At 35.7% G+C, this 57,671-nt stretch carries 55 protein-coding genes (2 of these 55 running past the window's edge); 7 read left to right on the top strand and 48 right to left on the bottom strand.

The annotated features are described in order from the left end of the window. From BUB90_RS09325 to BUB90_RS23500, 3 genes are all read right to left on the bottom strand, one after another. A protein-coding gene (locus tag BUB90_RS09325) for an RtcB family protein (protein ID WP_073286533.1) crosses the window boundary here: on the bottom strand, window positions 1-371 show its 5' portion. 841 nt of this gene lie to the left of the window's left edge; the window shows 371 of its 1,212 coding nt (coding positions 1-371); it begins with the start codon at window positions 369-371; its stop codon lies beyond the left edge, outside the window. Window positions 372-406: 35 nt separating this feature from the next. Then, window positions 407-595, bottom strand: a complete 189-nt coding sequence (locus tag BUB90_RS09320) for a hypothetical protein (protein WP_073286529.1) — start codon at window positions 593-595, stop codon at window positions 407-409. Window positions 596-823: 228 nt separating this feature from the next. Further along, window positions 824-994: a hypothetical protein gene (locus BUB90_RS23500; protein WP_170865471.1), complete on the bottom strand. Its 171-nt coding sequence runs from the start codon at window positions 992-994 to the stop codon at window positions 824-826. Between the two features lie 259 nt (window positions 995-1,253). Between BUB90_RS23500 and BUB90_RS09315 the strand changes: the two genes are divergently transcribed. Beyond that, complete coding sequence (locus BUB90_RS09315; protein WP_073286526.1) at window positions 1,254-1,745, top strand: hypothetical protein; 492 nt, start codon at window positions 1,254-1,256, stop codon at window positions 1,743-1,745. A 153-nt stretch (window positions 1,746-1,898) separates the two neighbouring features. Here BUB90_RS09315 and BUB90_RS09310 read toward each other — a convergent pair whose 3' ends face one another. From BUB90_RS09310 to queG, 3 genes are all read right to left on the bottom strand, one after another. Continuing rightward, on the bottom strand, window positions 1,899-2,342 hold the full coding sequence (locus tag BUB90_RS09310) for a DUF4358 domain-containing protein (RefSeq protein ID WP_073286523.1): 444 nt from the start codon (window positions 2,340-2,342) through the stop codon (window positions 1,899-1,901). A gap of 22 nt (window positions 2,343-2,364) precedes the next feature. Further along, window positions 2,365-3,366, bottom strand: a complete 1,002-nt coding sequence (locus BUB90_RS09305; protein WP_073286519.1) for a GDSL-type esterase/lipase family protein — start codon at window positions 3,364-3,366, stop codon at window positions 2,365-2,367. 219 nt (window positions 3,367-3,585) lie between these two features. After that, entirely contained in the window at window positions 3,586-4,566 is a 981-nt protein-coding gene (gene queG, locus BUB90_RS09300; protein WP_330393770.1) for a tRNA epoxyqueuosine(34) reductase QueG, read from the bottom strand. A 143-nt stretch (window positions 4,567-4,709) separates the two neighbouring features. On the opposite strand from queG, the gene BUB90_RS09295 reads away from it, so the two are divergent. Beyond that, window positions 4,710-5,693 (top strand): alpha/beta hydrolase, encoded by a 984-nt coding sequence (locus tag BUB90_RS09295; protein ID WP_170865470.1) that lies wholly within the window; start codon window positions 4,710-4,712, stop codon window positions 5,691-5,693. A gap of 72 nt (window positions 5,694-5,765) precedes the next feature. Here BUB90_RS09295 and BUB90_RS09290 read toward each other — a convergent pair whose 3' ends face one another. The 18 genes from BUB90_RS09290 to modA all read right to left on the bottom strand — a co-directional run bounded on the left by BUB90_RS09290 (window position 5,766) and on the right by modA (window position 27,604). Further along, window positions 5,766-7,925, bottom strand: coding sequence for an ADP-ribosylglycohydrolase family protein (locus tag BUB90_RS09290; RefSeq protein ID WP_073286509.1), 2,160 nt, complete (start codon window positions 7,923-7,925; stop codon window positions 5,766-5,768). Window positions 7,926-8,192: 267 nt separating this feature from the next. Next, window positions 8,193-9,128: a nucleoside hydrolase gene (locus BUB90_RS09285; protein ID WP_073286506.1), complete on the bottom strand. Its 936-nt coding sequence runs from the start codon at window positions 9,126-9,128 to the stop codon at window positions 8,193-8,195. Between the two features lie 28 nt (window positions 9,129-9,156). Further along, window positions 9,157-10,068, bottom strand: coding sequence for an ABC transporter permease (locus BUB90_RS09280; protein WP_073286503.1), 912 nt, complete (start codon window positions 10,066-10,068; stop codon window positions 9,157-9,159). Further along, window positions 10,061-11,119, bottom strand: a complete 1,059-nt coding sequence (locus tag BUB90_RS09275) for an ABC transporter permease (protein ID WP_073286499.1) — start codon at window positions 11,117-11,119, stop codon at window positions 10,061-10,063. The genes BUB90_RS09280 and BUB90_RS09275 overlap by 8 nt, the downstream gene beginning before the upstream one ends. Then, window positions 11,106-12,674, bottom strand: a complete 1,569-nt coding sequence (locus tag BUB90_RS09270) for an ABC transporter ATP-binding protein (RefSeq protein ID WP_073286495.1) — start codon at window positions 12,672-12,674, stop codon at window positions 11,106-11,108. Before BUB90_RS09270 ends, BUB90_RS09275 begins: the two co-directional genes overlap by 14 nt. A 113-nt stretch (window positions 12,675-12,787) precedes the next feature. Continuing rightward, entirely contained in the window at window positions 12,788-13,873 is a 1,086-nt protein-coding gene (locus BUB90_RS09265; RefSeq protein WP_073286492.1) for a BMP family ABC transporter substrate-binding protein, read from the bottom strand. A gap of 73 nt (window positions 13,874-13,946) precedes the next feature. Next, window positions 13,947-14,816 (bottom strand): ribokinase, encoded by an 870-nt coding sequence (locus BUB90_RS09260; protein ID WP_084139172.1) that lies wholly within the window; start codon window positions 14,814-14,816, stop codon window positions 13,947-13,949. A 146-nt stretch (window positions 14,817-14,962) separates the two neighbouring features. Further along, window positions 14,963-15,928 carry a LacI family DNA-binding transcriptional regulator gene (locus tag BUB90_RS09255; protein WP_073286489.1) on the bottom strand — a complete coding sequence of 322 codons (966 nt, stop codon included), beginning with the start codon at window positions 15,926-15,928 and terminating at the stop codon, window positions 14,963-14,965. A gap of 260 nt (window positions 15,929-16,188) precedes the next feature. Continuing rightward, entirely contained in the window at window positions 16,189-17,562 is a 1,374-nt protein-coding gene (locus BUB90_RS09250) for an MATE family efflux transporter (protein ID WP_073286486.1), read from the bottom strand. Between the two features lie 112 nt (window positions 17,563-17,674). Beyond that, the gene (locus tag BUB90_RS09245) at window positions 17,675-19,132 is read right to left on the bottom strand and encodes a TrkH family potassium uptake protein (RefSeq protein ID WP_073286482.1); all 1,458 of its coding nucleotides are present in this window, start codon (window positions 19,130-19,132) and stop codon (window positions 17,675-17,677) included. A gap of 4 nt (window positions 19,133-19,136) precedes the next feature. Further along, window positions 19,137-20,495 (bottom strand): Trk system potassium transporter TrkA, encoded by a 1,359-nt coding sequence (trkA, locus tag BUB90_RS09240; protein ID WP_073286479.1) that lies wholly within the window; start codon window positions 20,493-20,495, stop codon window positions 19,137-19,139. A 162-nt stretch (window positions 20,496-20,657) separates the two neighbouring features. After that, window positions 20,658-20,945, bottom strand: coding sequence for a DUF4491 family protein (locus BUB90_RS09235; RefSeq protein ID WP_073286476.1), 288 nt, complete (start codon window positions 20,943-20,945; stop codon window positions 20,658-20,660). Window positions 20,946-21,418: 473 nt separating this feature from the next. Next, the gene (locus tag BUB90_RS09230; RefSeq protein WP_073286473.1) at window positions 21,419-22,576 is read right to left on the bottom strand and encodes an iron-containing alcohol dehydrogenase; all 1,158 of its coding nucleotides are present in this window, start codon (window positions 22,574-22,576) and stop codon (window positions 21,419-21,421) included. Between the two features lie 408 nt (window positions 22,577-22,984). Next, window positions 22,985-23,410 carry a GNAT family N-acetyltransferase gene (locus tag BUB90_RS09225; RefSeq protein WP_073286470.1) on the bottom strand — a complete coding sequence of 142 codons (426 nt, stop codon included), beginning with the start codon at window positions 23,408-23,410 and terminating at the stop codon, window positions 22,985-22,987. Window positions 23,411-23,629: 219 nt separating this feature from the next. After that, a complete protein-coding gene (locus tag BUB90_RS09220; RefSeq protein ID WP_073286467.1) occupies window positions 23,630-24,559 on the bottom strand; it encodes a bacteriophage abortive infection AbiH family protein in 930 nt (309 codons plus the stop codon). Window positions 24,560-24,860: 301 nt separating this feature from the next. Next, window positions 24,861-25,913: a sulfate/molybdate ABC transporter ATP-binding protein gene (locus BUB90_RS09215; protein ID WP_073286464.1), complete on the bottom strand. Its 1,053-nt coding sequence runs from the start codon at window positions 25,911-25,913 to the stop codon at window positions 24,861-24,863. A gap of 6 nt (window positions 25,914-25,919) precedes the next feature. Continuing rightward, the gene (gene modB / locus BUB90_RS09210; RefSeq protein ID WP_073286461.1) at window positions 25,920-26,615 is read right to left on the bottom strand and encodes a molybdate ABC transporter permease subunit; all 696 of its coding nucleotides are present in this window, start codon (window positions 26,613-26,615) and stop codon (window positions 25,920-25,922) included. 20 nt (window positions 26,616-26,635) lie between these two features. After that, window positions 26,636-27,604 carry a molybdate ABC transporter substrate-binding protein gene (gene modA, locus BUB90_RS09205; RefSeq protein WP_073286457.1) on the bottom strand — a complete coding sequence of 323 codons (969 nt, stop codon included), beginning with the start codon at window positions 27,602-27,604 and terminating at the stop codon, window positions 26,636-26,638. 356 nt (window positions 27,605-27,960) lie between these two features. On the opposite strand from modA, the gene BUB90_RS09200 reads away from it, so the two are divergent. After that, complete coding sequence (locus BUB90_RS09200; protein ID WP_073286454.1) at window positions 27,961-28,878, top strand: LysR family transcriptional regulator; 918 nt, start codon at window positions 27,961-27,963, stop codon at window positions 28,876-28,878. A 41-nt stretch (window positions 28,879-28,919) separates the two neighbouring features. Here the strand turns inward: BUB90_RS09200 and BUB90_RS09195 are convergent, their stop codons facing one another. The 16 genes from BUB90_RS09195 to nifH all read right to left on the bottom strand — a co-directional run bounded on the left by BUB90_RS09195 (window position 28,920) and on the right by nifH (window position 45,162). Then, window positions 28,920-29,210, bottom strand: coding sequence for a PqqD family protein (locus BUB90_RS09195; protein ID WP_073286451.1), 291 nt, complete (start codon window positions 29,208-29,210; stop codon window positions 28,920-28,922). A gap of 12 nt (window positions 29,211-29,222) precedes the next feature. After that, window positions 29,223-30,842 (bottom strand): chaperonin GroEL, encoded by a 1,620-nt coding sequence (groEL, locus tag BUB90_RS09190; protein ID WP_073286448.1) that lies wholly within the window; start codon window positions 30,840-30,842, stop codon window positions 29,223-29,225. Between the two features lie 327 nt (window positions 30,843-31,169). After that, entirely contained in the window at window positions 31,170-31,586 is a 417-nt protein-coding gene (locus BUB90_RS09185; protein ID WP_139241733.1) for a hypothetical protein, read from the bottom strand. Window positions 31,587-31,600: 14 nt separating this feature from the next. Continuing rightward, a complete protein-coding gene (locus BUB90_RS09180; RefSeq protein WP_073286442.1) occupies window positions 31,601-32,476 on the bottom strand; it encodes a hypothetical protein in 876 nt (291 codons plus the stop codon). Further along, complete coding sequence (locus tag BUB90_RS09175) at window positions 32,469-33,116, bottom strand: Fe-only nitrogenase accessory AnfO family protein (RefSeq protein ID WP_073286439.1); 648 nt, start codon at window positions 33,114-33,116, stop codon at window positions 32,469-32,471. Before BUB90_RS09175 ends, BUB90_RS09180 begins: the two co-directional genes overlap by 8 nt. Window position 33,117: 1 nt before the next feature. Beyond that, entirely contained in the window at window positions 33,118-33,930 is an 813-nt protein-coding gene (locus tag BUB90_RS09170) for a beta/alpha barrel domain-containing protein (RefSeq protein WP_073286436.1), read from the bottom strand. Then, on the bottom strand, window positions 33,927-34,880 hold the full coding sequence (locus tag BUB90_RS09165) for a homocitrate synthase/isopropylmalate synthase family protein (protein WP_073286433.1): 954 nt from the start codon (window positions 34,878-34,880) through the stop codon (window positions 33,927-33,929). Before BUB90_RS09165 ends, BUB90_RS09170 begins: the two co-directional genes overlap by 4 nt. A 266-nt stretch (window positions 34,881-35,146) precedes the next feature. Next, complete coding sequence (locus BUB90_RS09160; protein ID WP_073286431.1) at window positions 35,147-35,455, bottom strand: 2Fe-2S ferredoxin; 309 nt, start codon at window positions 35,453-35,455, stop codon at window positions 35,147-35,149. A 16-nt stretch (window positions 35,456-35,471) separates the two neighbouring features. Further along, complete coding sequence (gene nifB, locus BUB90_RS09155; protein ID WP_073286429.1) at window positions 35,472-38,252, bottom strand: nitrogenase cofactor biosynthesis protein NifB; 2,781 nt, start codon at window positions 38,250-38,252, stop codon at window positions 35,472-35,474. Further along, complete coding sequence (nifE, locus tag BUB90_RS09150; protein WP_073286426.1) at window positions 38,249-39,637, bottom strand: nitrogenase iron-molybdenum cofactor biosynthesis protein NifE; 1,389 nt, start codon at window positions 39,635-39,637, stop codon at window positions 38,249-38,251. The genes nifB and nifE overlap by 4 nt, the downstream gene beginning before the upstream one ends. A gap of 279 nt (window positions 39,638-39,916) precedes the next feature. Further along, window positions 39,917-40,126, bottom strand: coding sequence for a hypothetical protein (locus BUB90_RS09145; RefSeq protein WP_073286424.1), 210 nt, complete (start codon window positions 40,124-40,126; stop codon window positions 39,917-39,919). Between the two features lie 241 nt (window positions 40,127-40,367). Then, on the bottom strand, window positions 40,368-41,759 hold the full coding sequence (locus BUB90_RS09140) for a nitrogenase component 1 (RefSeq protein WP_073286422.1): 1,392 nt from the start codon (window positions 41,757-41,759) through the stop codon (window positions 40,368-40,370). After that, entirely contained in the window at window positions 41,759-43,387 is a 1,629-nt protein-coding gene (locus BUB90_RS09135) for a nitrogenase component I subunit alpha (RefSeq protein WP_073286420.1), read from the bottom strand. The genes BUB90_RS09140 and BUB90_RS09135 overlap by 1 nt, the downstream gene beginning before the upstream one ends. A 111-nt stretch (window positions 43,388-43,498) precedes the next feature. Beyond that, window positions 43,499-43,885 carry a P-II family nitrogen regulator gene (locus BUB90_RS09130; RefSeq protein WP_073286417.1) on the bottom strand — a complete coding sequence of 129 codons (387 nt, stop codon included), beginning with the start codon at window positions 43,883-43,885 and terminating at the stop codon, window positions 43,499-43,501. An 11-nt stretch (window positions 43,886-43,896) separates the two neighbouring features. Beyond that, window positions 43,897-44,223, bottom strand: coding sequence for a P-II family nitrogen regulator (locus BUB90_RS09125; protein ID WP_073286415.1), 327 nt, complete (start codon window positions 44,221-44,223; stop codon window positions 43,897-43,899). Between the two features lie 120 nt (window positions 44,224-44,343). Then, complete coding sequence (gene nifH / locus BUB90_RS09120; protein ID WP_073286413.1) at window positions 44,344-45,162, bottom strand: nitrogenase iron protein; 819 nt, start codon at window positions 45,160-45,162, stop codon at window positions 44,344-44,346. A 617-nt stretch (window positions 45,163-45,779) separates the two neighbouring features. Between nifH and BUB90_RS09115 the strand changes: the two genes are divergently transcribed. Next, window positions 45,780-46,196, top strand: a complete 417-nt coding sequence (locus BUB90_RS09115; protein ID WP_139241732.1) for a hypothetical protein — start codon at window positions 45,780-45,782, stop codon at window positions 46,194-46,196. 162 nt (window positions 46,197-46,358) lie between these two features. Here BUB90_RS09115 and BUB90_RS09110 read toward each other — a convergent pair whose 3' ends face one another. Both BUB90_RS09110 and BUB90_RS09105 read right to left on the bottom strand, forming a co-directional pair. Continuing rightward, window positions 46,359-47,132, bottom strand: coding sequence for a sugar phosphate isomerase/epimerase family protein (locus BUB90_RS09110; RefSeq protein WP_073286406.1), 774 nt, complete (start codon window positions 47,130-47,132; stop codon window positions 46,359-46,361). Window positions 47,133-47,160: 28 nt separating this feature from the next. Continuing rightward, window positions 47,161-47,751, bottom strand: coding sequence for a sugar O-acetyltransferase (locus tag BUB90_RS09105; RefSeq protein WP_073286403.1), 591 nt, complete (start codon window positions 47,749-47,751; stop codon window positions 47,161-47,163). A 155-nt stretch (window positions 47,752-47,906) separates the two neighbouring features. On the opposite strand from BUB90_RS09105, the gene BUB90_RS09100 reads away from it, so the two are divergent. Further along, window positions 47,907-48,158 (top strand): hypothetical protein, encoded by a 252-nt coding sequence (locus BUB90_RS09100; protein WP_073286398.1) that lies wholly within the window; start codon window positions 47,907-47,909, stop codon window positions 48,156-48,158. A gap of 117 nt (window positions 48,159-48,275) precedes the next feature. Here BUB90_RS09100 and BUB90_RS09095 read toward each other — a convergent pair whose 3' ends face one another. The 6 genes from BUB90_RS09095 to BUB90_RS09070 all read right to left on the bottom strand — a co-directional run bounded on the left by BUB90_RS09095 (window position 48,276) and on the right by BUB90_RS09070 (window position 57,062). Next, on the bottom strand, window positions 48,276-49,016 hold the full coding sequence (locus BUB90_RS09095; RefSeq protein ID WP_073286394.1) for a DUF434 domain-containing protein: 741 nt from the start codon (window positions 49,014-49,016) through the stop codon (window positions 48,276-48,278). Window positions 49,017-49,300: 284 nt separating this feature from the next. Further along, a complete protein-coding gene (locus BUB90_RS09090; protein ID WP_073286732.1) occupies window positions 49,301-49,765 on the bottom strand; it encodes a hypothetical protein in 465 nt (154 codons plus the stop codon). A 100-nt stretch (window positions 49,766-49,865) separates the two neighbouring features. After that, entirely contained in the window at window positions 49,866-51,761 is a 1,896-nt protein-coding gene (locus BUB90_RS09085) for an ABC transporter ATP-binding protein (RefSeq protein WP_073286391.1), read from the bottom strand. After that, window positions 51,751-53,496 carry an ABC transporter ATP-binding protein gene (locus tag BUB90_RS09080; RefSeq protein ID WP_073286388.1) on the bottom strand — a complete coding sequence of 582 codons (1,746 nt, stop codon included), beginning with the start codon at window positions 53,494-53,496 and terminating at the stop codon, window positions 51,751-51,753. The genes BUB90_RS09085 and BUB90_RS09080 overlap by 11 nt, the downstream gene beginning before the upstream one ends. A gap of 297 nt (window positions 53,497-53,793) precedes the next feature. Next, complete coding sequence (locus BUB90_RS09075; RefSeq protein WP_073286385.1) at window positions 53,794-54,951, bottom strand: MFS transporter; 1,158 nt, start codon at window positions 54,949-54,951, stop codon at window positions 53,794-53,796. 188 nt (window positions 54,952-55,139) lie between these two features. Beyond that, entirely contained in the window at window positions 55,140-57,062 is a 1,923-nt protein-coding gene (locus BUB90_RS09070) for an OPT family oligopeptide transporter (protein ID WP_073286381.1), read from the bottom strand. Window positions 57,063-57,385: 323 nt separating this feature from the next. Here BUB90_RS09070 and BUB90_RS09065 point away from each other — a divergent pair, with 323 nt between their 5' ends. Together BUB90_RS09065 and BUB90_RS09060 are read left to right on the top strand one after the other, a co-directional pair. Further along, entirely contained in the window at window positions 57,386-57,571 is a 186-nt protein-coding gene (locus BUB90_RS09065; RefSeq protein ID WP_073286378.1) for a ferritin family protein, read from the top strand. Between the two features lie 11 nt (window positions 57,572-57,582). Continuing rightward, a protein-coding gene (locus tag BUB90_RS09060; RefSeq protein WP_073286374.1) for a spore coat protein crosses the window boundary here: on the top strand, window positions 57,583-57,671 show its start. Its footprint extends 187 nt past the window's final position; the window shows 89 of its 276 coding nt (coding positions 1-89); it begins with the start codon at window positions 57,583-57,585; its stop codon lies beyond the right edge, outside the window.

Genomic DNA, 57,671 nt, shown 5'->3' with positions numbered 1-57,671 from the left:
CATCTAAGAGCAGTTAAATCAACTTCATCGTTGTATTTATGTGGCTTCTTTCGAATATTGAAACCAGATGGTATCTCTTCGTAGATTAATTTGTCTAACTTCTGTAATTCTATATGTTTGTTCTTAACCTGAATGGTTTCCATACCACATCCAATATCCACTCCAACCAGATTCGGAACAATCTTATCTCTAATCGTCATGGTTGTCCCGATAGTACAACCTGCTCCCGCATGCACATCAGGCATAATTCGAAGCTTTGAATCCTTCACGAATTCCTGATCACATAATGTTTTAATCTGTGACAATGCAGTTTCTTCCACTACATCTGTGAAAACTTTCGCTATGTTATACTTGCCTTCTATTATAATCATATCTCAATCTATTCTCCTTAATCTCTGTAATTCCACTAATCATATCGTTCATTTTTCTTTAAATCTTGTATACTTTTCTTTTTCTGATTGATATGCCTTTCTTTTGCTCTAGGGTAATATTTATTACATTTTTGACAATAATGCTCATGACACGCATCTCTACCTTTTTTACATTCCCCTAATGCAACATAATACAAGCATACTGTTTCTCTATATTTCGCCATCTTATATGCCTCCTTGCTATGCTATCTCCATAACAATTTAATTTTCTTCTTTAATACATGAAGTAACTTTCATAAATATACATATTCTATAGTTTAATTTTGAAACAAAAAAGCCCACTACTACACGCTTATCGCATCTAGTAATCGGCTTACCTATCCCTATATCCTATTCAGCCGATAGCATGATTCTACTAAATAACTAGAAAACCTTGCTATCGAAACTACAACTTAATATCCGTTAATTTCAATTAAACTTACTTGTTCTATAGATTGGATTCTATTGTTATGTTCACAATAATTTTGATCTCTATAGCATGTTTTCCAGTTAATTATTCTTTTAGTATATGCACTACAATCCTGTAATACACTTGTTTGGTTACGTAAACTATTTTGATACATGACAATATCCTCCTTTCATTTTAATTATAGATTCACATTACGTCATATAATTTATCCTTATATAAGATAATGCTATATATAGTATCGGTAAATACTTCCATTTACATTATACTCATTTTACATTTTTCTTTGTGAACTTTGTATGTAGTTTCTGTGAACTGTATAATAAAACAAATATTTATACCGATATGTAGTATAGAAAATAGGATGTTTTCCCACTATTACATGGATGTACACACGAAAAATAGGAGGTCATACTATGACTATTGAATCGTTAAGACAACGCCTTAACGCGATTGAGGCACAAAGCACACTACAAAGAACGTATAATGAGAATTCCAATCAAACCACGAATGCGAATGCGGATTCTGATAGAGATTCTTACATAAGTACCATCGAAGATTCCTCAGCTATTATTCCTTCTGAAACCTATGGTAATATCATGGAACAAATCAAAGCTACCAAACAAGAAAACGGTGAAGATCCAAACGCTCCAACAGAGGAAGATATAGCATCTACTAGTGGATCTTCAAATTCCTCCAGAAGTGGTGAAAAGATTGAAGGTGATTCGGTTAGAGAATATGTTGTTGGACCAGATGGGTCCATCTATCTGAAGATCACAACTACAGATTCCGAAGGTAACGAGACCGTTACAATGACCAAGATTGCTGACAAACCAAAACATAATTCTATGACACCTCCATCTATAGCAGAAGAAGATGGGTTCTCTGAACAAGAAGTAAAGTTATAGGATTAGTAACTAAGGCAAACTAATCTAAATTCTCTCTACTAATTGTCTATAGCAACCTAGCTCATATTCGAAAGAGCAAGCAATATGTATTCCTAATTATCTAGGTTTCATATTGCTTGCTCTTTCATTACTATGCTATTATTACGTAGTTTTTTATTTTAATATTTCATTTGCTTTATCGCTATCATTAGAGACGCTCAAAACAACTACCTTTCCTACTCTCTTAACAATTGCCTTCTCTAACTTTTCAACTTCCTTTGGTTCATAACCTTCAAAGCTTGCCTTTTGATCCGTCACTCTTTGTTTTACCACTTCTTCTACACGTTTCGCTGCATCTTCTGATGTTGCTTCAAAAACAGCAATCTCATCAGCAGTGGCATCCGTACTACAATATACGATTTGTTTGCTAACATCTTCTGCATTCACATCATATAAGATTGCAATCATATCATCATTCATCTGATCCATGTTCCCACCATAGGTCACTTCCTTCAATAGACGATTTGCTATATCGTCAGGCTTAATATTGGTTACCTCTTTCTTGCCACAACCTGTTAATAGTGCTGCCATCATGATCAATAAAATTATTCGTTTCATAAAATCAACTTCCTCCTTCGTTTTACTTTGTATCTCTTAAGTAGTTTAACCACTTTTGGCTATATTCTTTATTCAAATGTACACCATCTGAGCTTGCATTACTTGGTAATGCCGAATTACTGTCTGTTACGGCACTTGCCACATCTAAGTAAATATATCCATTCTTATCTGCCATATCTTTAATCGCTTTATTGAACTTACTAATATTTTCGTTATTATAGATAGAGTCTTTATCCGATTTCGCTTTTGAAACAGGTAAGATTGATTGGACATAAATCGTTGCATTCGGTTGTACTTTTTTTATTTCTGTAATTAGTTTTTCATAACGGCTAGTAAATACATCAAGATATGGCCAACCTAGTTCATTCATACCAAACATGACATACACTCGATTATAGGTTCTTTCTTTCAATCCATCGATGACAGTTCCTCTCGATCCATTCTTCAACTTGATTACGTTGTTTTTCAATGCAGTATCAACCATTAATCCCTTTGCCGCTAAGAATCTTGCAGTTGTTAGCCCTGTATTAATCTGTAGTCCTTCGGTTCTGGAATCCCCTATAAAAACTGCATCTGAAAAGTTATCTTTTTCTATTTCATTTTTATTATCAATATTTAACTCATCTTTTTTATTTTCTTCCTTGTTATTTTCTTCCTGATTTATTTCTTCTTGACTAACTTGTTCTTGCTTAGCGTCTTCTTTTTCTTCTTGAACATCGTTTTCTGTGGTCTCAGCTGGTTTCACTACTCCATCATCACTTACATTATTTTCTTTTCCACTTTCTTCTCTATCAAGCTCTTCATTCTTCTGTTCATCTTTACTCAATGGTCTTACGTCCCCAAATCCATTGTCTTTAACAGAATCCAATGTAGCAATATTCGTGAAATGATTTTGGTCCGTTGCTTCGTTCACATGAGCAGCAGATTCTATAATAGATACACTAAATATCCCTGTTAATGCTAGGGCAACTAGTAATTGTTTTCTTCTTTTTCTTCTAAGTCTTTTTCTTTGTTCTCTTAACACGATAACCATCTCCTCTATTTTTCATTCTATCATATTAGACAATTTAAAAGAGTGAAAAGTTTTATGTTTTTTTATTTTTTTCGTGGAAATTTGTACAATTTCTGTTATTTTCACTAAAGGTTGCTACATAAGGCGATGGCACTTATTGAACTTCAAAAAAGAAGAGTGCATGACCCATAACAGCCACGTACTCTTCTTACATTTTAAACTTGCACTTAATTATTTTTCCTGTATTCTATCAATATATTCATTAATATACGGTGAATCACCACGAAATTCATCCAAATCATACTTTTTATCCTGATAATTAATACCAATAATTGCATTACGCTTAATAACATTCTTCCCTCGCCAACCACAAGAGGTTTTACTAATCTTTTCTTTAAAATATTGGTTATTCATATTTGCATACGTATAGATATCCTCATTCATATACTCCACCGTCTTGAACTCAGATAATACATTGCAAGTGGCATCTTGATTGTACGGACACTGTAGCTGGCAAAAATCACAACCAAATACATTACCTTTCAACAAGGATATTTCTTTGTTTGATATCTCTTTCTTTTGTGTTATATAAGATAAGCAAATATTCGGATTGATTTGATGCTTATTGATTGATTTGGTCGGACACTCCTTAATGCAATTCATACATTCACCACACTGCGTATATTCTCTAATCTGATCAAAGGTATGCTTGTCCTCACAAGGAATCTTAAGATCTGTTATAATCTCACCTAAGAATACGTAAGAACCATACTTCTTCGTAATAATCATATTGTTTCTTCCAATAAACCCAACTCCTGCAAGATAGGCAATATACCGTTCTGGCAATGTATTACTATCCACAAATCCCTTCGCTTTACCACCTAAAGATATAATAAATTCGCAGATTTTATCTATATATTGCATGACTACACGATGATAATCAGGGCGTTTTGTATATATGGAAAAACCATTATCGATATCTTCTCCCTCGTGATAATAAGGAAACGCGATTGATAGTATTGTCTTCCCATCTTCCATATAATGAGAAGGTCTTATCCTCTTTTCAATATCTTTTTCTTCAAATTCATTTTGTAGCTTTTTCTCTTGTCTTATTTGATATAATTCTCTTAGCTCATCAAAAGTTCTACATGGTACAAAGCCAAAGGTATCCAAACCTAACGATCTACAAAACTCTTCTATTTTCTTCTTCACGACATTCCCAACTTCCAATTTCATTTCTGTTATATGTTCTCTAGTATAGCATACCCTCTTTTTTCTTTCTAGTGAAATAGCGAATACTATAACATAATAGCCACATTCTCATATACTACTATATGATATCAAGGAGGTTTGTATTGATGCGATGTGTACCCTTAGAACTTGCTGCTGAGAAAGTATGTGATCAAAGTTCCATACCACCACTTATATTTGAGCTCCCACCCGACCAAGGACGTCTCGTTTTAGAGAAAGCACAAGATACCCCCGTATATACATATTCAGCAAGAACATCAAAAGTACTTATGAATCTTGGTAACTTAGGTAGAATCAACGTTTACTGTATATATCCAGCAAACATTGTCGGCACACCGAATGTTATCTACTATATTCATGGAGCGGGTTGGGTATTTGGTAGTATCCATACACATAAAAAGCTCGTCCATGAGCTAGCTGCAAGAACGAATTCTGTGGTTATTTTCCCAGAGTATACTAGGTCTCCAGAAGCAAAATATCCTACTGCTATCGAGCAATGTTATCATGTACTTTGTAGCTTACCACGAATCTTTCGTAGATTACGCTTAGAGGTTAACTTCTCTACCTTAACTGTTGCAGGTGACAGTGTTGGTGGTAATATGGCAACGGTGATGACAATTCTTGCTAAGTATCGTAACGGTCCAAAGATTCACAAACAGCTTCTCTATTACCCTGTCACAAATGCTTGTTTTGATACCGAATCCTATTGTTTGTTTGCTGAAGATTACTACCTCTACCGAGACGGTATGATTTGGTTTTGGGATCAATATACCACGAGTGAGGAAGATAGGAATCAAATTACCGCTTCACCACTTCGTGCTACCAAGGGACAATTGAGCGGGTTGCCAGATGCCATGATACTGGATGGTGAAGCTGATGTCTTACGAGATGAGGGAGAAGCCTATGCAAGGAACCTAAGGGAAGCGGGTGTTGGTGTAACACAGATGAGGATTCAAGCAATCATTCATGATTTTGTTATGTTAAATGCACTGGATCAGACGAATGGTTGCCGTGCGGCCATGGACGCTTCAACTTCATGGATAAATCGAATGAATAACTCTACTTTTTGCTTAAATTATCTAATATAATCATTTGTAAATAACAAAGATAGAATAAAAGGGATTCCTCTTACTCTATCTTTGTTTTAATCTCAAGTTTTATTATTTATAACGAATCGATACCTGCTTTAGCTCTACAATTGTCTCATCGTCAACCTGCATACCAATCATACCATAAGCGTAGGTGTCGTCTTCAACCACAAGCGTAATATCTTCAAGCATAACTTGAATCTGGCTCTTCTCTACTCTTGTTTTCAAATGATATACTTTATCAATTTCTCTTATAAAGGGTGCATTACTAAGAATCAATTCTGTATTCTCCAAGTTACGAATAATCTGCAACTCATTACCCGTAATTCGAACTCCATAGGAACGTAAACTTCCTTGCGACCGAAGTAATAGATCAAATTTCTCTCCTTGTATCAGTGAAAATTCCAAATCACATTCGTAATCATGCCAATAATAATCCCCAGTAAAGATTTTCTCCGATGAAGATAATCGCACACCATCATCTGAGATTGCAATCCCCTCTACTGTAGGCTGATAATGAGTAAATCCGCTTAGCTCTTTTTGTACAACACTATGCAAAGAATAGTCATCAAAAGTCAATGTGGAAAAATCCATAGAAACTTGTGGTTTACTTTCAATAACGAACGAATCCATATACACAATAACTTGTTCTCCGAAGTATACATCTTCATTTTCCAACGAAACAAGCTCTAATCCGACTTCTTTTATTCTTGCATTGTGGATAATCGGGATACTATTTTCCAATTTTATCCACAAATCCACAATTTTATCCCCATTTATTTCCATTTCAGCAAAACGGTATTTCTTATTTGCTGTCGAATCCACGCAATATAGATATGCCATTAACTTTTGCCCTGTTACATTCTTAATATAACATGACACCTTATCTCCAGGATATGCAATTGGTGAGAAACATGGTTGATATCTTGCATCATGAAGATCTTCTGGTTCATAGTATGTCTTTTGATACACATATACTTGATTACCAGGATGCATATTATTACTGATAATCTTTAAACAACGGTCTCCTTCATATGCATCTTCCATCGTATTCGTTACACGTAGTTCTGCGTTCTTATAAGAACCTCGGATTCGAAACCCATGAATGGCATCTACAAAAGCAAAATGAGAGATTCTCTTTCCTTCTTTCTCTAGTGCTTCCCACCATTCCTTGTATGGCGCTGGCATATCCACCTCTGCTAGTTCATATCCTATCTTACAAAACAGCAATGTATTTTCTGATAGGGTTGAGATATTCAAACTACCTACCATGCTAGAGGCTATCATAACGTCTTTAATCGGTGTGATTAGATGTTTTGGAATTCCATTATCTTGATTCTCTTCGTAAGTACCACATAAAACACCTAAAATTGCTCCGACATTACCCGCGTTACAATCCGTATCAAATCCAAGTAGATTCACTATTTCCATTGTGTTTAAGAAGTTACCTTTTCCATATAGTAATGCAATTGCTATAATTCCTGCATTCGGTATGATGTGACAGATTCCCTTGTAACAATCTGTCCAATACTTCTCTCTTAAGCATGCAAATGCTTCTTCGCTACTTTTTCCTTCTTCGTAGAACTGAATCATGTCTGTAACTACTTTACAATAGTTTCCTTCCTTTGATATAAACGTTAATGCTGTTTTCATAATAGAAAGAATATCGTTCATCTCATATGCTAAAGCTATACATGCGGCGATGAATCTTGCACCTGCAATACCATCGTGATCATGGGTAACTCTTGCACTGGCTTCCGCTAATTCACATGCTAAACTAGGATTCCCTGGTGCTACGAATCCAAAACAGTCGATGAAGATTTGTCCACCTATTTGTTCAGCCATCTCCATTCCATTTACGTTAGCACTACCTGACTGTGGTGCTTCCATACCTGATAACAGATTCTTATAGGCAGTATGTTCTGTAGAAAGTTCATTCCCCCACCAGAAGAATCCATGTTCTTTTGGTATATAATTAAGACAGGTATATCCCATCTCTCTAGCTGTAAGATTCTTATAATGTTCCAGTCCTCTTACGAAAAAGATTGGACCATTGCTATCATCATCGGCAGCGAAATCTTGATAATCCACTACATAATCTTTCATTTCGTTCCCATAAAACTTAGCAATCTTTTCTTTCGACCAACCTTCGATTGGAGCACCCATTCGTATGCCAATTACTTTACCGAGCCAACCTGCATATGTTTTTTGTATATAATCTTTATGAATCATCTTCACCCTTCTTTCGTTATATAATCGTAACACTCAATCTTATTTCTTAATGGTACTAAGTCGACTTATTATGAAACAAAACAGCCACTCACCTAAGTACTTCAATGTGTGACCACCATATTCACCAACTTAAATGAATCTTCTAAATTATTACCTTCAACATACAAATCTAAAAAGAGGAGTCACATGATAACGATCCAAACTTACAATATGTTCAAATACTTTATCAAACAACTCCCCTTATATATAAATTCTATTATATACCTATTAAACTTCTTGATCTAATTTAACTATTGCTTCTTTCAGATATGAAACAAACTTCCCTCTATCCACATCTAATAAAACAGTAGTATTCGGCTTCTTCATATCAAACCATACTCTCTTATCCGTAACCGACATACCAGCAGTTAATTCACCTTGTAATTCAATGTCCACATAATAATCCTTTGCGACAAAGATTTCTGGATGTAATAGATACATAACAGGACAAGCATCAAAGATTGGACTGCGGTCAATACCTAACTTCTTAGAAAACTGAGAATAGAATTCTAATAGATCCGATACAAAATCAGATACACGACCTTTTCCTTTGAAGTCCTCGATTTCTGTATGAAGAATACTTGCTGCAAGACTTACTTCTGTCCCCGCTTGAATAAGTGGAATTCCAGAATGGAATACAATATGCGCGGCATGAGGGTCCACCCAGAAATTAAATTCTGCTGCCGCTGTGGAATTGCCAGAAGTTGCACTTCCACCCATCATAGCAATACAGTCTATACGTTCTTTTACTTCTGGATACATCTTAAGCAATAAAGCGATATTTGTAAGTGGTCCAAGTGCAACAATCGTTACCTTACCTTCTTCCATAAGAATCTTATCACGTAAGAACTCTACTCCATTTTGTTTAACAAAATCCATCGTTATCTTCTCTATAATTGGCCCATCCATTCCTGTATCACCATGTGCTTCTGGTGCCGGAGCGATTTCTCGTATTAACGGACCAGCTGCACCTTTGGCAACTGGGATTTCTTTATTCAAAACAGTAAGAACTTTAAGTGTGTTCTCACTTACTTTATTTAATGTCTGATTCCCACCAACACAGGTAATACCTAGAACATCGAAATGTTCCGTATTCGCCAGTGCTAACATGATGGCCATTGCATCATCATGCCCTGGATCACAATCAATTAATATCGGTCTCATCTAATTATACACCTATCTTTCCTATCCATTAGTTTTCTTTCTTATACTTACGAATGGAATATCCAACGATACCTATGAATACAGCCACATAAGGTAATGTAGTTATTAACTCTGATGGCATGTTCTGTAACTGCAATACATTTCCAACCGCACTAAAGATACCGAAAAGGAAGGACGTAATTACAGTTGGAATAACCATTGATCTACCCATAGCACTAGCTGCGATTGCAATCCAACCACGTCCAGCAATCATATCTCTTGTGAACATTGATAGGTACCCCATTGACATGAAAGCTCCACCAAATCCAGCTAAAAGTCCACTTAGACATAGAGAGATAAATTGTACTCTACGAACATTGATACCAACACTTGCTGCCGCGCTTGGATTCTCACCTACCGCTTTGATGTGAGCACCAAGTTTTGTTTTGTTAAGCATTACATAGATAACTACAATCGAAAGCAAAGCTACATATACTAATACATTATGCCCTGATAGAATTTCTCCTAGTACAGGAATATTCTTTATAATTGGTAAATCAATAGTAGGAAGTTGTTTACTTGCTAGAGAAGCGGAATTACCTTTTTGTCCTGTAAACATATAGAGAACATACACGGTAAAGCTACTAGCGAATAGGTTTAAGGCAATACCTGCCATAATAATCTTCGTACCTAAGTATAAACTTATATAGGCCATAAATGCACTGAATAAAACGCCGACTAAAAGAGCCGCTAATAATCCGATAAAAGCATTTCCGCTATAAGCAGATACCAAAACTCCTGCTAAGGAAGCCGTAAGCATCGTACCTTCCATTGCGATGTTACTTACTCCTGCTTTATCAGATATAACATTTCCTAATGACGCAAATAAAATTGGAGTTGTTACACGAAGAATTGCATACCCAAATGCTGGTGTTAAAAACAAAGCTATGAAACTATTCATTCGTACTTCCTCCTTCTATCGCTTTCTTACGTTTTAGATATTTCACTACGAAATCTGCTGTAATTAATAATACAAGTGTCATCTCTACTATGGCAATCATCTCTACTGGAACATCTGTATTTCTAGCCATAATATCGGAACCAGTTCTTAAGTAACTTAATCCAAAGGCTGCAACAAATGCGCCAATTGGATGATTCTTTCCAAGCATAGCAACTAAACAACCATCAAAACCGTATCCAGGTAGGGCTGACCAAGTAAAACGGTCGTACATACTCATAAGATGCACACTTGATCCCATTCCTGCTATGAATCCTGACATAAAATGCACGATCATCGTTAATGCGAAGAAACTCATTCCTGAGTATTTTGCAAACTCCTTATTAATACCAGTCATCTTAATGGTATAACCGAGTTTCGTTTTCTTATAGATTAACCAAATGATTATAGTAACAACAATTAATAAGATGAATCCAGTCGTTACATTGGTCTTAGGTATTAAAACTTGTAATTTAGCAGTTTCAAGATATTGTTCGGAAGCAACACCTGTAACTGACATATCTTTTAACTTTGACTTAAGAATATAAAAGCCAACACCAAACAAGATATTGTTTAACATCAATGAAGTAACTAATTCATTGGCATTGTATTTTGCCTTGAAGAAACCTGAGATACAGGCTATTAATCCACCGAAGATTGATGCTCCAAGGATAACTATAGTAGAGTGTACCATTGAATTACCAAGATGTTTTGTTGCTAACACAGTCGCTACAATACCAGAGATGTAGAAGATACCTTCACCGCCCATATTAAACAAACCACTTCTAAACAGTAAGGAAGCAGAGATTCCAGCGAATGCTAATGGTACCATAAGTTCTAACACGTTGCCGAAGTATCTCATATTGGTAAGTGGTGCTGTTAGTAATTTATTGAATGCATATATTGGCTCATCGCTAGTCAAGAATAACACTACCAAAGTAATTAGAAGAGCAATTACAATAGCAGTCGCAATTTGTATTATTTCATTTTTTGCTTTATTACTAAGCTTCTTCATACATAGCCCTCTCAATTTCTTTCTTCTCTTGTTGCTTAATACCTAACATATATAAACCTAATTCGGATTCCGTAACACCCGATAGTTCCTTAAAGAATCCAACGATTTGTCCCTCATACATAACAATAATCTTATCACTTACTGCTAACGCTTCACCAAGATCCGCACTTAGTAGTACTAACGCTTTATTATTGTTTCTTAATTCAATTAAACGTTCATGTATGAAACTAGCTGAACCTACGTCTACACCCCTTGTTGGTTGTTCCGCGATTAATAATTCTGGATTCGCATAGCATTCTCTTGCAACTACTACCTTTTGGATATTACCACCCGATAAAGAACCAATTTCCGTATCTTTTGACTGACAAACTACACTATAACTGTCGATAAGTGACTCACTTAATTTATTAATAGCTTTATGATTCATGAACATCTTATGATTGAATTCCTTCGCATCATAGAAACTAGAAATCATATTCTCAGCAATACTAGCCGTATCTGCAATTCCTTGTCTCATACGATCTTCCGGTATATATGCCACTTTCGCTTGATCACGGATATCCTTTATCTTCTTGTTCAATAATGATGTTCCGTTTACATCGATTGTCCCAGTTGTCGGTTTCTTATATCCGAACAAAACTTCTACAAGTTCCGATTGTCCGTTTCCCTCAACACCTACAACACCAAGGATTTCTCCGGATTTGGCTATTAAGTTAATGTCATCTAATAATCGGATTTTTCCACTCTCTAGTGTAACATTCTCCATCTTCAAGGTAATTTTCTTATCCTTGATTTCTTTCTTAATATGAGAATATTCATACTCAATTCGACGTCCTATCATAAGCTCTGAGATGCTTTCAAGGCTTACTTCATTCGTATTATGGGTAGAGATTAGTTCGCCTTTACGAATAACAGAGATTCGATCACTGATTTCTTTTACTTCGTTTAACTTGTGAGAGATAAAGATAATGGTATGTCCACTTTCTTTAAACTTCTTAAGTTCAACAAAGAGTTGTTCTGTCTCCTGTGGTGTTAGTACAGCCGTTGGTTCATCTAGAATCAATACCTTGGCACCTTTGTATAGGAGTTTAAGAATCTCAACCTTTTGTTTCATACCAACACTTAAGTTCTCCACTTTTTCATCCATTGATAGTTGGAAATTATACTGTTTTGCTAGTTCTTCTGCCTTCTTCTTGCTCTTTCTTGAATCAATGAAACTAAATCTTGTAGGCTCATCCCCTAACACGATGTTCTGAAGAACTGTGAATGATGGTACTAACATAAAATGTTGATGTACCATACCAATCCCAATTGCTATAGAATCTAATGGAGATGCAAATGTAACCTCTTTTCCATCATATAATATCTGTCCGCTTGTAGGTTTTTCAAGTCCAAATATAATCTTCATTAAGGTAGATTTACCTGCACCATTCTCTCCAACAATTGCATGAATTTCTCCTTTACGAAAACCAACAGAGATTTTCTTATTTGCAACAACTCCATTGTCGTAAACTTTTGCAATGTCTTTTAATTCTAATATATACTCTTGATTCATACGTAACCTCCATATGGTTTTGTAATATGAGCAACTTTATTTGCAATTCCAATAGTAAAAGAGGTCTGCCTACTATTCATAAGCAGACCTCTTAAGTCTTATCTAATCTCGTTTTATGGTTGAACGCTTTCTCTTAATTTAACAATATCTTTATCTTTCATATTAAATGCTGTAGAAACTGTAACTTCACCAGCTTTTAATGTAGCTTCTGCTTTTTCAACGATTTCGTTTACTTCATAAGTAACTGCTGCTAAATAGAATTCGTTCTTAGCAATACCTACACCATCTTCTTTGATACCGAATTGTTCGTGTGTTCCCCAAGCAAGTGTACCTTCTTTTGCTGCTTTTACAGATTTAAGGATTGTTTGGTCAATTGTCTTGTAACCTGAAGTTATGATTTTTTCTGCTTTTGCACGATCTGTTTCAGCATAAAGCATAGCTTGGTCACTATCTACTCCAATTGCATACTTGCTTAATTCGTTCGCTGCATCGATAACACCATTTCCTGCATTACCTGCACATGCAAAGATTACGTCAACGCCTGATTTATATTGATTTAAAGCGATTTCTTTTGCAGTTGCTACATCAGCAAAATCTCCAACATATGACACAACTACCTTGATATCAGGATTAACTGACTTAGCACCTTCAATATATCCAACCATGAAGTCATTGATACCTGGAATATCCATACCACCAATGAAACCAATCTTGTTATTCTCATCTGCTAATGCCATATCAGAAGTTGTAGCTGCAGCGGCAACTACACCAGTTAGATAACCAATTTCATTAGTAGAATAGAACATGGAATATACATTCTCTAATCCTGAACCTTCTTCAATATCGAAATTGATGAATTTTTGTTCTGGATATTCCTCTGCTACTTTATTCATATAAGGAGTGATTTGCCAGTTACAGCTAAGGATAACATCATATCCAGCTTCCGCTGCATCGATAAAGTATGATTCCCATTTTGATTCATCATTACCGATTTCAATAACCTTAGTTTTCACACCATCTACTTGTTCTTCAACTAACTTCATTCCTTCTACTGCTAAATCATAGAAAGATTGATCCCCTTGGAACGGAATTAATAATGCTGCCGTGTAAGAATCATCCCCCGTCTTCTTGCTAGAGCAAGCCGTTAACATTCCAAGTGCCATAACACATACTAATAATAATGAAACTAATTTTTTCATCTTTAAACCCTACCCTTTCTTTAATTCTGGCATCTTTGTGCTTTGCACAAATTGCTGTGTAAAATAGTTATCCTTACACATTTTCCTTGTATCTATCTGCATCAGCGCCTTGTGCACCTTTTACAGTCGTAGTGATTGCCGCTATGCCGTTAGCATAATCGACCGCGTCCTTTAATTCTTTTCCTTGTAGAATCGCTACAGCAAATGCTCCGTTAAAGGCATCTCCTGCCCCTGTCGTGTCCACAACTTGGATTTTTCTAGCTTCAAGGTTAACAATATTATTCCCGTCATGATAATAAGCGCCATGTTCACCAGCACTCATGATAATCTTGTTGGGATACTTAGCTAAAGTTGTCTTATAGTCTTCCTTGAAGATAGAAACTAATTCTGTTTCATTCGGTATCAGATACGATACCTTTTCTATATAGTCAGGATTAATATTCTGTGCGGGTGCTGGATTTAGGAGTACGGATACACCTTCCTCTTTACACACATCAATCGCATAATATACAGTATCTAATGGAATCTCCAACTGTAGAATTACCATATCCGATTGTTTAATAACATGACGTATCGAATCAATGTAGGTACTATCTACCAAAGCATTTGCTCCAGGTACTACTACAATATTATTATCCTTAGGGCTTGTTGTTACGATTGCAATTCCAGTTGGCGCTTCGGATACAATACGAATATGTTCACTATTCACTTGGCTTTGTTGTAATGCCTCCAAAAGAATTCTTGCATATTCATCTGTTCCAACGAGGCCTGCCATAGTAACATTGGCTCCTAATTTCGCAGCACATATGGCTTGATTCATTCCTTTACCACCTGGTAGTACCTCGAAACTATTACTTGACACCGTCTCTCCTGGTACAGGAAGTTCATCTACTTGAACCATCAAATCTGCATTCAAACTCCCAATAACGAGTATGTTATTCAATCTAACATCCTCCTTCTACTTATTTATCTTTTTTTACTTTATCAACCTAGATGTTACACAAGTACTGGTTAATTGTTGAACGAATAAATATTCCCTAGTATTCATCACAACTTTACTTATGACTTTTTGACCCTCAAATCTATTTATTAAATTGTCTTCGTACTTTGTCTAACAACTAACGTGTTATCTAACTGTATGTTAATAGGTGGAGCTATGTTTTTGTCAATCAATCGAACGATATATTCGCTCGCTTTGGTTGCCAATTCGGCTAATGGCTGAGCAATTGTCGTCAATTTGGGATGAACATATTCTGCTATATCAATATTGTCATACCCCATAACTTGTACCTGATCTGGAATTACTATCCCTAACTCAGATAGCCAACCGATACATTGAATTGCGGAGATATCATTCCAAGCAAAAATTCCGTCAACACCATCTTCAATCATTTTCTTAAGCTCTACAATATCAACCTCTGAGTTATTTCTAACCGTGTAGGATATTTTATGTTTCACAACGGTTTCAACGAACATATCCTCACGTATCTTAGCTGGGATAATCTGTTCATTACTGCTAAGATATAAGATTTTCTTGCAACCACAAGCGATTAAATGCTCTGTTGCTAACGCTGCACCTTGCCTGTTATTGCTAGTTAGCGTGATATAGTTAAGATCATCTTCATTAATTCGATCTAATAGAATAATCGGAATATCTGCCTTTAGCTCCATAAATTCATAGGAACCTGTAATTAGGATAATCCCGTCAAAACGATTGGATATTGCCATGTTCAAGTAATTTCTCTCTAATTCAATATCACCATTCGTATTACAAAGTACTGTTTTATATCCTTGCTTCAATAAGTTTTGTTCTATAATATGAACCAATTCTGTGAAGAAAGGGTTACAAATTGTTGGAATCATGACACCAATTGTTTTGCTATGATTTGACTTCATTGCTCTAGCTAGTTCATTAGGCATATAGTTCAATTGCTCACAAGCATTTTTGATTTTTTCTTTCGCCTCTTCGCTTATATACCCTCTTGCATTCAAGTACCGAGACACAGTCGATGTACCAACTCCAGCTAATTCTGCCACTTGCTTAATCGTTGCCATAGTATCCTCCTATGTGGTATCGTTGCCACACTCACCATGATAGTTTATATTTCGACTTATGTCAACAATAAATCACACGATTTTTCATAGTATTTTTCCATTAATTAAGCCAGCTAAATAATACTATAAGCAGTGTTAATATAACAAATCTTTCTTACTATTTTTAAGTATTATTCCCTTTAATTGGTCAACCAGAATATAGTAAAAGAGAAGGAATTTTCTACTTACAATTCCTTCTCTCTTATTGTATTTATAATGTATTAAACAACTTCCGCACTTCCTTGATACATTAGTTTCTTTTTCAAACTCTTTATTACTAAATAATATGCAGGTACTAAGAATAAATCTGCCATAATCCAAGCTACTGGACTTGCGAAACATGCTGCAGTAAATCCAAACACTGGTACGAATGCAAAACCAACAATTGCACGGGCTGCCATTTCACATACCCCTGCTATAATGGCAAGTTTGCTAAATCCCAATCCTTGTATTGTAAAACGGAAGATGTTGACAAGCGCAAGTGGAAAATAGAAGACACTTACACATTTTAATAAATAAGCAGAATTATGAATTATCTCAACTTCTTTACCATCAATGAATAATAACGTAAATTGTTTTCCGAATACAAATAAGATTAAACAAGCGATTACAGAATACACCAATCCAATGAAACTACATGCTTTCAATCCCTTAGTAACACGATCAAGCTTACCAGCGCCTACATTCTGACCTGCATAGGTTGCCATTGTAGATCCCATAGCATCAAAGGGACAACAAAAGAACATACTGATTTTACTACCCGCAGTCATTGATGCTACCGCTAAGGACCCCAAAGAATTTACAGCTGTTTGCAAAATCACGCTACCGATTGCTGTTATGGAATATTGGAGCCCCATTGGTATTCCCATCATACAAAGTTTGCTCATATATCTTGCATCAGGACGCCACTCCTCTTTCGAGATCTTAAGAATTGGGAATTTCTTCGTTATATAGACCAAACACAAAATCCCTGATATTGCTTGTGATATAACGGTTGCCCATGCGGCTCCAGCAACTCCCATATTAAGTATAAGTATTGCGGCAAGATCAAGTATTATATTCAATAATGATGACATAACTAAAAAGTACAATGGTGTTTTGCTATCTCCTAGAGATCTTAAGATACCTGCTAGTAAATTGTACAAGTATATTACTGGAATCCCCAAGAATATAACAAATATATAACTATACGAACCATCAATGATATCACTAGGCGTATCCATCCATACTAGAATTTGACGACACAATATACATACTACTACAGTAGTGATTACAGAAAAAACGATTGATAACCACACACTATTGGCAACAAATTTCCGCAAGGAAGAATGATCTTTCGCTCCAAAGGATTGCGCAACTGGTATTGCGAAGCCATTGCATACCCCCATACAAAACCCTATAATCATAAAATTAATGGAACCTGTTCCACCAACTGCTGCTAACGCTTTTGGTCCCAAGAAACGGCCAACGATCATAGTATCCATCATATTATAGAATTGTTGGAATAGCATTCCAAATAATAATGGTACGAAAAATCGTACTATCAGTTTAAATGGAGACCCTACCGTCATATTCTGTGTTGTACTATTCGACATCTTCGACATCCTCCTAATTGTATATTCCTAGATATTCTAATACAAACCACAAAATAAACAATACAATTTATTATATATTTATTGTCTTATCTTCTACTATATTAGTTTTTCTTTAACTAAATAACCTTTTTCCTCTGATTTTCCATACACTTGGATTGAATATAATAACCATTGGAATTAATTCTAATCTACCAGCTAGCATATCAAACATTAATATATATTTTGAAAATGAATTATATTTTGCAAAGTTCTCCATTGGTCCAACACCGTCAAAACCTGGGCCAACATTATTAAGCGTTGCAGCAACTGCTGTGAAATTCGTTTCAAAGCTATAGTTCTCAAAAGATATTAGTAATACTGAACTTATGAAAATCACAAGATACAAGGAAATGTATGTTTTAACGGAATTCACAATTTCATTATTTACTTTTTTACCCTCTATACGAACGGTACGTACACTTCTTGGATGCATATATGCAGCAAGTTCATTCTTAATATCTTTCCACAAAATCACAATCCTTGATACCTTAATACCACCACCAGTGCTACCCGCACATGCGCCAACGAACATCAATAAGATTAAGACACTCTTTGAAAGAGAAGGCCACAAGTTAAAATCAACGGTAGCAAATCCAGTCGTCGTAATTACTGACGACACTTGAAAGAATGCTTGCTGTAATGCTGACCATATACTTGGGAAAGATCCTCTAATATTGATACCTATTACAATAGTAGATATCGCTATAATTCCTACATATACACGAAGTTCTTCACTCTTTAGAATCTGTTTTGGCTTACGAACTAAAAGCAAGAAGTAGATTGAAAAATTCACGCCGAATAACATCATGAATACTCCAACAATATTTTGTATTGCAACACTGTAGTCTGCCATACTGTTATTCTTAATACCAAAGCCACCTGTTCCAGCAGTACCAAAAGAGGTTGTCAATGCATCAAAAGCAGTCATTCCACTAATTAACAGAAGTACTACTTCTATTATAGTTAAAAAGATATAGATTCCATATAGAATCAATGCAGTATCTCGAACACGTGGAACTAATTTATTGACACTTGGACCTGGACTTTCCGCTTTCAATAGATGCATGTTATCCCCGCCAGCAAGTGGAAGGATACATAGAACAAAGACAAGAACGCCCATACCACCGATCCAATGTGTAAAGCTTCTCCAAAACAAATTACATTTTGATAATGCTTCTACATCACTAAGAATCGTTGCTCCTGTCGTAGTGAAACCTGAGATTGTCTCAAACATAGCATCCACAATAGACGGTATTTCTCCATTAAACACAAATGGCAAGGCGCCCGTTATACTAAGTACAATCCAACAAGCAGCAACGCTAATAAAACCATCTTTGGCATAAAAAGCTTTATTTGAAGGTTTTTTTAAGGTTAATGCAACACCAATCGCTAGACAAATAATCGATGTTACAACATAAGCAAAACCGCTATCCTCTCCATAATAAAGTGCAACAAAACTCGGGATTATTAGAAATATCCCTTGGAAATTCAATATCCAACCTACAATGTAACTAATAAATCTATAATTCATAGTCTTATCCCCTTAATATATCCGCTAAATCTTGATAGCCTAAATTAGTTGTAACAACAATTACACGGTCTCCTTTGACAATGCAATCTTGGCCCCTTGGAGTAATAATCTTTCCACTTCGATTAATACAACAAATCAATAGATTATCTTTTAGATTCAACTTCTCTATAGGAATTCCTATTAACTTCGAATCTTCATTCACATAAAATTCAAGTGCTTCGGCTTTATCCTTCTTTATCTTATATAGTGTCTCCACATTACTTCCGATCGAATTATTCATCGCTCTTACATATTGAACTATATACTCTGCTGTTATATATTTGGGGTAGATAACACTACCTAACTCCAAATTATTAATAACATCATCAAAAGCAATACGATTAACCTTCGTTATAATCTTTCCTTTTGTTTTACTATGAGCATATAATGATAGTAATACATTCTCTTCATCTAAACCAGTTAATGAAGCAAAGGATTCTGTCTCTTCAATACCTTCTTCCTTCAATAAACTCTGATTCGTTCCATCTCCATTAATAATCATGGCACGTGGTAATAATTCAGTTAGTACTTCACAACGATTTAAATCCTGTTCAATAATCTTAACATCAATCCCATAACCAATTAGTTGATTTGCCAAATAATAAGATAATGCACCACCACCTATTAACATAGCATTCTTAACAGGATTTGATATAACTCCAATCTTAACAAAAAATTCTACTGCCTTTTTATGAGAAGCTATAATTGAAACCACATCTTTTTCTTTGATAATGAATTCTCCATTTGGAATGATAACCTCTTCCGCACGCTCCACAGTACAAACTAAAACATCACAGTGTAACTTACTTGCAATTTCTTTAACACTAATATTATGTAGAATAGAGCCATCTTGTACTTTAAAGTTTAATAATTCTACTCGTCCTTTATTAAAACGATCAATACTTATTGCGGAAGGGAATCGCAGTACTCTTGTTATCTCACTTGCTGCCGCATTCTCTGGATTGATAACCATAGACAAACCAAGTTCTTCTTTAATAAAATTAATCTCCTTACTATAAATAGGATTTCGTACTCTTGCAATTGTCTTACAATCTCCAACTTTTCTTGCAATTAAACAACAAAGAAGATTCAACTCATCCGATCCAGTTACTGCAATAAGAAGATGTGCCTTTTCAATTCCTGCTTCAACTTGTGTTAAGTGACTTGCACCATTCCCCACTACTCCAAGGGAATCGTATTTATATGAAACTTCCTCAACTATTTTTTCATTTATATCAATTACTGAAATATCATGTCCCTCTTGACTTAGTTGCTCCGCTAATGTACTTCCTACTTTTCCACAACCAACTATAATGATCTGCATATTAACCTCCAAAATTTTATCCATGCGTATGTATTCAATGTACAACTCTATACATTGTATCATATAATATTTTTAATTCAATATAATAAATTACTACTTATTGAATATAATAAAACCCATAATAATTTACTAATTACCATGGGTTTTAAACACGCTATTTTACTATTGTTTTTTGTTTGGATTCTTAGGAAACCAACCTTTTTTGACTCTCTCTTCTTGTTCGAATAATTCCTGAATACTCCATAATAATGAAAATCCCAAGATTGCTAATATCGTACTAACTACATTCTGTTTACAAAATAGCGAAGCAACAATGCAACCAATACCTGCTACACCAAACACTGGCCAAGCCTTTTTACCTATGTAATATTCTGTTTTAATTACTACTGGATGCAAACCACCTATTATTAAGAATGCTACTATACCGGTTATCAGACCATTAAAATACATAAATCTACTCCTTTTTTATCATTATAGGATTCGAGTGTCATAAGGCAGTTTATTTTTTAATCTCGTCAATTTGCACTAATTTATGTGTGAATAAGTTATGCCAAACGTAGTTCACTCGCAACACGCTCTCGCTTGGATAAAGTTCGTAGTGGTACATAAGGCTCTAAAATACAGAGCCAAAGTACCAACGACTTCATACAGTTGCTCTTCGAACTACGTTCGACATAACATTAGTTAAGTGATATATGTGCAAATTGACGAAGGCAAGTTTTGCGAGAGGCTTTTGACGCCCGAATCATTATAGTTATAATATATTGAACTTATCGATGTATATGACTTAAATTGGATAGGATACTTGTAATTCAATTTCAACACAAGGAAGGCATTCTCCACGACTAAGCCGCGGGAATTCCTTCCTTGATCATTTTCTTAATGGCAAATTTCTTTATAGAAAAGTTTCTTAAAACAATTCTTTATAAACAATTCTTTAATATAGTTTCAATATCTTCTGTGGAAAGTCCAACATAACAGCTTTCCATATCATTGTGATTTGTCGTAGCAACAGCCATATCATGAATGGATTTATCTTCAATCGCAACTTCCTTAAGCGTCATAGGAATACCACATTCTTTAAAGAAGTTTTCTGTTGCGTCAATTCCCTTAGTAGCTAATTCCATGCTATCTTCACCTTCGAAATCCCATACATTTCTTGCGTAATTACAGAATTTATGAAGTGTCTTCTCTCTTAAGATATATCGCATCCAACTTGGGGTAACAATCGCCAAACCTACTCCATGAGTAATATCGTAGAATGCACTAAGTTCATGCTCAATTGGATGGCAAGTCCAGGCTCCACCTTTACCTGCACAAACCAATCCATTAAGGGCTAATGTTGAAGCCCACATAAGATTAGAACGTGCTTCATAATCCTTTGGATTCTCTAATGCCACTGGGCAGTACTTGATACAAGTCTTTAAGATACTTTCGCATAAACAATCTGATAGATATGCTTCGTCATCCTTTTGAAAATACTGTTCATATACATGCGACATAATATCTGCTGTTCCAGCTGCAGTTTGTGTCTTAGGTAATGTAAATAGATACGTAGGGTCAAGTATAGATGCCATTGGTATGAAATTAGGACTTCCTGTACCAAACTTTTCTTTTGTTTCCATGTTACTAATTACTGCATTCCCATTCATCTCAGAACCTGTTGCTGCTAATGTAAGTACAGTAACAATTGGTAAAACCTCATCAATCTTAGAAGGGTCTACAACTAAGTCCCAAGGATCTCCATCATAGAATGCACCACCAGCTATAACCTTAGCCGCATCAATACAACTTCCTCCACCCACTGCTAGTACAACATCTATCTTATGTTGTTTGCATAATCTAACACCTTCTCTAACAGAAGTGATTCTAGGGTTTGGTTCAACTCCAGGTAATTCTACTATGCTAAATCCTTTTAACAAATCTATAATCTGACCATATAAACCTAGCTTCTTAATACTTCCTCCACCATATACTAATAAAACATTCTTACCATATGCTGTTAATAGTCCTGGTAAATTAATAATCTGATCCCTACCAAAACGGATATCTGTACGAGCATGAAATTTAAAATTATTCATATGTTACCTCCTATTTAATCTAGCTATTGCGTTTGCCACTCTAGTATATTCATTATAGAATTTTTAATACTACCTATTCATTATATCTCATCAATACATATATAACAAACCCATTGTTGAAAATATTATTTGTTCATTTTTACTGAATATAATTCCAAAATCCAGATTACCATGATATACAGCATACAATCAATTTTTCTTAGCTTTTAGTTTACTATACCCAATCGGTTAGTGTGATTCAACTTAGCTAATTCTTGGCACAAAAAAAGAACGTCCTAACGTTCTTTCAGACTATAGATAAATTAACTTATGGATAAGATTATTCAAAATCAAAGTATTAATAAAGACTAAAGATACGAGAATTTCCGGTCTTTAGTAATCTACGTTACTAAATTGTAATTTTAATAATTATTTTTCAATTTTTATTCTCATACCGTTCCCATTATATCCGAAGGGTACGGCTTCAAATCCGCAACTTTCATAAAATTTTTCCATACCTTTTATTGATATCAAGTTAATGGTACTATACTCTCCAACAATTGTATTTCCTTTTATCTCATCAATTATAGAATTTACAAGCTTTTTCCCTATTCCTTTTTTTTGATATTTTGAATTTACCACTACATCAACTAAAAGATATGACATGCCATCTCCAATTGCTCTAGCCATTCCAACTGCACAATTAACATATATAGCTTTTTTCACAATAGTGCTATTTTTTATAGCTTTTTCAACAACGATTGGATTTTTAGATTCCCATCCAACTTGTTTTCTTAAATTATTATATTCATCAACATTTAAACTATCTCTTATCTCAATTCCTATTTCATTCATAAAAATCTCCTTGATAAACTCAAATTTATTAAAGAATACCATAAGTTGGGATAAAAATATAGCATTAATTATTTATACACATATTTATATTCTTCTTATAATAATTGGCTTTATCTACAGTCTGAAAGAACGTCCTGACTTTCTTTTTTCATTACATTTAAACTCCATATTATATACATGTTTATCTTTAGTTTTAGTAATTTGATTACCTTTATATTATTAACATTTTATACTATAAGTACTAAACTTACCCTTAAAACCACATTGACATAATTTATCCTCATATTCATCTCTTTTTTCCTTACTGTCATAATCATTTAAAAACCAAGTCACTTTACAAGTATCAATTTTGTTGCATATCTCTTTAATATATATTTCGTCAACTTTAGCAAAAGAAAAGCCATATGAATAAATCTCATTAACAGAATCATCTAACACATTAAAAAAATCTTGGTTACTGTTTATAGCTCCAGCTGTATTTTTTTTCAATGCGTCATGCATATGTTGAAAGCTTTCTTCAGTTCCAGCCATCAAACCATAATTATCATCACTAAAATAATTATAATCGTATCCATGACCAAACAATAGCTGTCCTCCTTGAACTCCATGAATATGACATACATCATCTATTCCATATATCTTCTCTATAGTCTTCGTATAATTAAACGACAATACTAAAATATCCCCAGAGTTAACTAAATCAAAAAAATCTTTTTTTCGTTTTGCTTTAACAATCTCTATTGTTGAAATCCATCTACTAAAATATTTTGGAATTGCTAAGATTGGATTTATTAATTCTAAAGCACATCCCTCATTAAAATAACTTTCGTCCCATTCATAATCATCATCTTCTTCGTCTTCATCAAAATCCATAATATAATTTTCAAATTCTATGTTTCCTACTGCTTCCTCAAGATTACACCAGTTACTTCCCTCTACATTTGTTAATATATGTTCGATAAACCCTACTTCCTCATTAACATTGCTTACTACATCATTCCCTTTACCATCCATTATATAAGTGGGTGCATAATCAATATCCTCTGCATTAGGATAGGTCTTCACTAAATATTTATGAAAATCTTCATATGAGGTATCTAACCCATGCGATAAATCAAAACCATTTCCAATGACAAATAATTTTTTCATAATCACCCTCCAAAAATTTATACTCTCCGTTATTGCACAAAATATGTATGTTTTTACTGGTATCCCTTACCTCAATTCTCTTCTCTATTGTTTAAATAAATAGATTATTATATGTAACAAAGTATCCTACCTTCTTTAAAATACCATATTTTTCATATTTATTCAATATTTTTCGACCAAATATATAAAGTAAATTAATTTATATCACTTACAAAATAAAATCAAGCGTGTAGGAAAATCAAAAAATTTTACACGACCATTTACTAATTTCTTAGTTATTGTATATAATAATTCTCATATTTTATTTCGATGATAGCAACATCACATCCTCTGGTTGAATATGAAGGTAACCCCCTTGCTGCCGAGTGACGATATTTTCCTTATTCTTTGGTACTTGCCACCACATATGACAATGGTTACTTCCTGATTTTTTTACGATGTATTTGTATTCAAAGGGTGTTTCCGATTGTTCTAGAATCTCAAAGAGAAAACTATTTATCTGTTCTTTCTCTGAGCGATTTATATGATGAGAACGAATCCCTACATGTGTTATATCATTATGTACTTTATCTACTGTTTCCAAAGTAATCCCCCATTCCTTAGCATACACATGATTCTCATCTAGTTTCGTTATCGCCGATATATTCTTACAACCAGTTAATCTTGCCGTCTCCATTCGATATGGTTTTGCAAATAAGTCTCTTGTTTTTCCTAATTCAACCATACAACCTTGATCCATAAGAAGTAATTGATTCGTAAACTCATAGATCTCATCCCTACTATGGGAAACCATAATCATACCGCCCTCATATTCATCTAAGAGATGCTTCATCTCCATCTTGAGATTATCTTTTAGAAAGCTATCTAATGCTGAAAAAGGTTCGTCAAGCATTAGTACCTCCGGTTCATATGCCATGATTCTTGCCAGTGCAACTCTTTGCTGCTGACCACCGGACAATTCTTTGGGATATCTTTTCTCAAGTCCTTTCAAGGCAAACTTCTTAATCATGATAGCAACTCGTTCTTTGATTTCTTCTGGTTTTCTTCCTCCAAGCCCTGCTGCGATATTCTTCTCCACTGTCATGGTAGGAAATAATGCATAATTTTGAAATAGGTATCCTATGTTTCTTTTCTGTGTAGGAACATTAATATTCTTCTCAGAATCAAAATAAACTTGATCATTAACAAGTATCCTTCCTTTATCCGGTGTGATAATACCTGCTATCGCCTTTAACGTCATACTCTTACCACACCCCGACGCCCCTAATATTCCTATCCTGTCATCGTCTCCCACAAACTTAGACATTAATTTGAAACTTTGAAAGTCCTTTTCTATATCAACATGAATCATCATATGGATCTACCACCTTGTAACATTCTTCATTCTTCTACCTGTAACCAAGTTAATTGAAACTACTATACCAAATGATATTACGATTATAATAGCTACCCAAATTCCTGCTAACTGGTAATTACCATCTTGTATTACCATCGCAATTTTTTGTGATATTGTTCCAGTTTTCCCTGCGATATTACCAGCCAACATAGAGGTTGCACCATATTCTCCAATCGCTCTTGCGAATGTAAGAATCGTTCCTGATGCTACACCAGGTGCTGCGGTAGGAAGAATCACCTTCCAGAATATCTTTCTCTCAGACATCCCAAGTGTCCGTGCTGCAAAAATCAGATTGGAGTCAACTTGTTCAAACGTTGCTCTTGCATTGCGGTACATTAATGGCAACGCGATTACGGTTGCTGCAATTACACAGCCTAGCCAAGTTTGAACAATCTTAAGGTCAAAGGTATCAAATAGAAAGATACCTATCGTCCTTCTTCTACTGAATAATAAGAGAAGAAAAAATCCTGCTACTGTTGGAGGTAATACCATTGGTAGCGTAAGAATTCCATCTGCCACTGCTTTCTTGCGTTCACTCATTCTAACAACTCTACCAGCTAACCATATTCCTACAAAGAAGGAAACAATCGTTGCTGCTATTCCTGTTTTTAATGATATTAACAATGGACTATAGTCGAGTTCTTTTAAGATTTCTAACATGGTACCACCCCCTATTCAATTTATTCCGTATAGATCATAAACATATATTTCTCAAACACAGCTTTTGCTTCATCTGTATCTAAGAAAGCTAGAAAATCAGCTGCAGCTTGTTTCTTCAAGTCATCTGCTTCGGAATTGTTAAGCATTGCAACTGGATAAATAATATCCCCTGTTAAGGCTTTATCTGCATATGCAATAATATCCACATCATCTTTTACGGAATACGCATCGGAATAATATACGGTACCGATTTCATTAGAACCTTCTTTCACAGCTTCTGTTACTTTACTCACATTACCACATTCATTAATCTCAATTCCTCCAAGAGCTACTGAAACTTCTTCTGTAGTATAGACAGCTGTATCATCTACTGCTTCTAGTAACCCTAAGTTCACAAGTATGGTTCTTGTATATTTTCCAACAGGTACGCTTCCACCTGCAAGTGCCATACTCTCGGCTAGATTCATAGTATCAAATCCAGTAACCTTCGTTCCACTTCCTTTTGGTGTAATCAATACCACTTGATTGTTTAATAAGTTTTTTCTAGTTCCCTCAACAAGATATCCTTCGCTCTCTAATGTATCCATCTGTTTTGTTGCCGCTGAGAAGAAGATATCGCATTCGTATCCTTCCTGAACTTGCGTAAGAAGCGTGCCAGAACTATCTGCATTATATGTAATCGTTACATTCGGATGCGTCTCATTATACATGTTCTTAATCTCTTCCATTGCACCACTTAAACTCGCAGCTATGAAAACTTGAATCTCTGTCTGTGTTGCTTCTGATTTCACCACAGAACTCGTTGTCTGTGTTTTGGTCTCTGTGTTCGCCGTCTCTGAATCTACATCTGCACTCGTAGTCTCCGATTCTAGCTCTACGCTCGTCGACTTCGCTTCCGCACCTTTATTATCCTTCTTACTTGCGCATCCCATCAACAGAGAAGCCAAAAGCATTACTACCATTACTAAACTGACTATTCTTCTCTTCATAAAATGTACCTCTTCTTTCTCCTAAGATTTTATAATTGCTACCGTTCACCCACCCTTTGGTTATTCTATAGTGATATAATATTATTGAACTGTAGATTATAATTAGCAATCCTACCATCAAAAAACTGCTTAGTCTAATAGTTAAAATCAATAGGATAGGGAAACCTCTACGCCATTTATCTATGGTGTATGTACAATACCTAATTATCTATTTAATTTATTTGTATTAACATTATTTTCTAAATCAATCTTGCCAAAAGAACTAATGTTGAGTAATTGACTTTAATTGTAAATCTTTCTATAATAAGATAACCAAAAAATATTAACAAGACACGACTAGAATAAGGAGGGGTAGAATGACATTACGACACTTGACTATATTTACTACAGTCTACAAAACCTTAAATATGACTTCTGCTGCTAAGAAGCTATATATGACACAGCCTTCCGTTAGTCAGGCAATCAAAGAATTAGAGAATTTTTATGAGAAGAAACTCTTCGAACGATTATCACAGAAACTATACATAACGGAAGCTGGCCACTGTTTGTACGAATATGCAAACAAAATTCTAGCACTCTATGAAGAATCCATAACGAAACTGCAGTCAGAAAATATCGTAGAAAAGATACGGGTAGGTGGCAACTATACCATGGGTATTACTATGTTAGGTGATATCACCGATGCCTTTTATATTGACCATCCGAAGATAGAAATCAGCGTAATTATCAACAAAACCTCCTTCATTAAAGAGCTTCTTCGAAACAATGAGCTTGATCTTGCATTAGTGGAAGAATCTTGCGCTGTATACGATACAGATATGATACAACGACCATTTTATCAAGACCATGTTGTCGCTGTAGTATCTCCCTATCACAAACTTGCAGGTGCCGATACTGTATTCTTATCTGATCTTGCAAACGAAAGGTTCCTTACTAGAGAAAAAGGAGTAGGTGCTAGGGAGATGTTTGAAAGCATTATGGTCTCAAACGGTTATCCTTTCGCTCCTACCTGGGAAAGTATTAGCGCAACTTCATTAATCAATGAATGTAAGAAGAATGTTGGTATCGCAATACTGCCATACGAGGCAGTAAAAGAACAACTTGCACATGACGAATTAGTAGAATTACACATTAAAGATGTGAATTTATCAAGAAATCTAGTTATCATGTTCCACAAGAGTAAATGCATTACTGCAAACATTCAAAGTTTCATTGATACGTGTCTATATTACACTACTAAAAACACGGCATCTAAAGCACTTCTACGTGCTTGATGCCGTGCCTTTTTACATTCTATAGTATACTTGAATCGTTGTTATTTATCACAATCAACAATACCTGCATGAATTAGCTTTGCTAAAAATTCTCCTACATCTAATTCCGCTTCCTCTTCATCTATTCCATTTCGCTCCATCGTATACCTAATCAATCCTTCGCAATCGACTCCTTTTTCCATCAGAGCCCACAGTGCAATCCCTAACTCATTAATCGATGGCATACAAACTAGTGATCCATTCATCTTATCTGCCTCACTAAATATATTAAACTCTCCTCCCATCTCAAGGAGAACATAACCTGGTTTCAATCTAATCCTCTTTACTAGCATTGGATCACTCCTTTATCTCATGATTGGTACACCTTGCTTCATCAATTCAATATCTTCTCGGTCTGGTGCAGTGCTTACCATTAAAACGGAACTATCTAACCATTCATAGACAACACTGACTGCTTGACCCAGCGCCATCTTTACTACAATTGAAGAATCCATAATACCTAACTCCTTCATATCTGTAACTCTATCCTGCTCAACATCATATCCAGGCATCATGCCATCCGTATTACCATTATTAAATATACTGATATTCCTTCCATTTAATTTACACAAGGTCTTAATAGGTGTTTTACAAGCAGCTTTTAATAACTTAACTCCATAACGTTCTTCTTCGTTATCAACGTCTGTTTCTTCTAATTCACTCGCTACTTGTAGCAAGAAACTTCCCCCGCCTGGTATCATGCCTCCATCAAGAATGTTCCTAGCTGTTATAACTGCAGCTTCCATGCTTGTTTTGTTCTCTCGAATCTCCTGGCTTGTTCTACCTCCAGCATACATCACAGCAACTCCATGCTTAAGCCTACCGATTCGTTCTCGATACTTTTCCTTATCGTATGCATTGGTTTTCTCATCCTCGATTATCTCTTGAATCTCTTTCATTCGGTTTGCTATCTGCCAGTCCTGTCCCATACCACCTATTATAGTAGTATGCTCCTTCGCGATAGTTACTTCTTTCGCTCTACCTAACATAGCAAGAGTAACCTTTTCAAGTTCGTCGCCTCTTTCTTCCTTAACAACAACTCCACCTGTTAATATAGCAAGGTCCTCAAGCAGGTCATCTTTTCTAGACTTATAACCTTCTGCCTTAATTACGGCCGTTTTGAACATTCCTTGGGTGTGATTGTGTATTAGCATAGTGAGGGCTTCCCCTGTTACCGCTTCAGCTACTAGGATTATCGGATTACCAGTAGTCATAACCTGTTCAAGGATCGGTAAGATTTGCTTAAATGTCGAGATCTTATAATCCGTAATCAGAATGTACGGATTGCTATACTTGGTTCTATCCTTTCCCTTAGTACAAAAGAGCGGTGATAGATATCCTTGTTTTAACTGCATACCTTCTTCATACACAATATGATTATCTACGCTGTTTGATGGTTTAACCAAAACAATACCTTGCTTTGATACCGCATCATATGCCTGCACTGCCATCTTCGCAATCTTATCGTCATTACAAGATGCTTTCACAGCTTTAATTAAGGTATCTGAATCATTGATATATACGGTTGATTTATCTATCATATATATAGCTTTCGTCAATGCCTTCTTTAAACCTCTTCTTATGTAAACTGGACTAATTCCAGCCGCAAGATACTTAAGTCCTTCTTCCACCATTCCTTTCACTAACAATGCAGTTAAAGTTGAGCCATCTCCTACACGCTCCCCCATGTTCAACACCGCATCACGTACGAGTTGAACCCCTTCATCAAGGAATAAGTCTTGTGACTTAAAATCTTGTAGAATCTGCGAACTGCTACCTGTAATAATCACAGATTTACTGGAACTCTCAACTACAACATTGAGTCCGCAGGGCCCATAAGTAGGCTCTAGTACTCTACAAACCATAAGAATTCCCTCTGCCATTGTCTGTATTGCCTCCCTATTATATCTCATGTCCTTTAACATAAAATCACCTCTCAGCTAATTATAGTAAATGAGTACGCAAGCGCATTTATTCGTCTGTAGAATTTCAAACTAAGAAGTAGTAAAGGTGTTTCGCTATCGTTTCTTAGTTATAGTACGTCAGCCAAGAAACAAAACTACTGTGTCATGAGTTTTGCTTTTCTACTTTATAGATCACAAGTACGGTATAGTTATCGAACGAATAAATACTCTTGGGTATTCATCATTAACTTTACTTATAGACTTTTGCCTTAGCTATAACAGCCAAGTAACCAACCAAACATTATGAAACTTTCAGAATTATGATAATCTTCACCCTTGAATTGAAATCTAATAATTCTCCATATTAAACATCGTCTGATCCCCCATTAATTCAAAGGTAAAGCAATCATCGGTAAGTTCAATTTGACTGAATATAAGTAGTTCATGGAATTCCTTATCCGATTCTGGGTACGTAATTGTAACAAGTAAATTGAACACTTCATCCGTTTTCCCTAACTTATATAATTCACAGGCAACCTTCGTATCTTCTGTAATCTCATACTTTGGATTAAACTCAAGGTAAACTGATTCCACGAACGCAGGGATACAATCAGCAAGTGTGATTCCATCTATTAGTTCTACTGGAAATGTAACTTCCATACCCATTGAACATTCTTCATATAGCTGTTTTCCTTCCTCGGTAAGCTGTATATAATATTTCCCTGGCAACACCAATTTACATTCAAACATCTTCTCGTTCACCAATCTCAACACCTCCATCAATGACACCCACCATTACATCCACTACAATCGCCGCTACACATATACGGTATATTATCTCTTTCTTGATAGGCACACAAGGAATATCGACTATACGAATAGAATCTAGTCACCTTACAACTATCTGCGAATGAGATTCCTTCTTTTTCAAATGTAACCACCACCGGAACTAGCATATCCTCCATAATGTCATATGGACTTAGCATCAATTTTGCCTTCAATTCAAACTCTGTCTCACCATTTGATGGAATACACCGAATTCCTGTCAATACCGTTGTAAGTTTTACTACCTTTCCCTCCTCATCAAAGCATAGGGAATTGTCATCACCAGTTACTCCTATTGCAAGAGGATTATGAGCAATATATGTTCCTGTCTGATGTACAATTACGGTGGATTTTTCTGGTTCTAACGACTGCATCTTACCATCTTTATAGAAGCTAATTCCATACCGAACTACAACTTTTCCATAGGCAGTATCAACGTCTAAATGTTCTCCTGGCCATATTGTTAGACTCTTTACTTCTCCCGTCTCATAAAAACAGATACAAGAGAACATTCCAGAATACAACGTATCTCCTATCTTCACAGTACTTTTCGTTAATAGTTCTTTTTCCTCCACTTCTGTCCAGAATCCACTAATCTGTCCATATACAGGAAATACTCTGTGAATCTTCTCATTCCTATAAAATGTTATATATTCGGCAGGTAAGATTCCAATGGGTGTATGTATTTCGCTTATGGATTCTAAATATATTGACTTCAACTCACCGTCTTCGTATCTTACTACAGATTCTTTGCTACGTGATCTAGCATCTGGCTGTGAATATCTTGGTATCAAAGTATTTTTACCAACTACAACACTAACCTTATCCATTGCAATCACCTACTTTTTCACATAAACCATGCATGATATTCACAATATACATTCCATCCTCTCGTTTAGAATCCACTGACAATCCACGTTGCTCCGTATAATACGCAAGCCAAGGCATAACATGAGAACATTTAATGGTTAGACATGTATATAACTCTTGTTCTAGAAAGGGAATTAACATCTTCTTTGAACTTAGATCCCGATGTATCTTCATCGCTTTATCAAAATCAAAATAAAAGAATCCGTCTTCAGCAATACAAACAGGATAGGGTGGAATATCGTCTACTTGTTCCTCCTCATCGAAAGCAAGATTATTATAAAAATCATCATAGATTTCATCAAATAATTGCTGGGAGATTTCATCTGACTCACACATAATGATCCCATTCTTATTCAAAATCTGATATGGCAGTCCAACAATTGCCGTTCCGATTAACAATTCACTATCCTGTGTCTTAATAATTGCAGCTATCTTTTCCGATAGATTCACAATCTCTGGTCTTGTCATATTCTGCGTGTTCTTAATCTCTATTACACCAACTGGTTCCCATACTTGTATCTTTTCATAGATGATTAGCTTATGTACATGAAAGAAATCTGTTATTTGATTATCACTATCTGCAAGAACAAAAAATCTCATATTAATCAACCCCACTTTTCAGAATATTAATAAGCTCCTGTTCAACTTCTTTAATCTTTTTCTTGTCAATCCCCAAGTCAAATATCGTTTCAGTGGCACGGACAAAATCATATAGGTTGCAGTTACCCACACGTTCACCAATTCCAAGAAGGGTGCAATCAATCATGGAGCCCCCCGCCTTTGCCATTATAATGGAATTCGCTACTGCCATCCCAAGATCATTATGCTCATGAATTTCAATATTAAGTTCTTTCACTGCACTATGAATCTGCTTTACAATATCAAATCCACGATCCGGTGTTAGAGTCCCTACGGTATCCGCAACCCGAACAGTTTTAACTCCCATTGAATAGAGTTGACGAACTAATGTTAAGATAAAGCCAATATCGGCTCTGGTTGCATCTTCTAATCCTACAGTTACTGGTATTCCATAATTATTTGCAATCTCAAGACAGCTTTTTATCTCTCTTTGAACCCATACCTTATTCTTATTAAGCTTTGAATAAATCTGTACATAGGAAACAGGTACTCCAACATGAATCAAATCTGGTTGAAGCAGACAAGCTTCTTCCATATCCTCCTGACGCATTCTACACCAAAGGGAAATCAATGCATTTTTCCTTTGACCCATTAGCTTGTCGAGATATTGTAAATCATCGGAATGGATATCAACACAACCAGCCTCTATTTCATAGACGCCTAGTTCATCAAGGAGTAATCCCAATCGAATCTTATCTTCTGGACGAAATACTACACCTGGGCATTGTTCCCCATCACGTAATGTTGAGTCTACAATTTTCTTCTTTATCTTCATAGGCATCCCTCAATGATGGATTGGAGTTCATCATCGCTTATATTCCTACCCAATTTGCTACTTTCAAGTTTAACATTCCGTAAAATCAATAGGCATTTCTCTTTCTCGAATTCGCTATACCCAAATTCCTCTAACTTTATTTTGATAGAACAAAGTCCCGAATGTTTTCCTATTACTATCTTTCTTACTTGCCCCACAAGCTCAGGTGGAAAGGTTTCGTAATTAGAGGATTTTTTCAGAATTCCATCTACATGAATTCCAGATTCTACCCAGAATATACTTTCACCAATGATAGGCATCTTACCAGGTATCTTATCTCTTGTAATCAACTCATATAGTTGTTTCAAATTGGGTAATTTACTTAAATCTTGATTCACTTTATAATGTTGATTCAATCTAAGTGCTAAGATTACTTGTTCCGTTGCTGCCTTATTGCCGACACCAGCGAATGTAGTGACTACTTTCTTTCCTCCGGCTTGCATAAACATCACCGCTTCGGCAGTAGCACAATCATTGCTATTCTCAGGTATAAAAAATATCTTCTTTTTATCGATTATTGAAAATATCTCTTTTAACGCTATATCAAACTCAAAACACATGAAGTCATCCATTCCTCTTAAGGCAATTGCCTTTGAGGAAACGTAATTCCTAAGATGCAAGATCTCTCTTGTATCATTCATCTGAATTATTGTTACGATATCTTCTTCGATGGTTTTTGACTGTAAGAAATGTTTAATCAAAGGGAATTTTCTTCGATCCGATAATGCATCAATCTCCATATAATAGGAAGCTCCTGGTATTAATACAGGTTCAATTACAGGATATAGTTTTTCTGATACCATGAAGTCAAGTATTCCACATTCCATAAACAACCGAATAAATTCACCTGCTTGCTCCTTAGTCGGAGGAGTTAAGTCAAGCATACTTAATGTAGCATCAATAATCTGCATGATATCACCTTCCCATCTAATTATTTACTAGTTAGGTGTCAAAATACCCTTTTACATTTTGAATCATCAATTTGCACATTTTACAAAGCCTAAGTACCAACGACTTCATACAGTTGCTCATCAAACTATGTTCTGCATCACATTAGTCAGGTTTACGAATGTGCAAATTGACGAAGTCGAGTTTTTTAGAGGACTTTTGACACCTTAACCATTTACTCAAACTTCGCACATAAAACTACATTTAGTTTAGGTAATCGCCCGAAGTTTCACAGCATAAGATCTGCAACTGGCGTTCCACCTTCAAAGTGTTCGTCGAATATTCTCTCAACATCATCTACTGTGAGGTGCCCATACCAAACCCCTTCTGGATATACAACAGCAATTGGTCCCTTGTCGCAGATACCAAAACAACCGGTATTGTTCAAGACGATTTCGCTGGATAAATCCCGATCACTGATTTCCTCCATAAACTTTTGCAAGATATCAACTGCTTGATTATTAGCGCAATATCCTCTTTGTTGCCCTGTTATTGTGCAGCTTGTGCATATAAATACGTGAAATTTTGGTTGTACCATAGCTTTCATCTCCTTTTTATTCATTAACATTTAAGTTACTATGACTAATTTCTTTTGATTCATCAACTATCAAACTATGTACAGCCTTTAATACCGCCTCCTCAATTCGATCATACGTTACAACAACGGCTATATCCTTCTTTTCTAACTGCTTTCTTGGTGATTCTCCTATACGCATAGCAATTACAGCATTACAGTCTGCTATAGTCTCAATAATCGCAGTAATCTTATCCTCTTTATCATCACAGACATCACTACCTTCACAATACTGATCGACCTTACGCTTCTCTATATAAGAAACGGAATCGTTCTTATATTCATAGATATACCACTCCTTGACATGACCGAAATGTTGGTCGATATGCATACCGTTTCTGCTAGCAACTGCAAAACGATACATCGCATCTGTGGTTTCTGTTGCTTGTGGTTGGTAACCTCTGAATTCTAAACTTAAGTCATTGTCTAAAGTTCCAATTGCATCTGCTCTACACTGCCTACAGTGCGTCATCTGCTTCATAATCAATCCACAATCTTTACGAAGTTTCTCAATCTCTTTATTCGTTAGGGACGGCATATTCTCGAATACACTACCTTCTACTGGAATCATAGGCATGATGTTGGTAATATAGCAGCCAATTTCCTTCATTGTCTCTACAATCTTAGGAATATGTGTATCGTTTATTCCCTTTAACGAAACAATGTTGACCTTACAGACAACACCATGCGCAACTAATATACGTAATCCACTTAACTGATTTGATAGTAGGATTGCACCTGCACTTTCACCTTCGTATTTGGTACCCATGAAGTTTATGTGCTTATAGATCTTACCTGCAATCTTAGGGTCCACTGCATTGATTGTAACTGTAATATGCGATACTCCTAAACTTATTATTTCACTCGCATATGTAGGTAATAACAAGCCGTTGGTAGATAAGCAAAACGTTACATCTGGATCGTACTCCTTAATTAATTCCATCGTTTTCTTTGTCTCATCAAAATTAGCAAGTGCATCCCCTGGTCCTGCAATACCTACCACTGTTAGATTTGGTACTTTTTCCTTCACTACTTTGTATTTTTCGAATGCCTCTTCTGGAGTAAGCACCTTAGTCGTAACGCCGGGTCTACTTTCGTTTGGACAATCAAATTTACGTACACAGTAATTACATTGCACATTACATCTTGGAGCTACTGGTAGATGCATTGTTGCATATTTGTGACCAGCACAGTTATAGCAAGGATGGGTAGCTGTCTTTGCCAGAATTTCTTGACGTCTTATATCCTCTATCGTCATAGGTATTTCTATCTCTTGATTCGGCTCAGTTATCTCAGTGATGTTCGTATTATCAATATTGCAACTTGCATTATCCGCTTTGTAACTCGAGTTATCCATCTGCATTGTTTCAAGTTTTTCTTCCTGATGATAATAGGCTTTATAAATCACTTCTCTAAATGTGGTTTCCTTTCTTGATAAAATCACATTAGAAATCTCATCTAATAAAGTAAGTGAGCCTTCATATCCAATTGTCTTAAGCCTTTGACCACCAACACGGTCATGAACAGGAAAACTTCTTCTTACTAATGCAATTTGTAATTGTTCCTCTATTCTCCTACCATCTGAATTACCAATCATCAGATTGCAACCATAATGCTTTGCAGCGGTTTCAATATCTTTGAAATCTACGTCATCCGCAATCATATAATCTTCTATAAAATAGCGCTCTGCAATATCATCAATGGAGTTTTTCACATAATCAGCAAGATGTGGGAATACCGAACCTGTTGCGGTAATCATTGGCATAACACCATTTTCTTCACAGATTCGAATCATTGAGATTATGAAATCCGGTTCTCCAAATACCACCGCTCTACCTTCTGCGTTATATTTATGGCTATCAATCATGGCATCTAGATATCTTCCTCTTTGTTGTTTCAATACCTGGGGAATCTCCTTACCACCAATCTTACATAGTAATTGAAGCAAAGCATCATTATCGCGTAATCCTACTGGAACGTTTACTCTAGTATACGGTACGCCATACTTCTCTTTTAAGACTTTACCTGGGGAAGCCTCAAAATCCATGTTGCTAATCTCAATGGTAGCTCTTGCTCCAGCCATTTGTTTAATATCTCCAATATCCGTTCCACTTTCAGGTAATCTACTGTATTTCTCCTTAAATACACCATCAAGATTCTCTGAGAGATCTGGTAACAAGATAATCTCTAGCTCAAATGCCTCACAAATATCCTTCAATGTTCGCATATCAGCAGGACTCATATAAGAGGAAATTATATTAATCTTATTATGCGATTTGGTATCCATCTCAACTTCTGATACAATAGAGGTTAAAGCAGCAAAATAACCTTCAAATTGTGTTCCACCGTAACCTGCTGAATGTACTGGAATAATTGTTACTTCTTTCTTGTCTGGATTCTCTTCGTAGTAGGTTTGAATAATTCGATTAATATCTTCTCCAATGGTTTCTGCCAAACAAGTTGTTGCTACTCCAACCACCTGTGGATGATATAGATCAATCAGATTCGTCAGTCCCTTTTTCAGATTCTCTTCTCCGCCGTATACCGTTCCATGTTCTGTGAGTGAAGAAGAGGCAATATCAATCGGCTCATTATAATGTGTTGCCATATGACGTCTTATGTAAGTACTACATCCTTGTGAACCATGGAGGATAGAGACACAATTCTTAATTCCATAGAAGGCTGTCATCGCTCCCATTGGCATACACATCTTGCATGGGTTAACAGTAAGATTAACTAACGGTTGCACTCTTGTCTTCATAAGCTACACTCCTTCCCACACTCTAAAGTCTTGTTTTCTTTTATGTATTGCCACATTGGATTGTTGATACTTTGATTGATCTCTCTGGTGAAATTATCCACTCCTTCAAAGCCAGCGAGTGCATGTTTTCTTTCATGATTATGATCGCAGAATGCAATTCCAAGTTTATATGCAAGTGGTCGTTCCTTCACACCGCCAACCAAGATATCTGCTCCCTTTTCCTTTATGAAGGTTTCTAGTTCTGCTGGATTTGCATCATCTAGAATAACGGCATCTTCTGAGGCTAACTGTTCAATAATTTCGTAATCGTCCTTCTTTCCTGTTTGTGTTCCTACAACAACTGTCTTCATACCCATGAAATTAAATTGTTTAATAAGTGAAATTGCCTTAAATCCTCCGCCAACATAAATGGCCACTTTCTTACCTCGTAAATTCTTACGATACCGATCAAGGAAGCCTTCTAACTTCAGTGATTCTTCATTGGAAAATGCAATTGCTTTCTTCTTTGCCTCTTCATTCTTAAGTGCCTCCGCAATTCGAACTAATGAACTTGATGTGTCCTCTACACCAAAGAAGCTAACTTTAATGAATGGTATTGAAAACTCCTCTTCCATTCGGTTTGCCAGATATACGGATGAGCCTGCACATTGCACAATGTTCAATGTTGCTTTAGGAGCTTCTAACATATTCTTATAATTGGCATCCCCAGTGAATGTTGATACCACGTTAACACCAATCTTATCTAGATAGTTCTTAATAATCCACATCTCACCAGCTAGGTTAAAATCTCCTAATATATTCACACCTTCTATCTTTTGCTCGATTCGATATGGTAAAAGCAATTGCATAATGGCATTACAAGCCATCTTGTATCCTGTTGATTTATTACCAGAGAATCCTGGGGATTTAACTGGAATTACCCTAATCCCATGTTTCTTCGACATATTCTTACATACAGCCTCAACATCATCACCGATAACCCCCACGATACAAGTTGCATATACGAATATTAATTTTGCCTCTTGCTTCGTAGCAAGTTCATCGATTGCGGCAATAAGCTTTTTTTCTCCTCCGAATATAACATCTGTCTCACGAAGATCTGTACAAAAGCTATTTCTGTATAAATCGCTGTCACTAGAAAGACTTCCTCTGATATCCCATGTATAACTTGAACACCCAATTGGACCATGAACAATGTGGTATGCATCTGTAATAGGATTTAATACTACCCTCGCTCCGCAATACACACAAGCACGTTGGCTAACAGCACCTGATACCGAATCCGAATCACATTTGATCCCATTCCCGCTACAACCTCCATCGTTTTTGAACAAGATAAACTGCTTTCTTTCATCTAAAACGTTAACTTCCCCGCTCTTTCCCATAATTACACACGCTCCTTTCCAATTCGGCAATTTTATGTGAAATGTTTTTAATTTCTCTCCATTGCCTTATGTCGCAATAGTATGCAGAAAGCGAGGGTAGAAAGACGGCGTCGTCTCTACCCTCGCTATGAATTTCTGTAATAATATTCCTTTTCAGTGGTTTCGTCAATAGTTTTTTCATAAATAGTCCATTGGTAATTTCTATGGCACGTATACCATATTTCAATATTACTATTATGTATGATTATTTCCTCATAGCCTACTACTTCTTGACTATTATTACACTTCCAAATGATAGTTCTTATCATAGAAAGAATAGTTAAGTTCCAGTTCCTCTTTATCGCCTCGCTTCATAATTACATAAAGAATATTTCTTTCACCATATGCATCATACGCTCCTAGCGTTTTCTTAACGAACTCTTCCATGTCTTCAAGCAGAAGAAATTTCTGACCTTTAAATTCAGATAAATACTTTTCTTCAATTTGCATTCGCATTACTCCTTTCTAGTTTTGGTCTCGTCAATTTGCACAGATTTATGTATGAGCATGTTATACAAACGTAGTTACTCGCAACACGCTCTCGCTTGGACTCTTTGACACCCGAATCATGATCCGAATTAACACTCTTACACTGAATTAGCTTTATTATAATAAGACAACAAGAGTATATTATGTATACTCCTGCATCTTTATGATTGTATGATTTAGACTCCCGTACTTTACTACTTTCTTACATAACCATCTCCACATCTTTTTCTTCACAATGGCTGTCTTGATAATCCATAAGTGCATTAGTGATTTTCTCAACCATACGCATGGCTCCTTCATATCCAACTACCGGGAAGTAGGAATGACAATAACGGTCAATTACATCAAATCCAGCTCTTACTAGTGGAATATCTTCTGCTCTTGCAATGTGTTTACCATGGGTACCACCGATTAATAGGTCAACTGCATCATTCTTAATCCATTGATGAAGCAAGAAAAGATCCGTCGTGGTATTTAATTGCGTCGCAGCTTGCACTTTGCATTCTTCCTTAACACCGTATTTTTCTAACAGACTCTTACCTTCTTGCTCGAATGTTAAACTTGGTGTACCAGTAATACAATACTTTGGAATCATGCCTAGTTCTAAACATAATGCCATCATACCGATAACGAAATCTGGATCACCATAGATTGCAACTTTCTTTTCATAGGTATATTGATGGGTGTCCACCATCATATCTACCAAATGACCTCTTTGGTTCTCAACACTTGCTGGTACTTCTTCTGCCGAAAATTCTTGTAGTTTTAAGATAAATGCATCTGTAGCATCAATACCAATTGGATATGGTATCGTATCTCCTTTTACCTTACATTTCTTATCAAGAAAGCCTACACTAGGTGCTGATATTGTCAAACCTATTCCAAGAGAACTTTTACAATCTCCTAGAGACTTAATCTCTTCTATTGTAGTGCCACCTTTTTCATACATTGTATACTCGCCAGTCGTAGGCGTATCGACTGTTCCGTCCGTATCCGGTAACATAATAAATGGTACGTTCATCTGCGTCATAAGTCTCTTAAGCTCTCGATAATCTCCCGGATTTAGCCAACCTGGAAATAGTGCAAGCTTTCCATTGGAAGTACCAGTTGAGACGCTAAGATACTTCATGAATCCATTTACCATATTGAAAAATCCGTGAATATGTGAACCAAAATAACTAGGAGTATTCGCATGAACGATATACTTTCCTTCCGAGAGCGTTGGGGTTATATCAATTAAGAGGGCATTCAAATCATCACCGATTGTTTCAGAAAGGCAAGTTGTATGTACTGCCACAATATCTGGATCATACAGATCGAATATGTTCTTAACCGCTGTCTTTAGATTCGATCCACCGCCGAATACAGAGGCACCTTCTGTGAATGAACTGGAGGACGCTTGAATTGGATCTTTAAAATGTCTTGTCAGATACATTCTATGGAATGCCACACACCCTTGTGAACCATGACTGTGGGGAAGGCAGCCATGCACGCCCAGTGCTGCATACAAAGCACCCACTGGCTGACAAGTTTTACAAGGATTGATAACGAGAGCTTCTCTTTCTACCATTTCTTTTGGAGTATAATTAAGCATTACACCTCACCTCCTAATTTACCTACTAGTGTGGCTTGATTCTTCCATGGTGCTTTAATAAAGCTCCAGGCTGGTACATATAGTCCCATTACAAGGTCATGACCAAATCTAGCCGCTCCTTGAAAACAAGTATATGGTCCTTGATAATCGTAGGAGTGTATCTGTCTTGATAACATTCCCGCTTTTTGCACTACAAACTTATCCTTAATACCCGAGAAGAATACATCAGGTTTTAATGCCTTTAAAAATTCTTCCGTTTCAAAATGATTCAAGTCATCAGCTATAATAGAACCTTCTTCCATATCTGGATACATACCTTGATAATCATTTAAATCAATATCTTCATTGGCTTCAAGTTCTGCTCTATGTTCTGGCGTAATTCTATCTGGATTGTATAAGTTTTCATCTGCTTCAATCTTTAAGTTTTCTATATTCTTAGAATCTGCATCGACTTTAATATCAGGTATTACTCTTCGTCCTTCGTAATCATCCCGATGTGCAAATTCATACCCAGCTAGCACCGTTGACATACCTAGATCTTGCAATAATAATTGATAATGGTGAGAGCGAGAACCACCAACATATATAGCTGCGGTCTTACCCTTCAATTTACTTTTGTAGTATTCCATTTCATCTGCGATTGTATTCTCTTCATCTGCAATTACTTCTTCAATCCTTGCACTAAGTTCGGGATCATTAAAATATGCACCAATTGCACGAATTGATTTTTTCGTGGCATTAACACCGATGAAATTAACCTTGATCCAGTCCATTCCGTACTTATCTTTCATCATATCTGCTACATAGTTAATGGAACGGTGACACTGAACTAAATTAAGATCTGCTAGGTGCGCATTCTTCATATCTCTATAACAACTCGTTCCCGTCATAGCACTAACAACTTCGATACCGCATCGATTCAATATTCTTTCTATCTCCCAACCATCACCACCGATATTATATTCACCAAGAATATTGACAGAGAATTTCTTCTGTGGTTTATGATCTCCAGTACCAACAATAAAGCGAATGATTTGATTGGAGGCAATATGATGACCTGCGGATTGTGTAACGCCTTTGTAACCTTCACAAGAGAATGCTATACACATTAAACCCGGATATTCTTCTCTCGCCCATTTTGCAATCGCATGAATGTCATCACCGATAAGACCAACTGGACATGTGGAGCAGATACTAAGCATCTTAGGTTTATAGATCGCCATACATTCCTCTATCGCCTTTTTTAGTTTCTTCTCACCACCGAATACGATATTCGGCTCTTGCATATCCGTTGAAAAACAATATTCCACATAACAATCTGCATGTTCACCATGTCTGTCTGTTTCCACTTGCTTATGTCTTCTGGTTCCCCAAGTGTAGAAAGAGCAACCAATTGGCCCATGTACAATAATTGCATTGTCACTCATTGGACCTAGAACTACACCTTTACACCCCGCATAGCAACAACCTCTTTGTGTAATAATACCAGGTATGGTACGCACGTTTGCAGTAATCTCATTGCTTGCTTCTGGATCAATGGATAGAACATGTTGCTTTCTGTTTCTATATACTTTTGCACTATATTTTTCTAGAACTTTATCTCTTAATTCGTTTCCATGTAAAACCATATTAATCACCATGCCCTTTCAAAAGTCTGGCGAATTTGTGCAAGTCAACTTGTTGACTTTGGGTACCAAATCGCCGTGTGAAAGACTTATCTTTCACTCTATACCTCCTTCCTAATAGGAATCAGAGTCTTCCTGTTGCTTTCCATCTCTAATACGATATGATGTAATAACCGGCATTACAAAGATTTTACCGTCACCAGGATTTCCTGTACTGTTTACTTCCATAGTTGCTTCAATAATTTTATCTACATCTTCATCTTGAGCCATAATTACGAATAGACGTTTTGGTATCAAACGACTTCCTTCCGTAAAACACTCACCAATTGAATTCGTAGGTACATCACCATTATCTAGTACAGAACACAATTCTGAAGAAAATAATTTCTTACCTCTTCCCATGACCTTTCTGCATGTAAAACCTAGAATTCCTGCTTCTGTTAATGCTACTTTTGTCTTACTCACTTTATCTTGCCTAACTATTATTAAGACTTCTTTCATGGCAGCACCCCCTATAATTCTTTAGTTTTCGTACTGATTGTATAAGCCTCTTCAACCGGACTAACAAATATCTTACCATCACCGTAATTACCATTCGCACCTGTTCTAGCGTATTTCATAATAATCTTTATGGCATCATCTTTATCTTCATCCTTAACTACCATCAAAAGCATCTCTTTAGGAATCTCATCATATGTAACATCTCCAATTCGGATTCCCTTTTGTTTACCTCTACCATATACATCCATCTTTGTAACAGCAGGAAATCCCGCTGATAATAATTCAGATAAAACCTCATTCACTTTTTCAGGTCTAATGATTGATCTTATAAGGTACATAATTTCTCCTTTCTTTTATAGAAGCTCTCTATCACTTTGTGATCTTATCCTCTATAAACAACAACATCTTTATACTATGTATCTTCATGTATCTTTATATCTTCACAAATTCCCTATTGATTACTCCATCATTCCATGTTCCATTAAGATTGCTTCAAGCTCATCAATCTTCATTGGCTTTGGAACAACCAGCATCTGGTTCTCATCCACTTTTTTAGCAAGTTGTCTATACTCATCGGCTTGTGGTTCTTGTGGGCTATAGTCAATTACAGTTTTCTTGTTAATCTCTGCTCGCTGAACAGCATTGTCACGAGGTACAAAATGTATCATCTGCGTTCCAATCTTTGCTGCAACTGCTTCAACAAGACCTTGTTCTCCGTCTACCTTTCTTGAATTACAGATAAGACCACCAAGACGAACACCACCTGTTGACGCATATTTTAAAATACCTTTTGAAATATTGTTAGCTGCATATAATGCCATCATCTCTCCAGAACATACGATGTAGATTTCTTGCGCTTTACCTTCACGAATAGGCATTGCGAATCCACCACATACTACGTCACCAAGAACGTCATAGAATACATAGTCAAGATCATCGGTGTAAGCTCCAAGTTGTTCTAGTAAGTTAATTGATGTGATGATACCTCGTCCTGCGCAACCAACACCTGGTTCTGGTCCGCCAGATTCTACACCACGAATATTTCCATAACCAGTTTTCATAATTTGGTCAAGATCAATGTCGTCACCTTCTTCACGAAGTGTATCAAGTACGGTTCTTTGTGCAAGCCCACCCAGTACTAGTCTGGTTGAATCTGCTTTCGGGTCACAGCCAACAATCATAATTTGTTTCCCCATCTCTGCTAGCCCTGCTGTTAAGTTTTGTGTTGTTGTTGATTTACCAATTCCACCTTTTCCGTAGATAGCCAACTGTCTCATAGCACTTACCTCCATTTTCAACTATTTTATGTTTGATTTCTTGATAGAACATACCTGTTATCTACTCAGCTAGTAACATTGCTTGTGTTCTATTGGTATCATTATAGGTACTGTAATTTTATTCCACAATACACGTGATTGTATAAAATGCCCACAAATCTTGCGAGTGTTTTATGCATATTACAGTATGAAAAACGAGGTTATTTTCACTTTCTTATGATTATTATGTTTTTCGAAAGATAGGCTTAATTTTTATAATTAAAGTACTATGACTCAAACACACTACGGCTCAGTAATGATAAATTGGTTTTATACATTTTCTGAGAGTTTGAATTTACATATAAGAACATTGTAATAATTTATTAAGTTTGTTATGATATTATAAAATATATGAGCATGTTAAACTGTTGTTAGGCATAAGCAAGGGGGAGATTAGTATTAAAAAGAAGATTATAATTATATGTACATTAATTGTAGCTGTACTCGTAATCGTAATAGGTATAGTAATTCATTCCAGTGGTAGAAAAAATAGTGTCAAACAAGCATTAGGTATTGAATCCAATAGCAATTTAAAAATAATACATGAGGAGCCGACTGCTCAAGGAAGTATTGTTTTTATGAGTAATACAGATAACTCTAACAAATATCTTTCTACTGCGTTTGTTAGCGAAAATATATTTGGCTATAAGGATTTATATAGTGGAGTTTCTTCTTTTGAGGGATTGGACAGAATAGATCTAACGGCTCAATACTTTCCTGCAATTAAGAAAACTTCTTTACCAATATACTTTGGGGTAATATTAAACGATAAGATAGAAAAAGTTAGTGTGAAACGAAATAATAACTCTGAAATAAAAGACGCTAAGATAATTGAAACTGACGATTATAGAATTTGGTTGGTCTATATGAATGGCTTCCAAGGAACCAAATTTGATATTTTAGGATATAGTAACGATGGATCAGAACTCTATAAATTTGAAGATACCATTCCTGAGAACGCTGTTCAAAAGCCCCTTAAAAGTCCATATGAATAATATCAAGCTACAAATGTATAATGTAACTCTTAAACTAATGTAATCAGGTACAGTCTAATAACCAAAAGACAGGTAGGATATATTCGTAATAGAATATATCCTACCTGACTTTAAGAGATTGATTATTTCAAACTAATTATTACTACACCATATTCTAATTATCTATAATTCAAACCTCATTTTTTCTAATCGTTTCACTTTTTCAAATGCTTTTAATAAAAATTCCTCTATAGATATATTTTCATAATCCCAGTTCATAGGTTCTAAGGCTGTCGATCCTTTATAGCCAGTTTCAGATATTTTTCTCATTACATCAATCCAATCTATATTTCCATCCATAGGTAACTGATGCTGTTTCTTTTCTCCACCATTATCATGTAAATGTAATGCCATTAATCGATTACCGTATTTGCCTAATAAATCACCTGCTGTTTCATTATTTGCATGATGGCAACAATCATAGCAAAAGCCTATTTGTTCTGATGGGATTGAATCCAAAACACCTGCTACATTGCTAACATTAAACAAATTTTCCATGGCCACTTTAATTCTATAATCTTCTGCTATCTCTGTTATTTTCTTTATTCGATTCATTCCTAACTCATTAAGTGGATATTGATCACTTGGCAGATGCACCACCATAGTGGGTATATCAAAATCAGAACAATCTTTGATACATTGCAAATAGCAGTCCAAAAGACTCTCTCCAGCTAGATTATCAAGTGATAAATCATTTTGCTGTTGTACAGGTGTATGTATGTTCTCTATAAGCAAACCAGCACTTCTTGCTAACTTCACACCTTCACGATAACCTGCTCCACGTCCAAATCCATCACTCCACCACAACAGAACTGCTTCAAACCCGGCTTCTTTTATCAATTTATATCGTTCTTTTATTGGCACCCCATATCCAAACCAATCATAAATGCTAACCATTGTTTTCCCCTCCACACGCTCCAACCAACTATTTTAACATCTTATATTTCTCTTTATCCGCTTCTGTAATCTCACGAATTGGCTTACATGGATTACCCACTGCAATAACACCAGAAGGAATATCTTTATTTACCACACTACCCGCTCCAATAACGGTATTATCTCCAATTGTAACTCCTGGAAGAACTACTACGCCCGCTCCAAACCATACATCATTACCAACAGTAATTGGATATGCATATTCCAGTCCTTGATTTCTCTGCTTCGCATCAATTGGGTGTCCTGCTGTTGAGAAACAACAATTCGGTGCAATGAATACATTATCACCAAAAACAACCTTGGCGCAATCTAGAATTACACAATTATGATTGGAGTAAAAATTCTCTCCGATTTCTATGTTATAGCCACAGTCACACCAAAAGGGTGCTGTAATCACAAAATTATCCTTTGTCTTTCCCATAATTTCTTTTATTAACGCTTTTTGTTCTTCATATTGCGACGGCATTAATTGATTAAATTTATAGCATTTGTCTTTACATGCTGTTCTTTCTTTTACTAACTCTTTGTCATAGTTGTTATCGTATAGGTATCCTGCCGCTGCTTTTTCTTTCTCTGTCATGTCAATCCTCCATTGCGATTTTATCTTTAGCATCATATCCTATATCTTAAAGAATTATTACATACTTGTCTATATAAAAATATAATAAATCACAAATTAATTATACCATTTGCAGGATAATAATGTTATAATTTACCTGCAAGGAGGTCTTATCAATGAAGAAAAAAATGAAGATAGGGTTATGCTTATTATTATTACTTATTGTATTGGCACCAATACCATTTTCCAATGCTAGTGTTATCAATGTTAAAGTAAATAAAGTCGGTGCAGATGGAGTAGACATATATGACTTTACTGGTAACATATATGATGAAACTGATGTTAATGAAGATGGAATGATTAAAATCGGAGAAGGATATACGTCAGATGGAATACACTATGAAGCATTCAAACCTGCTGCAGAATAACTCTTTACGTTATCCCCAATCAGCAACACCTGTAAAAAAGGTGGTTTACTCTGCGGCTATAAGCCATTGTTACTAAGCCAGCATCTCAAGGTGCTGGCTTTCACTATGTTCAAGCCATTATGCTTTAAATATGCCTTCTTGTTTTACAACCTTGCTACAAAGGGAAACTTCCCAAACCTCATTAATTTGTTCAATTATCTCCGAATTCATATTCAACCAACTGACACATTTATTAAGAATGATTGCGTCACTGGTAACTACATTGGCTTGCTTTTCTAATGTTCTATCGACATCTGGAATCACGTAAGTTTGCACTTGCAATTCATACGTCTCAGCGATTTCTTTTACCACATTTGCTAATCTACCTGAATTTGACACAGGAGAATCCAAGTAAAAGATGGCTTCCTTAATCTCCTTCGATCTGAGCCACTGATAGATTAGATGGATTGCTTTATCCGTTTTATCTATAATCCGATAATTTCCCCGAAGCCCAGCCAGATCCCGTATGGTGCCATCTAACGATTTGAATATGGGAGAACCAGATAATGCGACTTCCAGTGTGATAATCGTGTTAAAGCCATCAATATGCACGGTTTTAACATCATGAAACGTAGTAATTTGTTTGGTGAATCTACTTATACAATCTTCATAGGAAGATATGGTTCGGACTAATGCCAAACGCTGCCTCTCCGAGAACATATAGTGGTTCCCGATAAAGGTTGTGGCTTGTTTAATAGGATACCCTTGATTTAATAGAAAATATAATTCATAGGCAGCTTTCTCTAACTTAGTCTTCTCTTCATCTTGAAATTCATAGGTATCTTCCTTTTGATACCCTCTTCTTACAACTTTTGGCATTGTTATCCTCCATTAAAAACATAAGTGTATTAATCCTCTTAACTGACTTGAGTGTCAAAGGCCTCTCGTAAAACTTACCTGCGTCTATTCGCACATATAAACTTGACTAATGTTAATGTCAAACATAGTTCGATGAGCTACTGTATGAAGTCGTTGGTGCTTTGGCTCTGTATTTTAGAGCCGTAATATAAAACTTTCTTTAGAATTTCTACTCTATATTGTATAATAACAAAATAAGGAAGGCAATATGCAAGAAATTACTTACATATTGCCTTCCTTATGATTTATCTCCGACCTCTTCTACGACCAGTATAGCCATAGTCAACCAATACAGGGACTTGGTCAATCATTCCCCAACTAGACTTCCTTACCAAGTCTCCAGCAGCTAACCCATAGGTTTTTCTTATCCTGATGAAATAAGAATTGTCTACTAATTCTCTTATATTATTAACGTTATAGTACTGCGATACTTGATTAATATTCCATAATCGTTCGCCTTTTTTCATTATTAAAAACATAGAATTATCAGATATAGTAAGTATCGGAGCAAAAAACGCTGTTTTTTCTTGGTTATACACGTTATATTCCATCTGGTTTTGAGTAAGACCCCCATGGTTTATTGCCGCCTTCACCACATAACCATTAGCCAGATCAAATACACTTCTTGATGACCCCGAACCTATATATTGATACATTCTATGTTTTAAATCTCTTTGTATAACCTCAAAATCGATTTCATTACTATTCATATCTATAACCAATAAATACATGTTTACAATAGTATATTCGACTTTTTGAGAAAAGGTTCGACTTTCTTCGCTATTTCCTCATTTGTACAAGTTGTTTTTCTTATTCTAACTCAAAGGCACCTGTATACAATTGGTAATATTTTCCTTTCTCTGCTATCAACTGATCGTGATTACCTCTTTCCACAACATGTCCTTGTTCTAGCACCATGATAACATCTGAATTCTTAACCGTAGATAGTCTATGGGCGATTACGAATACAGTACGTCCTTTCATTAATGCGTCCATACCACGTTGTACAATTACTTCTGTACGAGTGTCTATGGAGGACGTAGCCTCGTCAAGAATCATAACAGGCGGATTGGCGACCGCTGCACGTGCAATGGCTAGGAGCTGACGCTGTCCTTGTGAAAGATTAGATCCATTACTACTTAGTGGTGTTTCATATCCTTTTGGTAAGCGTGTTATAAAGTCATCAGCACCAGCTAACTTCGCTGCATCGATACATTCTTCATCCGTGGCGTCTAACTTACCATAACGGATATTATCCATAACAGTTCCCGTGAATAGATTAGTTTCCTGTAATACTACGCCAAGGGACCTGCGAAGATCCTCTTTCTTGATCTTATTGATATTAATTCCATCGTAACGGATCTTACCATCCGCTATGTCATAGAAACGGTTGATTAGATTCGTAATAGTCGTTTTTCCCGCACCAGTGGCACCTACGAAAGCAATCTTTTGACCTGGTTCTGCATATAACGTGATGTTGTGTAAGATTGTTTTGTCTTCTTCGTATGCAAAGTCCACATCATACATACGAACATCACCTGTTAATCTTTCATACGTTACTGTTCCATCTTTGTGAGGATGTTTCCATGCCCACATACCTGTGCGCTCATTACATTCCACAATCTGTCCAGCTTCTTCTCTTGCATTAACTAAAGTAACATAACCATGATCTTCTTCTGGTTGTTCGTCTATCAATTCAAATATACGTTTTGCTCCTGCAAGACCCATAACAACTGCATTAATTTGTTGCGATACCTGATTTATATTACCGGCAAACTGCTTCGTCATATTGAGGAATGGAACTACAATGCTAATACCCATAGCAAGTCCAGATATACTTAGATTTGGTGCTTTAGATATCATTAACAAACCGCCAGTTAACGCTACAACTACATAAAGTACATTACCGATGTTATTCAATATTGGGCCTAGGGTATTCGCATACTTATTGGCACTTTCGGAATCTTCGAACAATCGATTGTTGATTTTATCAAAATCCGCTTTACTTTCTTCTTCATGGCAGAATACTTTAATTACTTTCTGCCCATTCATCATCTCTTCAACAAATCCTTCTACTTCTCCAAGAGCCATTTGTTGACGAATGAAATATTTGGAGGAATTACCTCCTACTTTTTTCGTAACGATAAACATAAAGATTACTCCAACTAATACAACTAGAGTCAACCATATGCTATAATACATCATAATACAAAATACCGACAAAACGATAATACCAGCTGACATAAGTTGTGGTATACTCTGCGATATCATCTGACGTAATGCATCAATATCGTTTGTATAATAACTCATGATATCTCCATGATTATGGGTATCAAAGTACTTAATTGGTAAATCTTGCATTCCATTAAACATCTTAATACGGAATTTCTTCAAAGAACCCTGTGTTATGATAGCCATCAAGCGATTAAAGGTAAAGGAAGCAATTAGCGAAAGTACATAGCATACAACCAATAAGAGTACAAGCTGTGTAATTTCACCTGAGACTGCCTTCCAATCTCCACTTTGCCAAGTGTTTTCAACCGATGCTATAATATTTTGCATGAAGACGGCAGGGATTGCTGAAACAATAGCATTGAATATTATACAACCAACTACGATTGGTAATAAAACTGGATAAAATTCAAATATTGTCTTAATCAAACGTCCCATAACACCTTTTCGATTATTACTTGTATTATTCTTCATCCTGTTCACCTGCCTTATTCTGAGATAGATATACCTCTTTGTATATTGGATTATTCTTTAGGAGTTCGGCATGTGTTCCAATACCGCTAATGGAACCACCATCCATAACGATAATTTGGTCTGCATCTTCAACAGATGCTGTTCTTTGAGCAATAATAATTTTCGTTGTTTCCGGAATGAATTCTCTTAAAGCCTTTCGAATCATGGCATCAGTCTTAGTATCTACCGCGCTTGTTGAATCATCTAGAATTAAGACCTTTGGTTTCTTGAGTAAAGCTCTAGCAATGCATAGACGCTGCTTCTGTCCTCCAGAAACGTTGCTACCGCCTTGCTCAATGTACGTATCGTATCCATTAGGGAAATTCTGAATAAACTCATCCGCTTGTGCTAATTTACAAGCCTCTATAATTTCTTCATCGGTAGCTTCTTTATTACCCCATCGTAAATTCTCCTTGATTGAACCAGAGAAAAGTACATTTTTTTGCAATACTACTGCTACCTGATTACGTAATGCTTCCAAATCATAGTCTTTAACATCAATTCCCCCAACCTTAACAACACCCTCTGTCGTGTCGTAAAGACGTGGTATTAATTGAATTAAAGAGGTTTTAGAAGCTCCTGTACCTCCAATAATGCCAATGGTCTCACCAGAGTTTATATGCAGATTAATATCAGCAAGAGACATTTTCTTTGCGGTTTCTGAATATTTAAAACTTACACGTTCAAAATCTATAGAACCATCTTTCACAATTTTCTGACCATCTAATGGGTTAGCAAGACTACTGTCCTCGTCTAGGACTTCTATAATACGGCTTGCTGATTCACTTGCCATTGTAATCATAACAAACACCATAGATAGCATCATTAAACTACTAAGAATCTGAAAACTGTAAGTTAATAACGCTGAAAACTGTCCTACATCTAAATCCATTCCTTGTGAAGTTATAATTGTATATGATCCAAAGAACAAAACAAAAACCATAACGGTATATAGACAAAACTGCATTAATGGGTTGTTGATGGCTAAGATTTTCTCTGCTCTAGTAAAGTCGGCACATATATCACTAGCTGCCCCATCAAATTTCTTCTTTTCATACTCTTCTCGAACATAGGATTTAACTACTCGCATCCCTTTTACATTTTCTTGTATTGAGGTATTTAATGCATCATACTTACGGAATACTTTTTTGAAGATCGGCATTACTTTGCGGATTACAAGAAAAAGGCCAAAACCTAAAATAGGAACAACGACTAAGAATATGAATGCCATTTTTCCACCCATAACAAAAGCCATAATGAATGCAAATACTAGCATTAATGGAAATCGAATAGCTGCTCGAATAATCATCATATAAGCATTCTGAACATTGGACACATCTGTGGTTAGTCTAGTAACCAAAGATGATGTAGAGAAACGGTCCATATTCTCAAAAGAATACGTCTGTATCTTATAATATATATCCTTTCTTAGATTTCGTGCAAAACCACTTGATGCAGTGGCACTTGCAATTCCTCCAATTATTCCAAATGTTAATGATAATCCCGCCATTGCCACCAGAATTATTCCATACATGGCAATCACTCGGAATTCACAGCCTGCTTTAATTTGGTTCACAAGCTGAGCAATAACAAAAGGTATGGTGCACTCTAAAAGCACCTCTAGTGTGATAAATACGGGAGCCTTAATGGAATCTTTCTTAAATTCCCGTATTGATTTAGCAAGTTGTTTATACATTGACTCTGCTCATCTCCTTTGTAAAATTTAGTTCAAATATCATTTATTTTAGTCAAAAAAAAAGCGCATCCAGAAGATAATATCTGGACTTACGCAATCGCTACTCGATTTACCTATTATAAAATATAATTTTTTGAATGTCAATTCTTCTTGCGTTAAAATAAAGCAAATAAAACTATAGTTACTTATATACAACGTTAAATTAGGTCGACTTCTTCATATACCTCATTGCAAAGTCGACCTACTTCTTCACGGTCGCATCTTATTAATCGTAAAGGACCGAGAACATATCATTTATTAGTTATGAACTTTATTCATTCTTTCAACCATTACTACCATTAGCACAACAAATATCATCATATAAAATGGATATAATTGGATACTGATTATGTCTGCTAGAAAGCCAAAAATCGGAGGCATGATTGTGCTACCAACATATGCACATGCCATCTGCATTCCCATAATGGATTGCGACTTATCTGCACCAAAATTGTCTGGTGTTGCATGTAATAAACTTGGATAAATTGGTGCACAACCTAAACCTAATAAAATTAACCCGACAAGTGTTGCTGTATTACTTAATGGTAATAACATAACCATAATACCAATTGCAGCAAGTACTTGCCCTAGCCTTACCATATTCTTATCACCTAATTTGTCCGTGATAAAACCGCTAATAAATCTTCCTATCGTAATGCCTAGATAAAATAGGGATGCCCATTTGGCCGCAGTTTGAGGATTAATCCCTTTATATAAAACCATGTAGCTACTAGCCCACAATCCTGCTGTCGATTCTATGGAACAGTAACATAAGAAAGCAACCAAAATAGCCTTTGCACCAGGAAGCTTAATCGTCTGTTTTAGGCTTAGACTTTTTGATTCAACCGCCCCATCTTTATTTTCTTTATGTTTTGCTTTCCATAGTGGTAAGGAAAGGACTAAGCCAGCTACAAGAATTATCTGAATAATACCGATGGTTTGATAGCCAGAATTCCATCTTAATCCATTCGTTAAACACAGTCCCATAATAAATGGACCAGCGGTTGCACCTATTCCCCAAAAGCAATGTAACCAACTCATATGACGTGATTTGTAATGTAAGGCAACAAAGTTATTCAGTGCTGCATCAACACTTCCTGCTCCTAATCCATAAGGAATACCCCATAAACACAATTGCCAGAATGATCCAGAATAGGCAAATCCCATCAGTGCAACCGCAGTCATTGCAACACTTATTGTTGTTACTAAACCGGTTCCTAATCTACGTATTACTTTATCACTAAAGAGACTGGATACAATAGTACCTCCAGCTATAATCATACTAATAATACCAGCATAGGAAACTGCTACATTAAACTCACCATACATGGTAGGCCATGCAGAACCTAAAATCGAGTCAGGCAATCCTAAGCTTATGAAAGCTATGTATATTACCGCTAATAATATTGAAGTCATTCAACTTTCTCCTTTGCATTTTTTCGTTATAATACTAGTCATAACACTATGCTAATAAACGATATCCGTTAAATTATATACCAATCGTATATTAAAGTCACTAATGATTTTCAGAAAAGTTCTTTTACTAAACTTTAATTAAAGAAAAAGCTGCCGTATCATTAACGACAGCTTTATTTTATATTTAATTATTCTCTAGCATTGTTTGCTTTATTCTTAATCAAAGGAAGTATTGTTAATATAATTAAGACCACTAATAATATATAACCCATTCCATTCGACGCTGCAAAACCTTTTGGACCAGTTCCTTTTATAACTCCTAAGACTTGAAGAATAATACCAACAAGACCAATAATGGATCCTCCGGCTACAAGACCAGAAGATAAACTAATTCCATTTCCTACTCTAGTTTCTTTCTCCTGCTCTGATTTAGACATCTTTTCTACAAATAAACGAACAATAGCACCCACCAATATAATGGAAGTCGTAGCGATTGGAAGATAAAAACCAATTGCAATTGTCATGATTGGAAGTTTCAACAAAAACAAAACGATTCCGATGATTGCTCCAACAATAACCATATGCCAAGGTAATTCACCAGACATAATTCCTGAAGTTAATGTTGAAATCAAATTAGCTTGTGGTAGTGCAAAAGGAACGTTATCTCCTGTAATAGCAAGTTGATTTGAAAGCAATAATATTACACCGATTACTACCGTAACACCTACCAAACTTGCCACTAGATAATATTTATCCATCTCATTTTTTTCACCACCAATGATGAATGCAACCTTTTGAGATTGACTATAACCACCCGCAATTGATATTGCAGTTACTATGAACGTTCCAAACAATAGTAACGACTTATTGTGCCCTGGGCTAATCCAACCCATAATAACAAAAAGTAACGTTACAATTACCAAAGACGCAATAGTCATACCTGATACTGGTAAGTTTGATGTTCCAATTGTTCCTGTTAATCTTCCTGATACAATAACGAATAATAAGGACAAAAAGAATGACAAAATCGATCCGATAATAGCCATTACAAAATTACCATCTGATATAAAAAATCCTGCTATAAATCCTACAATAATACCACCAATTAGTATCAAACTAGCAAATGAGGATTTTCCTGCTTGATCTGTAGACTTAGCACTAACCGTTTCTTTAATAGAGACTACGATTGTTGGTATCAGTTTAATTGCACCGATTAAACCACCAGAAAGCATCATACCAGCACCGATGTATTTGACATAACTACCAGAAATCTGATTTACTTGCATACCACCAAGAGCTACACTTGGGTCATTCCATACTCGCTCGCCTTCTCTTGCAAAATCTGCAAAGTAACTAATAAGCGGCATAATAGCAAAGTTGGCTAATACAGAACCTGCAAACATCGTTAACGATACTTCTATACCTACAATAAATCCAATTCCTAATAATAGTGGGTTAACTTCTACTTCTAATTTCCATTTATAGAATTTTTCATTTACATAACTGATTACATTATTTGCTACATTAAGAAAAGAACCCGTGACAAGACTAATAACACCACTAACGGCAAAGCCTATTCCCATATATTTCATCGATTCTCCAGCACCTTCTGATGCTACAAGAGTTTCTGATATTGCCATAGACTCGGGAAACATTAAGTTACCATGTTCTTCTACAACCAAATTCTTATATACAAGAGAAGCTATTCCCATACCAAAAAGCACACCACCGATACTTACGATAAAACCTTCTAGGAAAGAAATGTTTCCTCCAATCAAAAGAATTGCAGGTAATACAAATATAATACCACTGGCAACCGCTTCACCACCACTTGACATACCTTGTACCAGATTCTTACCAAGTATGCCCTTTTGCTTAGCAAATATAGCGATGAATGCAGATCCTATAATTGAACCTGGAATACCAGCCGCTACAGTAAGACCTGATTTCATACCTGAATATGCTGTTGACGCTGCAAACAAAGCTGCTAATAGAATACCAATGATTAATATAGCAATATTTCCACCTGATTTGGAACCACTCGACACATATGGCACATAATTCTTGCCCTGAACGCCACCATAAGCATCCTTTGATAATTTTTTATGCATATACAACCTTCCTCTACTGTAATTATTTGTATTTGATATTACAAAAGTAAAACAAACTAAACTTAATTATAGTGTCGGAATTAAACTTGAATTTTATGTATATACATAATGTTAATTTTACTAATTATTAGAAATTAGCTATTCAGTGTTTTTGCTAACCTCTATTTTGTACAGATTTCTTAAATAACACTGCACTTTCCTCTCTATATATAAGAAGTTATCTAATCAGCCTGTATATAAATAATTTTATATTATTTTTTTACATTATTTTTGATAATTGAGACATAATAAGCTTGTAAATAAATAAGGAGGTAAAATACATTATGGCTAATTTAACAGCAAAAGAATTGTCTTCTATGAATGATTTACTAGATGGCGAAGAACAATTAGTTAAGAAATTTCAGATGTTAGCAAACTCTACGAATGATCAAGAGTTAAAACAAACATTCTCAAGTATTTCACAAAAACATCAACAACATTTCGATGCAATTTATGCAAAACTTAAATAAGGAGGTGTCTTATGGAACAATCAACATGTTTTGGCGATAAAGAAATGCTTCATGACGCTCTTTGCGCTCAAAAAGAAGAAACAGCTAATTACAATTTATT

The organism is Anaerosporobacter mobilis DSM 15930, assembly GCF_900142955.1.
GTDB classification, from domain to species: domain Bacteria; phylum Bacillota; class Clostridia; order Lachnospirales; family Lachnospiraceae; genus Anaerosporobacter; species Anaerosporobacter mobilis.
This window is presented reverse-complemented; position numbering and strand designations above follow the sequence as displayed.

Excerpts from the sequence above, each read along its gene's own strand:
- BUB90_RS09320 (WP_073286529.1), bottom strand. The coding sequence starts at position 595 with ATGGCGAAATATAGAGAAACAGTATGCTTGTATTATGTTGCATTAGGG.
- BUB90_RS23500 (WP_170865471.1), bottom strand. The coding sequence starts at position 994 with ATGTATCAAAATAGTTTACGTAACCAAACAAGTGTATTACAGGATTGT.
- BUB90_RS09315 (WP_073286526.1), top strand. The coding sequence starts at position 1,254 with ATGACTATTGAATCGTTAAGACAACGCCTTAACGCGATTGAGGCACAA.
- BUB90_RS09310 (WP_073286523.1), bottom strand. The coding sequence starts at position 2,342 with ATGAAACGAATAATTTTATTGATCATGATGGCAGCACTATTAACAGGT.
- BUB90_RS09290 (WP_073286509.1), bottom strand. The coding sequence starts at position 7,925 with ATGATTCATAAAGATTATATACAAAAAACATATGCAGGTTGGCTCGGT.
- BUB90_RS09285 (WP_073286506.1), bottom strand. The coding sequence starts at position 9,128 with ATGAGACCGATATTAATTGATTGTGATCCAGGGCATGATGATGCAATG.
- BUB90_RS09280 (WP_073286503.1), bottom strand. The coding sequence starts at position 10,068 with ATGAATAGTTTCATAGCTTTGTTTTTAACACCAGCATTTGGGTATGCA.
- BUB90_RS09275 (WP_073286499.1), bottom strand. The coding sequence starts at position 11,119 with ATGAAGAAGCTTAGTAATAAAGCAAAAAATGAAATAATACAAATTGCG.
- BUB90_RS09270 (WP_073286495.1), bottom strand. The coding sequence starts at position 12,674 with ATGAATCAAGAGTATATATTAGAATTAAAAGACATTGCAAAAGTTTAC.
- BUB90_RS09265 (WP_073286492.1), bottom strand. The coding sequence starts at position 13,873 with ATGAAAAAATTAGTTTCATTATTATTAGTATGTGTTATGGCACTTGGA.
- BUB90_RS09255 (WP_073286489.1), bottom strand. The coding sequence starts at position 15,928 with ATGGCAACGATTAAGCAAGTGGCAGAATTAGCTGGAGTTGGTACATCG.
- BUB90_RS09250 (WP_073286486.1), bottom strand. The coding sequence starts at position 17,562 with ATGTCGAATAGTACAACACAGAATATGACGGTAGGGTCTCCATTTAAA.
- BUB90_RS09245 (WP_073286482.1), bottom strand. The coding sequence starts at position 19,132 with ATGAATTATAGATTTATTAGTTACATTGTAGGTTGGATATTGAATTTC.
- trkA (WP_073286479.1), bottom strand. The coding sequence starts at position 20,495 with ATGCAGATCATTATAGTTGGTTGTGGAAAAGTAGGAAGTACATTAGCG.
- BUB90_RS09235 (WP_073286476.1), bottom strand. The coding sequence starts at position 20,945 with ATGTATTTTAATGGTCTGATAACCGGTATAGTAGCATTCTTAATAATA.
- BUB90_RS09230 (WP_073286473.1), bottom strand. The coding sequence starts at position 22,576 with ATGAATAATTTTAAATTTCATGCTCGTACAGATATCCGTTTTGGTAGG.
- BUB90_RS09225 (WP_073286470.1), bottom strand. The coding sequence starts at position 23,410 with ATGAATGAAATAGGAATTGAGATAAGAGATAGTTTAAATGTTGATGAA.
- BUB90_RS09220 (WP_073286467.1), bottom strand. The coding sequence starts at position 24,559 with ATGAAAAAATTATTTGTCATTGGAAATGGTTTTGATTTATCGCATGGG.
- BUB90_RS09215 (WP_073286464.1), bottom strand. The coding sequence starts at position 25,913 with ATGATGATTCATGTTGATATAGAAAAGGACTTTCAAAGTTTCAAATTA.
- modB (WP_073286461.1), bottom strand. The coding sequence starts at position 26,615 with ATGTTAGAAATCTTAAAAGAACTCGACTATAGTCCATTGTTAATATCA.
- modA (WP_073286457.1), bottom strand. The coding sequence starts at position 27,604 with ATGAAGAGAAGAATAGTCAGTTTAGTAATGGTAGTAATGCTTTTGGCT.
- BUB90_RS09200 (WP_073286454.1), top strand. The coding sequence starts at position 27,961 with ATGACATTACGACACTTGACTATATTTACTACAGTCTACAAAACCTTA.
- BUB90_RS09195 (WP_073286451.1), bottom strand. The coding sequence starts at position 29,210 with ATGCTAGTAAAGAGGATTAGATTGAAACCAGGTTATGTTCTCCTTGAG.
- groEL (WP_073286448.1), bottom strand. The coding sequence starts at position 30,842 with ATGTTAAAGGACATGAGATATAATAGGGAGGCAATACAGACAATGGCA.
- BUB90_RS09180 (WP_073286442.1), bottom strand. The coding sequence starts at position 32,476 with ATGGATAAGGTTAGTGTTGTAGTTGGTAAAAATACTTTGATACCAAGA.
- BUB90_RS09175 (WP_073286439.1), bottom strand. The coding sequence starts at position 33,116 with ATGAGATTTTTTGTTCTTGCAGATAGTGATAATCAAATAACAGATTTC.
- BUB90_RS09170 (WP_073286436.1), bottom strand. The coding sequence starts at position 33,930 with ATGAAGATAAAGAAGAAAATTGTAGACTCAACATTACGTGATGGGGAA.
- BUB90_RS09165 (WP_073286433.1), bottom strand. The coding sequence starts at position 34,880 with ATGCAGATTATTGATGCTACATTAAGTATGCTTGACTTAACTCCTCCG.
- BUB90_RS09160 (WP_073286431.1), bottom strand. The coding sequence starts at position 35,455 with ATGGTACAACCAAAATTTCACGTATTTATATGCACAAGCTGCACAATA.
- nifB (WP_073286429.1), bottom strand. The coding sequence starts at position 38,252 with ATGAAGACAAGAGTGCAACCGTTAGTTAATCTTACTGTTAACCCATGC.
- nifE (WP_073286426.1), bottom strand. The coding sequence starts at position 39,637 with ATGGGAAAGAGCGGGGAAGTTAACGTTTTAGATGAAAGAAAGCAGTTT.
- BUB90_RS09145 (WP_073286424.1), bottom strand. The coding sequence starts at position 40,126 with ATGCAAATTGAAGAAAAGTATTTATCTGAATTTAAAGGTCAGAAATTT.
- BUB90_RS09140 (WP_073286422.1), bottom strand. The coding sequence starts at position 41,759 with ATGCTTAATTATACTCCAAAAGAAATGGTAGAAAGAGAAGCTCTCGTT.
- BUB90_RS09135 (WP_073286420.1), bottom strand. The coding sequence starts at position 43,387 with ATGGTTTTACATGGAAACGAATTAAGAGATAAAGTTCTAGAAAAATAT.
- BUB90_RS09130 (WP_073286417.1), bottom strand. The coding sequence starts at position 43,885 with ATGAAAGAAGTCTTAATAATAGTTAGGCAAGATAAAGTGAGTAAGACA.
- BUB90_RS09125 (WP_073286415.1), bottom strand. The coding sequence starts at position 44,223 with ATGTACCTTATAAGATCAATCATTAGACCTGAAAAAGTGAATGAGGTT.
- nifH (WP_073286413.1), bottom strand. The coding sequence starts at position 45,162 with ATGAGACAGTTGGCTATCTACGGAAAAGGTGGAATTGGTAAATCAACA.
- BUB90_RS09115 (WP_139241732.1), top strand. The coding sequence starts at position 45,780 with ATGAGTAATACAGATAACTCTAACAAATATCTTTCTACTGCGTTTGTT.
- BUB90_RS09110 (WP_073286406.1), bottom strand. The coding sequence starts at position 47,132 with ATGGTTAGCATTTATGATTGGTTTGGATATGGGGTGCCAATAAAAGAA.
- BUB90_RS09105 (WP_073286403.1), bottom strand. The coding sequence starts at position 47,751 with ATGACAGAGAAAGAAAAAGCAGCGGCAGGATACCTATACGATAACAAC.
- BUB90_RS09100 (WP_073286398.1), top strand. The coding sequence starts at position 47,907 with ATGAAGAAAAAAATGAAGATAGGGTTATGCTTATTATTATTACTTATT.
- BUB90_RS09095 (WP_073286394.1), bottom strand. The coding sequence starts at position 49,016 with ATGCCAAAAGTTGTAAGAAGAGGGTATCAAAAGGAAGATACCTATGAA.
- BUB90_RS09090 (WP_073286732.1), bottom strand. The coding sequence starts at position 49,765 with ATGAATAGTAATGAAATCGATTTTGAGGTTATACAAAGAGATTTAAAA.
- BUB90_RS09085 (WP_073286391.1), bottom strand. The coding sequence starts at position 51,761 with ATGAAGAATAATACAAGTAATAATCGAAAAGGTGTTATGGGACGTTTG.
- BUB90_RS09080 (WP_073286388.1), bottom strand. The coding sequence starts at position 53,496 with ATGTATAAACAACTTGCTAAATCAATACGGGAATTTAAGAAAGATTCC.
- BUB90_RS09075 (WP_073286385.1), bottom strand. The coding sequence starts at position 54,951 with ATGACTTCAATATTATTAGCGGTAATATACATAGCTTTCATAAGCTTA.
- BUB90_RS09070 (WP_073286381.1), bottom strand. The coding sequence starts at position 57,062 with ATGCATAAAAAATTATCAAAGGATGCTTATGGTGGCGTTCAGGGCAAG.
- BUB90_RS09065 (WP_073286378.1), top strand. The coding sequence starts at position 57,386 with ATGGCTAATTTAACAGCAAAAGAATTGTCTTCTATGAATGATTTACTA.